Here is a 57,671-nt window from a genome sequence, read left to right as displayed (position 1 = left end):
GGGGAGAAATTCCTGTAAAGCTGGTGTAAATACCCTTATAAAGGGCAGCCTGGCTTTTGACTGAAAGAATCGCTTTAAAGGCCTCCTGGGTCATGGCAGATAAAGGGTTTTGCTTATTTTGGGAGGGCGGCATTTCATAGGAAAGGCCCGGCAATACCTGTCGAAGCCGGCTGACGTCGATCGAAACCCGCTTGATGGCATCTATAATTTTGTTGGTTTCCTGGTCAACCAGAATAATATTACTGTGCTTACCCATTATTTCAACAATTAATAGCTTTTGCTTCAAAACGTTAAGCTCATCGTAAGCTTCTACATTAAATTGGATAATTCTTTCGAAGCCAGGCTGTGTAACAGCGGTAATACGGCCTCCCTGTAGATGCTTTCTGAGCAGCATACAAAAATTTGGGGGTGTCGTGGGATTTTCCTTCTGCTTATGGGTGAAATGTACCCGGGGGTATTGACTGCTGGAAGACAGCAATAGCTTCATATTTTTACCCTGACTCCGAATAGATAGTATTAATTCATCGGTTTCAGGCTGATGAATTTTCTCGATTTTATTACCGCATAACAGTGATTTTAACTCTTCCACAACGGAAGCAACCACAAATCCGTCTAATGCCATGGAAATTCCTCCTTAAATATATACATAATGTTTCAAATAGTCATAAAAGTCTTACTAGTAGATTTTCATAATAAATTTTAAAGTTATGGCAGGAAAAAAAATATTTCAATTGAATAAATTTAGGGTAACGATTATTATGACTTTCAATCATAGTCTACTGATAGAATGAACAAAGTCTTTTTTGGAAGATATTAAAGTAACTTTGTTAAAATCTATACGGAAAATTCCCCTTCATTTAATTAAATATAGTGAAACTTTCCTATAGATTATCAATAAATCAGTTATAATAATTTTATAGACCTGTATTTTGTCAAATTTATCATCCCGCTGCAATAATACAATCATACATGATTTAAAGAAAAATTGCCACGATTATCAAAATAAAATATAGAGGACGGATGTTGAATGAATATACCCTTCAAAAAAATCCATGGGGCAGGCAATGACTTTATTGTCATCAAGTATGAAGATTTTCCCTATGAGGAGCATTTCAGCCTGTTGGCGGGCAAGGTTTGCCATCGACACTTTGGCATTGGTGCCGATGGAATTTTGATTGTAGGCAAATCTTCCATAGCCGATTTAAAAATGTTCTATTATAACGGCGACGGTTCCCTGGCTAACATGTGCGGCAATGGAATCAGGTGCTTTGCAAAATTTGCCTATGATGAGGGTTTAGTGAACAAACAAAGCTTTTCGGTAGAAACCCTGGCGGGTCCTTTATCCCTTGAGCTGAAGCTCAATAACCATCAGGTGACGTCAGTTAGGGTCAATATGGGTAAAATGATTTTTACGCCTTCTGATATTCCGGTTGTTTCATCAAAGCCCAGCTTTATAAATGAAACCATTGAGGTGAAGGGAAGGAAATTTAAAATATCATCTGTTTTAATGGGGGTGCCCCATACAGTGATTTTCACCCGTGAGCTAACCCCTGAGGTAGTAAGGCAATATGGACCGGAAATTGAAAAAAATCCACTTTTTCCTGAAAACACCAATGTTAATTTCGCAAAAATAATCAATCGTCATCATATCCAGGTTAAAACCTGGGAGAGGGGAGCAGGCTATACCCTTGCCTGTGGTACAGGTGTCACCAGCGTTTGTGGTATTGCCCATCACCTAGGCTTGGTAGATCATCAGGTACAGGTGGAAATCGATGGAGGAAGGCTGGATATTGAGTTGCTTCCCAGTGGAGAAATTGTGATGGAGGGGCCAGCCCAGGATATTTGTAAAGGAATTTATTACCATAAGGAATAAGGATAGGGTATTCAATGAATACTGAATAAAAATTAATTAAATCCCTATACTTTAACTTGTCACACAGACTATATAAAGATAAAATAAGAAAAGAGTCATTGTTCTACAGTAGAATTCGGGAAGGATGATTACGATGCTAAAAAGCATGACGGGATTTGGAAGAGGTGAATCCCAAACAAAAGATATAAAGTTTTTAGTAGAACTAAAATCCCTCAATCATCGTTATATGGATGTTAGTATTAAAATGCCCAAGTTGTTTACATATTTAGAGGAAAGAATCAGACAAACCGTTAAGGAGCAAATTAAACGGGGGCGTGTTGAGGTTTTTATCGGGTATGAAAACATTGGCGAGGCTGATGTAGAGGTAACGGCTGATTTGCCCCTTGCTAAACGCTATCTTCAGGCCCTTAGTCAAATCGAGGAGCAGCTTGCGGTAAAAAATGATATTACCGTTTCTCTTATCGCTAAATTTCCTGATGTAATCAGGGTTGAAAAGCAGGAGCTGGATGAAGATGTAATCAGTCAGTGTCTGTTAAAGGGTGTAGAAAATGCCCTTGAAAAGCTGGTAGAGATGAGAAGAATAGAGGGGGAAGGGCTGAAGGCTGATATTTTAAAACGCCTTAACCTCATTGGCAGCATGTTAAAGGATATCGCCGAAAGAAGCCCCCACGTGGTGACAGAATACAGACAAAGGCTCACAGAAAGAATAAGGGAGATTCTTGATGACGGCTACTCTCTGGATGACAATCGTATTATGATGGAGGTAGCACTATTTGCCGATAAAAGTAATATAACCGAGGAACTGGTTCGGTTCGAAAGCCATATCAGACAATTTAAAGGAGCCCTGGAGGAATCCGACTCTGTTGGTAGAAAGCTTGATTTTTTAATTCAGGAGATGAATCGAGAGATCAACACCATTGGGTCTAAGGCTAATGACCTGTATATCACAAATATTGTCATCAATGTTAAAAGTGAGCTTGAAAAAATGAGAGAACAGGTTCAGAATATTGAATAGGAGGTTTTCATCATGAATATTAAATTAATCAATATAGGCTTTGGGAACATTGTTTCGGGCAATCGGATTGTTGCCATTGTTAGCCCGGAATCTGCGCCAATTAAAAGAATTATACAGGAAGCAAGGGATCGAAGCATGCTGATCGATGCCACCTATGGCCGTCGTACCAGGGCAGTGATCATTACAGACAGCGACCATGTTATTTTATCAGCGGTACAGCCAGAAACAGTGGCACACCGACTCAATTCAAAGGATATGCCAAAGGAAACCGAAACGGTTGCAGATTGTGAATAGCTAGAAAGAGGAGAGTTTCTATGGGAAAATCTGGTTTATTATTGGTGGTTTCAGGTCCGTCGGGGGCTGGGAAGGGAACAATATGCAAAAAATTAGTTGAATCCAATCCCCAAATTAAGGTCTCGGTTTCTGCCACCACCAGGAGGCCCCGGGTGGGGGAGCTTGACGGCGTGAACTATTTTTTTTTGACAAAGGAAAAATTCGAAGGTATGTTGGCCAATGATGAATTTTTAGAATATGCCAAGGTATATGATAATTATTATGGCACTCCGCAAAAATATGTATTAGAAAACCTTGAAAAGGGTAATGATGTATTATTAGAAATCGATATAGAGGGTGCCCTACAAATTAAGAAAAAATTCCCTGACGGAGTCTTTATTTTTATTCTGCCTCCATCAATGGAGGAGCTGAGGAATAGAATTATCGGCAGGGGAACAGAAAGTGAGGCCGACATCGAAAAACGATTTGGTGCAGCCCTTCAAGAGATTAAGCAATTTGTCGCCTACGATTATGCCGTGGTAAATGACGAGCTGGCAAGAGCCATGGATGATGTAAAGGCGATTATTCGTGCTGAGCGTTTAAGGGTTAGAAAGGTTTATGAAGAAGTTCAATCAAGATTTTAATTAAAAGGAGAGATCAAGTATGTTATATCCATCCATCAAGGATTTAATGGAACAGGTCGATAGTCGATATACGCTGGTTTTAGCTGCTGCAAAAAGGGCAAGACAAATCATCGATGGTGACCAGATTACAGTTAAGTCTACCTCTAAAAAGCCTGTTTCCATTGCGACCCAGGAAATTTATGAAGGAAAAATTACCTATACTCGAAATATGGAAGAAATCAGAAAAGAAGAAGCAGAATACGGAAATCCAAGATAAGAAGGTGAAGCTATGCTAAAGGGGAAACGTGTTGTTGTTGGTGTAACAGGCGGCATAGCAGCCTATAAAGCCTGTGATTTGGTGAGCAAGCTGAAAAAGCTTCAGGCAGAGGTAGATGTGATTATGACAAAGGCTGCTACAGAATTTGTTCAGCCCCAAACCCTACAGGCCTTGAGTCAGAACCCTGTTATTGTTGATATGTTCCAGAGTCCCCGCTACTGGGATATAGAGCATATCAGCCTGGCACAAAAAGCAGATGTACTGGTGGTGGCCCCTGCTACTGCCAATGTCATTGGCAAGGTGGCCAATGGAATTGCCGATGATATGCTGACAACGACAATAATGGCCTCTACCGCTAAGGTTGTATTTGCTCCTGCCATGAACACAAAAATGTATGAAAATAAGATTGTTCAGCAAAATATGGAAAAGCTTAGGGGATTAGGATATGGGTTTATACAGCCAGGGTCAGGGCGTTTAGCCTGTGGCGATGTGGGTGTGGGAAAGCTAAGTGATATAGACGAGATTGTACAGTTTGTTGTTAATCTGACCCAGATACCACAGGATTTAAAGGATCTGCCTATCTTAATTACCGCAGGGCCAACGATAGAGGCCATTGATCCCGTTCGCTTCCTTACAAATCATTCCTCAGGGAAGATGGGCTATAGCCTTGCCGAGGCGGCTAAGGCCAGGGGGGCTAGGGTAACCCTGGTTTCTGGGCCTACCCATTTGCAGCCCCCTGCAGGGGTGGAATTTGTGCCGGTTCAAACAGCTGTCGAAATGCTGGGGGCAGTCATGGATCGGTATGATGACCAGCAGGTGGTGATCAAGGCAGCGGCAGTGGCTGATTATAGACCTGAAAGGGTTTCTGAAAAAAAGATCAAAAAGCAGGATGACAGCTTAACGATCAATTTTGTTAGAAATCCCGATATATTATTGGAATTGGGCAAGGCCAAAAAGCAGCAATTTTTAGTGGGTTTTGCAGCAGAAACCAATCAGGTGGTTGAATATGCCATTGAAAAAATAAAAAAGAAAAATCTCGACTTGATTGTTGCTAATGATGTCAGTCAGGAAGGGGCAGGCTTTGGAAGCGATACCAATATTGTATTGCTGATCGACCCCCAGGAAAGGGTGCGGCCCTTAGAAAAGGCAAACAAATCGGAAATTGCTAATAAAATTTTAGATAAAATTAAGGAAATGCTATAATGCTTCATAATTCAGGGACTGAAACCGTTCAGTCCCTGAATTATGCTTTTCTTTTCCATGAAATTTGATATAATAAGGATACTTAGGAGGTGAGGGAATTGCAGTCAAAACAATTGACAGCCCAGGTAATTGTCGATCAAAACAGTCATCAGACCGATAAGCTGTTTGACTACATTATTCCCGAGCATTTAAAGGCCGACATCTTTAGAGGTATGCGAGTACTTGTTCCCTTTGGCAAGGGAAATAAAAAGCTAGAGGCCTATGTCATAAATATTGAAGAGAAGGTCATCGATACCGAAGGATTTAAAGAAATCCTGGATTCCTTGGATTATCAACCGATTTTAAGCCAGGAACAAATTAAAATGATTTTCTGGATGAGAAATAAATATTTATGCAAATATATAGAGGCGATCCATTGCTTGATCCCTGCGGGGATTGTCAATAAGGAAAAAAAAATCTTAGTTTTAACTGAAAATGACGAAATGAAGGCTCAACCCCTTACCAATAAAGAAGCAGAAATAGTCAACCAGCTGAAGGGGCTGGGGGGAACGGCCCCTTTAGAGGAACTGAAGGGCCGCCTAAGCTATAAACAGATTGATACCGCCATTAGAGAATTGGTGAATAAAAAATGGCTTGAAATCCAGTACCGGCTAATTTCCAGGGTTTCCATCAGAACAGAGGACTATGCTGAGCTTTCTTCTCCTCCCGAAGCATGGGAGCTTGAAAGAAGTCGTCTAAGGGGAGTAAAGCAGCTCCAGCTTTTCGATTATTTGGCTGACCATGGTAGGACCAGGGTGACAGATTTGTTAAAGCATTTAAATATAACCAGAAGTCCATTAAATTCCTTGATACAAAAAGGAATGGTAACCATAATAGAGGTGGAAATAAAGCGTGATCCCCTGGTGGATCAGCCTGTGGAGGCCTATCCAAAGCATATTCCGTCAAAGGAACAACAGGCGATCATCGACGAAATTAGTAAGGCCCTTCAGCAGCAAAGGCCGGCAGGTTTTTTACTGCATGGTATAACGGGCAGCGGGAAGACCGAGATCTATTTGCAGCTCATTGAAGAAGTCCTACGGCTGGGAAAACAGGGCATTATCCTTGTGCCGGAAATAGCCCTGACACCCCAAACCGTTGAGCGATTTAAGGGAAGATTTAAAGATGGCATTGCCCTACTGCATAGTAATCTTTCAGAGGGGGAGCGTTATGATGAGTGGAGACGGATTAGAGAGGGGCGAGTCAATATTGTGATAGGGGCCCGCTCTGCTGTGTTTGCTCCGCTGCCTAGGCTGGGGATCGTCATAATTGACGAAGAACATGAATATACTTATAAATCAGAACAGAATCCCAAATATCATGCCAGGGAGGTAGCGGATTATCGCAGTCAAAATCAAGGGGCGGTTGTGGTGCTGGGTTCGGCTACTCCTTCCTTAGAATCCTATTATCGAGCAAAAAATGGAGCCTTAAGGCTATTAACCTTGAAAAATCGTGCTACATCAGCTTCCTTACCCCAGGTGGAAATAGTGGACATGAAGCAAGAGCTGGATGAGGGAAACAATGGTGTGTTAAGCAGGCGTTTAATTCAAATGATGAAGGAAAAACTATTAAAAAAGGAACAAATCATTTTGTTTCTCAATCGCAGAGGCTATGCCACGGTTGTAACCTGCCGACAATGCGGCCATGTGGTTCGGTGTCCCCATTGCGATATTTCCATGACCTATCATCTTCATCAAAACCAGATAAAATGCCATTACTGTGGTGAAAGCCACAGGCCGCCCAATACCTGCTCCCAGTGTGGAGGCGAAACAATGAAATATGTGGGGGCGGGTACACAAAAACTTGAGCAGCTGGTGAAGACTGAGTTTCCAGAGGCTGTAATTGAAAGGCTTGACCTGGATTCTACCGGTAAAAAAGGCGCCCATGAACGAATTTTAAGGTCCTTTCGGCTGAGAGAGATTGATATTTTAATTGGTACCCAAATGATTTCCAAGGGGCTTGATTTTCCCAATGTAACCCTTGTTGGAATTATTTCCATAGATGGTGCCTTAAGCCTGCCGGATTTTAGAGGGGCAGAGCGGGCATTCCAGCTGATTACCCAGGTGGCAGGCCGGGCAGGGCGGGGAGCGACAGAAGGACATGTTTTATTGCAAACCTTTGACCCCCACCACTATAGTATCAAGGCTGCCACCAGCCATGACTACGAAGGCTTTTATGAAGAAGAGGTTTTAATCAGAAATGAATTCCAGTACCCACCCTTTACCAGGGTTGTATCCTTAAGCTTCAGTGGAAAAAATGAATATGAGGTGGCGTCCTATGCCTCAAAAATTGCAGAAATTATTCGCTATATTTTAAAGGAGAAGGGTATTATAGAAGTGAAGAATGTGATACTGGGGCCTAACGAAGCAATTATTACGAAAATTAACCAATATTACCGCTATCAAATTTTATTAAAGGATGTTGGTGTTGACATAAAGCTGATTAAAAGTATTATTAAATATTTATTTATACAGCACAGACCAAAATTTGTCCCCAGGACAATTACAGTCAGTGTCGATATGAACCCATATAATATGATGTAATAGAGGAGGAAACTTATGGCCATTAGGATAATTAGAACAGATGAGGATCCAATTTTACGAAAAAAAGCCAGGGTGGTGGAGCAATTTGATAAAAGGCTCCATGAACTATTGGACGATATGGCAGAGACCATGTACGATGCCGATGGTGTAGGACTGGCGGCGCCTCAGATAGGGATATTAAAGAGAATTGTCGTGATTGATGTGGAGGACGAACTGATCGAGTTGATCAATCCAGAAATAATAGATACGAAGGGAAGCCAAAAAGGGCAGGAGGGCTGTTTGAGTCTTCCCGGCATTTCAGAGGATATTACCCGGCCTCAATGGGTCAAGGTAAAGGCCCAGGATCGCCATGGAAATGAATTTATGATAGAGGGAACCGATCTGTTGGCCCGGGCATTTTGTCATGAGATAGATCACTTAAACGGAATTTTATTTATTGATTTGATTGAGGAGTAGGAGTGAGAAAATGCGGGTAATCTATATGGGGACACCAGATTTTGCTGTTCCATGCTTAAAAAAATTAATTCAAGAAGGTCATGAAATCGCAGCAGTTTTTACCCAACCCGATAAACCCAAAGGAAGGGGCAACAGGCTGACAATGTCACCGGTGAAGGAATTGGCCCTTTTAAAGGAAATACCTGTATATCAGCCTACCTCCTTGAAGGATGCCGAAGTAGTTGAGCTAATAAAAAAATTAGCCCCGGATATGATTGTGGTGGTGGCCTATGGGCGAATATTAACAAAGGAAATATTAGATATTCCCCCCTTTGGCTGTATCAATGTTCATGCCTCCCTTTTACCCAAATATCGTGGTGCGGCCCCAATTAATTGGGCTATTATCAATGGGGAAAAGGAAAGCGGCGTCACGACTATGTATATGGATGTGGGCCTTGATACTGGCGATATGATATTGAAGGAAACCACTGAAATTGGTGAGACAGAAACGGCAGGCCAGCTTCATGATCGGTTAAGCTTGCTGGGGGCAGAATGTCTCATTAAAACCATCGCTTTAATAGAACGAGGAGAGGTGGAGCGAATTCCTCAGGGTGAGGAAGAAGCCACCTATGCGCCAATAATGAAAAAAGACCTGGGAAAAATCGACTGGCAAAGGGAAGCGGAGGAGATTAGAAATTTAATTCGTGGAACAGTGCCTTGGCCATCGGCCTTTACCACCTACCAGGGAAATATGGTAAAAATATGGAAAAGCCATGTAGAACCGGGGCCCAAAGACATTATACCGGGCAAAATTCATCGGGTTACTAAGGAGCTGATCTATGTCGCCACAGGAAAGGATTTACTGGCAATTGAAGAACTTCAATTTAGTGGCGGAAAGAGAATGACCGTAAAGGAATATTTGATTGGAAATACGATTGATGAGGACACTGTTTTAGGGGTGGATTAAAATTTATAATGAAGCTTTGAACCAGAATCAAATAGAAAAAAAATTCATATGGATACTGGTAACCTTTTTAGGCAGTTTAACAATTTTGATGGGGATCTTAATTTTTATGTCCCTTCATAATCAATTTGATGTAATTAAATTGATTACAATGGCAATGATGGCAGTTCTTTTCATATTGGTCTTGCTAGTTATCATCACAATTTGTTCCATATTAATGTTATGGTACAATAAAAAGGTTCCAAAGGGGATGCTATCCCTGGTCTCCTTTAGTCTTCGGCTGACCTACCCGTTACTGGTGTTGATGGGTAAGCTGATTAATACCGACAAGAACTCCGTAAGAAGGGCCTATACCCTTTTAAATAATCGACTGATTCGGGCGAATACCTATCACCTTAAGGGGGAAGAATTACTGGTTTTAACGCCCCACTGTCTACAAAAGTCCAGTTGTCCCCATAAAATTACCCACGATGTAGAAAACTGCAAAAGATGTGGATTATGTAATATCCATCAGCTAATGGCTCTAAAGGATCAATACAATATTCAGTTTTGTGTTGTTACCGGGGGTACCCTGGCCCGGAAAATGATTCTTGAAAGAAAGCCCAGAGCAATCATTGCCATTGCCTGTGAGCGTGATTTAGTCAGTGGTCTGATGGATGTAAAGGGAGTGCCCGTATTGGCTGTCATTAACCAACGGCCCCAGGGGCCCTGCGTGAATACCATGGTAGATTTAAAAGAGGTTGAAGCTGCCATTCAACATTTCATAAAGGAGTGATGAAGATGCTTTACACATTCTATGATTCATCGTTTATTTATTTGATTCCTGCGATTATTTTTGCCATGTATGCCCAAAGTAAGGTGAGAAGTTCCTTCAACAAATATTTAAGGGTAAGAACCTTAAAGGGTTATACAGGCTATGATGTGGCCAGGGCCATTCTTGATCGTAACGGCCTCAGCAATGTACCCATTGAGCTGGTTAATGGCCATTTAACCGATCACTATGACCCCAGAAGCAAGGTGCTGCGTCTATCGAGGGATGTCTACAGCAGTAGCTCCATTGCCTCAGTCAGTGTGGCGGCCCATGAGGTAGGCCATGCCCTGCAGGATGCCAAGGGCTATTTACCCCTAACCTTACGGGGAGCCCTGGTGCCCATTGCCAATTTTGGTTCCTCTGCTGCCTGGATTTTCGTAATTGGAGGTTTGTTTTTAGGAAATCCCAGTGTAATCGATATAGGCATATTATTATATACAGCGGCAGTGGCCTTTACGGTCATTACACTGCCGGTGGAATTCAATGCCAGCAGCCGTGCCCTGAGACTATTGGATGAAAACGGATTTATCACCCGTGAGGAATACGGTCCTTCTAAAAAGGTATTGAGTGCTGCTGCCCTGACCTATGTAGCTGCCATGGCTACGGCCCTTGCCCAGCTATTGAGGCTGATGGCCATAAGAGACCGCAGAAGATAGCAACTACCATGGCTTGATCAGTCAGCCCTAGAAAAGAAGTAAGCCAGCGACAAAACGTATAAACCATACGTGGTAGCGCTGGCTTTTTCGAGATATGAAATATGGAAATAAATAACATTAGAAGGATAAACTAAGGAGGCTTTTCATGAATGCAAGGGAAGGTGCTTTAAAGGTACTTTATGAAATTGAGTCAAAGGAGGCCTATTCCAATCTGGCCCTTAACAGGGAACTGAAGGAGCCAGGCTATCGGCCCCTGGACAAGGGCTTTATGACCGAACTGGTCTATGGTGTACTGGAAAATTTAATATATATAGATTATGTCATACAAGCCTATTCATCGGTAAAGCTCAAAAAAATTCACCCCATGACCTTAAATTTGCTTCGAATGGGAACCTATCAGATATTATTTTTGGACAAGGTACCTGCCTCTGCGGCAGTAAATGAGTCGGTCAATCTGGCGAAAAAATACGCAAAGCGTTCTGCGGGCTTTGTTAATGGTATTTTGAGAAATATTATCAGAAATCCGGAAAAAATTAAAATGCCTGACTTAAACAACCATCCGGTGGCTTATCTGTCAATCAAATATTCCCATCCCCAGTGGATGGTGGAACAATTTTTAAATCATTTTAGCTTTGAATTTACCGAAGGTCTTTTGAAGGCCAATAATGAAAGACCTACAGTTAACGTAAGGGTCAACACCTTGAAAACCACTGTTGAAAATTGTATCAATTCCTTGATCGACCAGGGCTTCGAGGTTGAAAAGAGTCCTCACCTTGAAGAGGCTCTGGTTATAAAGGGAGTTGCCTCTTTAACGGAGTTAGACTTGTTCCAACAGGGGCATTTGTATATTCAGGATTTCGGTTCTATGTTAATTAGTCGAATAATGGACCCAAAGGCTGGTAATTTACTGGTGGATGTATGCAGTGCTCCGGGGGGAAAGGCCACTCATTTGGCTCAATTAATGAATAATCAGGGAGAAATATTGGCCCGGGATATTTACCCCCATAAGGTGAAGCTGATCAAGGGAAATATTAAACGTCTGGGAGCCAACATTGTCAAGGCCCAGGAATTTGATGCATTAAAGCTGGATGAAAGCCTGATTGAACAGGCCGATGGGGTACTGGTGGATGCCCCCTGCTCAGGCTTGGGGATTATAAGAAGAAAGCCGGAAATTAAATATCGAAAAAAGCCTGACGATATTGACGAAATCACAGGGCTTCAATTGAAAATATTAAAAAATGCCGCTAAATATGTAAAGCAAGGGGGAAGTCTGGTATACAGCACCTGCACCATTGATCCCAGAGAAAATGAAGGGGTTGTGAAGGCCTTTTTAAAGGATACGGAGGGGTTTCAATTACAAAATTTAGGGCAACAATATAGAAAATTGATACCCGGCCAGATGCAGGGAGATATGGTTCAACTATATCCCAATGTACATCATACCGATGGCTTTTTTATGGCAAAGCTCACCCGGCTGTAGAGACTTACAACAATTTTATAATATAACCCCATGGGTTTGAAGGGAGAATGAATTTGGTCGATTTATTAAGCTTAACCAAGGAAGAGCTGATGGAATTTATCGTAGCCTTAGGTGAGAAAAAGTTCAGAGGAAAACAAATTTTTCAATGGCTTCATCGGGGGGTTCAATCCTTCGACGAAATGACCAATATATCGAAGGCGCTGCGGGATCAGCTGAAGGAAAAAGCCCATATCAATGAAATAAAAATAGAAACCAAGCTGGTTTCCAGGACTGACGGAACAACTAAGTACTTATTTTTACTGGAGGATCGTAATATAATAGAAGGGGTGATTATGGAATATAAGCATGGACTAACGGCTTGTATTTCATCCCAGGTAGGCTGTGGTATGGGTTGCAGCTTCTGTGCCTCTACCAAGGGGGGGCTGGTAAGGAATTTAACCGCTGGTGAAATGATCGGGCAGCTCTTAACCATGGAGGCCGACCTGGGAAAGCGGATATCGAATATTGTTATGATGGGAAGCGGCGAACCCCTTCATAATTTCAAGGAAATGACAAGGTTTTTGAAAAACGTAAATGATGAGGATGGACTGAATATAGGAAATCGGCATATTACCATTTCCACCTGTGGCCTAGTCCCCGAAATAAAGGCCCTGGCTGATTTGAAAATTCCTATAAATTTAGCCATATCCCTCCACGCCGCCACCGATGAAAAACGACAGAAGATGATGCCCATTGCACAAAAATATAGTATTTATGATATAATAGAAGCCTGTCAATACTATTTGAAAAAAAACAATCGAAGAATTACCTTTGAATATGCTTTAATAGATGGGGAAAATGATCAGGAGGAGGATGCTCGAATACTGGCGTATCTTTTAAAAGGGCTTTTATGTCATGTGAACTTAATTCCGGTTAATCAGGTGGATGAAAGCCCCTATCGAAAATCCCATCAGGATCGAATCAAGGTCTTTGCTGGGATTTTAAAAGGGGCAGGCATTGAGACAACCCTTAGAAGAGAATTAGGGGCTGACATTCAAGCGGCCTGCGGGCAGCTTAGAAACCGGTATATGAAAGGGCAGGAAGTGATACGGTAGCATTTAGTATAATTCCTGGAAAAGGATTTTATCGAAGGATGTAGAATAATATACAGGGTTAGGAGGGGTGTTTATGAAGGTTGGTGTAGTGACAGATGTCGGAAAGGTACGGGAAATCAATCAAGATAATTATTGTATGATTGATGAAGATATACAGCTTTTTATGGTTGCCGACGGAATGGGCGGCCATAATGGGGGCGAAGTAGCCAGCTCAATTGCCATTCATACGATAAAGGAGCATATTGTAAAATATATTGCCGATGAACTTGAAGTCCTGGAAACAGAATCGCTGAAGGGGATTCTGCTGGAGGCTTTTAACCGGGCCAACCGGAGCATATTGGAAAGGGCCAGGGAGGATATTAGCTGTGATGGTATGGGCACCACTGCTACCCTAGCCCTTAAGGCGGGTAACCGTCTTTTATTGGGCCATGTGGGTGACAGTCGAGCCTACTTAATTCGTCAAGGAGAGATTCGACAAATTACCCAGGACCATTCCCTGGTGGCAGAATTGGTGAGAAGAGGAAGCATATCAGAAAGAGAAGCCATGAAGCACCCTCAAAAAAATATTATTACCCGGGCCCTGGGGACCGACCTCCAGGTAAAGGTAGATATCAGTGAAGTGGACTTTGTTGAATCAGATATTCTTGTACTTTGCAGCGATGGATTAAGTAATTTTGTTGATTCCTATGAAATAGAGCAAATGGTGCTTCAAACCGATGACCCCAATGAGTGCTGTGAAGCCTTGGTGGCCCTGGCAAATCAACGGGGAGGCTATGACAATATTACAGTCATGGTGGTAAAGAATATTGAAGATAAAGAAGGTAGGTGAGGACATGATTGGTAAAATATTAGGTAATCGCTATGAAATTGTTGAAAAAATCGGTGGAGGCGGTATGGCCGTTGTCTATAAGGCGAAATGCCATCTGTTGAATCGGTATGTGGCAGTAAAAATACTTAGATCCGACTTTACCAACGATAAGGATTTAATTGATAAATTCAAACGAGAATCTCAGGCTGCTGCCAGTTTGTCCCATCCAAACATTGTAAACATTTATGATGTAGGAGAAGAACAGGATATATACTATATTGTTATGGAATATGTAGCGGGAAAAACCCTGAAGGAGCTTATTAAGGAAAAGGGGTCCCTGGGCTTTGATGAAATCATCGATTTCAGCAAGCAGATTGCATATGCCCTTCGACATGCCCATCATAATCATATTGTACATCGGGACATTAAGCCCCATAATATATTGATAACCCATGATAACCGGGCAAAGGTAACTGATTTTGGTATTGCCTTGGCAGCCACCTCATCTACCATAACCAATGCAGGCAGTGTCATAGGCTCTGTTCATTATTTTTCTCCGGAGCAGGCCAGGGGAGGCTATACCGATGAAAAGTCTGATCTATATTCCTTGGGAATTGTGATGTATGAAATGGCCACCGGAAGGGTGCCCTTTGAAGGAGAGAGCCCCATTAGCATTGCCTTAAAGCATATTCAAGAGGCACCTACCCCACCGGTTGAGTATCGTCCTGAGCTGCCCCAGCGGCTGTCGGATATTATCTTAAGATTAATGGAAAAAAAGCAGTCCTCACGATTCCAAAATACAGAGGAGCTTTTGGTGGAATTAAACCAGTTAAAAAAGGACCCCCACGCTTATCCCTTGGGGCAGTCTGTCAGTGAGGTGGATTCTCCTACCCAGGTGATTCCTGCCATCAGTGAGAGGGACCTGGAGCCCGTCCATAAGGAGCCTGTTAAAAAGGATCAGCCTCCAAAAACAAAAAAGCGTGTCAATAAAGGGATCGTGGTATCGGCAATTCTGGCAGCCCTATTGGCGGCATTGCTGTTCACCTTTGGGTTCTTTTACCTGGGCGGACTCCTTAGGGGAAGTGATGAAATTGAAATGCCGAAATTTATAGGCCTGACAAAGGCCGAGTCTGAGGAACTGGCTGAAAAGCATAATTTTATCCTGGAATGGAATGAAGAAAATAATCGAGAGGTACCGGAAGGCCAGGTGAGTAATCAAAGGCCCTCTGAGGGAATTAAAGTTAAGGAAGGAGCAAGGGTAACCTTGACAATTAGCCTTGGGCAGCCTGAAACCAGGGTTCCCAACCTGATTATGGAAAGTGAAATGGATGTTCCCTTGAAGCTTCGGGATGCTAAGCTGGAGGGCAAACGATACGAGGAGGCCAGTGACTACCCCATCGGTACCGTCATTGATCAAAAACCGAAGCCCCAGGAGAGCGTACCTGAATATACAGTGGTGGAATATTGGGTCAGCAGCGGCCCGGAGGTGGTAGAAATTCGTATGCCTAATCTGGTTAATCTGCCCCTTGAAAGGGCCGAAGAGATCTTAGCTCAGTATAACCTGGTGCGGGGTGAGGTTAAGGCGGAGTATAGTGATCAGTATGCCCCCAACATTGTTATGGACCAGAGCGAAGCTGCCAACAGCATGGTGGAGGAAAAAACAACCATTAATCTAGTCGTCAGCAAAGGGCCGGAGCCGGTAGATAACCATGAGCCAGGCAATGGAGACGAAAATGGGGATGATAATGAAGTGAACGCCAATGCCAAAACCAAAACCATTAACATTGAATTAACCCCCTTCACCGGCGTTGTGACGGTGGATTTATACAGTGTAACGCCCCAGGGCAGGCAAAAGGTTCAAAGCATTCGGCGGGACATCGATCGTGATGGCAAATATGTTAGTTTTCCTGTGACCATTACCAGCGATCAGGACTATGAAATCTATGTTAATAATGAGTTTTATGCGCCACATAGTGTTAAATACTAATCAATTAAGCTTTAAAGGATCAGATTACAATACCCGGGAGGTTTTGAATGGAAGCAGGCAGGATTATTAAGGGGATCGGCGGATTCTATTACGTAGACCTTGGTGAAAGAGTTTATGAATGTAAGGCCAGGGGTATATTCAGGAAAAATAAGCTGGTGCCCATGGTGGGGGATTACGTGTCCTTCAGCATAACCGATGAATCTAAGGGATTAGGGGTTATTGAAGAAATCAAAACCAGAAAAACAGAATTAATCAGGCCCCCTGTAGCCAATGTGGATCAGGCGGTGGTGGTTTTTGCAGCCACCCAGCCTGAGCCTAATCTGTCTTTACTGAACCGTTTTTTAGTTTTGGCAGAAAGTCGGGGGCTTCAGATTATTATTGTAATTAATAAGATTGATTTGGCCCAGGCCCCATACCTGGAGGCCATTGAAGCGATATACAAACCGACAGGCTATCCCTTGATTTTCACAACAAAGCTTCAGGAGCTGACCCTTGACAAGCTAAAAAAATATTTAGCAAATCAAACGACGGTCTTTGCAGGCCCTTCGGGGGTTGGCAAGTCTACCCTTTTAAACAAGATACAAAGTAATCTTGTTTTAGAAACCGGTGCCATCAGTTCTAAAACTGAGCGGGGAAAGCACACAACCCGCCATGTTGAGCTGATTCCCCTGGAGGGGGGCGGTTGGGTGGTGGATACCCCCGGCTTTAGCTCCTTAAATGTAGATTTTATCGAGGAGCAGGATTTAGCCCATTGTTTTCGGGAATTCATCGAACCAATGGAATACTGCCGGTTTTCCAGCTGTATCCATGAAAATGAACCCCACTGCGGTGTCAAAGAAGCAGTAGAGAGAGGTAAGATTGCCCCTGGTCGATATGAGAGCTATTTGCAGCTTCTATTAGAGATCAGAAGGAATAGGAGGTACTAATCGTGATCAAACTGGCACCATCAATTTTATCAGCTAACTTCGCCAATCTGCTGGCAGATGTGAAAAAAGTAGAGGAGGCAGGCTGCGAGCTGCTCCATATAGATGTGATGGACGGGCACTTTGTTCCCAACATCACCCTGGGCCCCATGATTGTTGAAAGCCTTAAGGGGAAAACAGCCCTGCCCTTTGATGTACACCTAATGATAGAGAAGCCCGATCAATATATTACTGATTTTATTAAGGCCGGGGCCGATATCATTTCTGTTCATAGCGAGGCCTGTATTCATTTACACCGAACAATTCAACTGATTAAAGAGCAGGGGGCAAAGGCCTGTGTTGCCTTGAACCCAGCGACTCCGTTGTCGGCCATTGAATATGTTCTGCAGGATTTAGATATGGTGCTTATTATGACAGTGAATCCAGGCTTTGGAGGGCAGGCCTTTATTGAGGCCATGATTCCCAAAATTAAGGCCTTACGGCAGCTCATTTCAGCAAAGGGCTTACAAGTAGATATACAAGTAGATGGTGGTATTAAAGTAAATAATATCCATTTGGTTACCCAGGCCGGAGCCAACGTTATCGTGGCGGGAAGTGCCATCTTCAACAGCGAAAATATTAATGCGACGGTGGCTCAAATGAGGGAAAATGCCACTCCCCTTCAAAGGGCCTAAGTAAGAGGTGTATAGTATGGAAGTAATGATTATAGCCAACGGTGATGTCAGTGGATTAGAAGGACTGCTTTCCAGATGTTCCAAGGATGTTTATATCATTTGTGCCGATGGAGCTGCCAGGTATTTGGCGGCCATTGGCCTTGTACCCAATCTCTTGGTGGGAGACTTCGATTCCATAGCACCAGAGGATTTGGAATGGATGAAGGAAAGGAATGTAAACCTTAGACAATTTCCGGTACAAAAAGATTCTACCGATTCAGAGCTGGCCCTGGAATATGCGTTGGCCTTAAAGCCCCATTGCATTACCCTATTAGGAGGAATTGGCTCCCGGTGGGATCATAGTCTTAGCAATATACTATTTTTAGATCGGCTGCGCCGCCAGGGAATTAAGGCAAGGCTGATCAATGAAACAGGGCAGTTGACTATTACCGACAGTCGGCTGGAGATCGAGGGGGAGCCGGGGGAAATTGTCTCTATCATTCCCCTTTCTGAGCTTGCAGAGGGGGTTACCCTGAAGGGACTGGAATATCCCTTAACAAATCATGATATCCCCCGGGGAAGCTCTCTTGGTATCAGCAATCGCCTATTGGAGCATCGGGGCCTGATCACACTAAAAAAGGGTGTCTTGCTGGTGTATCAGGGAAAGGAAGGCTGAAAGGAAGCATAAAAATAATAAAAATGCCTACGTTTTGTGGCATTTTTTTATTTTGCGAATATAATGGGTAGAGAGAAAAAATAAAGTGGGTGATTTTATGTTTCAAAGAAGAAGGCGAAGAAGACATCATCTTTCCATGGCAACGCTTTTGGGCTTGGCTTTCACCGCCCTTGGAATCGGTATTTTGATTTTTACCATTCCCTTTAAATTTTGGATCTTTATATTCGGGTGTGGCTGTGTTGTAGTAGGAATACTTATCTTTCAGTTTTAAGCTAATAAGGGATTTGTCGGCAAAAAATAAACTCGTCAAAATAATGGACAGGTCAAAAAATATAAAAAGCCTATCCTATTAATTAGGCGGCTTTTATATTCATCATCGCTAAATTATAATGCTCTTTCAACCCTTCCAGATCGTAAGCATCTAGTACAAACGTTGATTCTCTTTGGAGTACCGTTAACAATTGCTCTGACTCTTCTTAAATTGGGAGACCAGGTTTTGCTGTTATGTCGATTAGAGTGACTTACTTGGTTTCCAAATACTTTTCCCTTAGCGCACACGTCACAAACTTTTGCCATGATATACACCTCCTTTTAACAGGGCAAACTAAAAACATTATAATATTAACATATTTACTTTATTTTTGCAATGATAATGTTTGATTTATTCATCATGATCCTCAGGATTTTGGAAAAATTCGGTCAAGGGTCATCCCTTTTGGGGGTTTTTTGTTGAACAATCCTGATAATTCATATACAATAAGGATAGATATTTTTCATATATTATCCTTAACCCCTAGAATTAAGCAATCTCCGTAGGCCTTAGGATGAAGCAGGGCTTTCTGGGGAAGATTAAGGAAGTAAGTAAACGTAACAGCTTATAGAAAAATAAGCTTGCCTTCCTATGGTGAGGTTATTCATAATCAATATGATGATTTTACTGCAGTAGGGTATAAGTATTAGGATAATAAAGCACATAAAGTAAAGGAGGAATACGCATGCCTGGTAAAATATCAAATGAGCTTGGTACAATTATAATTGATGATCATGTATTGGCATCGATCGCCGGGGCTTCTGCAATGGAATGCTATGGCCTGGTGGGTATGGCTGCAAAATCAGCCGCAGGTGGATTGGTGGAGCTTTTAAAACGAGAGCAATCCAGTAAGGGTGTAAAGGTACAGACCGAAGATGATACCATTACAATTGATTTATTTGTGATTGTGGAATTTGGTACAAGAATTTCTGTTGTTGCCAACAATATTATCGAAAAGGTTAAATATAATATTGAAAACCTGACAGGAATGAAGGTTAAAAAGGTAAACATTACTGTACAGGGAGTCAGAGTTGAAAAGTAATTTAAGGAGGTACTAGGATTGATAATAGAATATATAGATGGGCAACTATTGAAGAAAATGATTATTGAAGGAGCACAATCACTGGAACAGAATAAGCAGGTTGTAAATGCGTTAAATGTATTTCCTGTTCCCGACGGAGACACAGGGACTAATATGTCCTTAACCATGCAATCAGCCGTAAAGGAAGTGAAGGCCGTCAATACCATCACATTGGAGGCGGTGGCTAATGCCCTGGCCAATGGTTCATTAATGGGTGCCAGGGGGAATTCTGGAGTCATTCTTTCACAGCTTTTCAGAGGCTTTGCCAAGGGAGTTAAGGGAAAGAAAAGGCTTAGTACGGTGGATTTAGCCAAAGCCTTTAAAAGTGGATCAGATACTGCCTACAAGGCTGTTATGAAGCCTGTGGAGGGAACGATTTTAACCGTTGCCCGGGAAAGTGCCGAAAAGGCAGTGGAAATTGCAAAACGAGAAAAGAACCATGTGGCCTTTTTAGAAAAGACCATTGCCCAGGCAGAGGAAACCTTAAGAAAAACCCCTGAAATGCTGAAGGTTTTAAAGGATGCAGGGGTAGTAGACAGTGGCGGAAAGGGTCTTATCTATATTTATGCCGGTGCCCTGGCGGCGATGACGGGAAAAACAACCTATATAGAGGATGAAGAAATCACCCAGATTGTGGTGGAGGATGAATTTCATCATGGCGCAGAATTGGAATTTGGCTACTGTACGGAATTCATTATCCGTGCAAAGCACGTGGATATTGAAGCGTTGAAAAGTAAAATAGAAACCCTTGGAGACTCCATGCTGGTGGTGGGAAACGATAATGTCGTTAAGGTACATATCCATACAAACCATCCTGGCAAGGTCATGGAATTCGGGATTGAATTGGGGCTGTTGGCTGATATTAAGATCGATAATATGAGACTGCAGCACAGACCCCCCGTTGAAAAAAGTGAGCCTCAACCCCAGCAGGCAGAGACAAAGGCCTATGGTATGATCACTGTCACAATGGGTAAGGGCTTAACAAAAATCTTCTCTGATTTGGGTGTCGATCAAATTATTGAGGGCGGCCAAACCATGAATCCCAGTACTGAAGATTTTTTAAAGGCGATAGAGGAAGTCAATGCAGAGACAATTTACATTTTACCCAACAACAGTAATATTATTATGGCTGCCAATCAGGCCAAGGAAATTTCTTCAAAGAATATCAGGGTGATTCCGTCTAAGTCAGTTCCTCAGGGTATTACAGCTGCCCTAGCCTTTAATCCTGAAGCAGGAATCGATGAAAATGAAGCTGAGATGACTGCAGCCCTCAGTAATGTTAAGACCGGTCAGGTGACCTTTGCCGTTCGTGACACCAGCTTCAACGATATAACCATTAAAAAGGGTGATATACTGGGAATCGGTAACGGCGAAATAAAGGCCGCAGGTAAGGGAGTAGAGTCGGTATCACTGGAATTATTAAAGAAAATGATATCGGAAGAGGATGAAATCATTACCCTGCTCTATGGAGAAGAGGTCAGTGAAGAAGAGGCCAACCAGTTGGCAGAGCTCATCGAAGGCCAATTTCCAGACTGTGATGTGGAGCTTTATTATGGTGGTCAGCCCTTATACTATTATTTATTTTCTGTAGAATAAAAATAAACGTACTGTTTTGCTGATTCAAACCTGGCAGGGCAGTACTGTTTCTTTTGTGGATCAATATTGGAAAAAGGCCTGTTAAGGAATGGCTTTAGGAGTGAGAAGGATGAATTTTTTATCTCAGCACATACAGCTTTTACAGGGAGTAGGGCCTAAAACAGCCCAAAAGCTACAGCGCCTGGGGATTCAAAAAATTGAAGACCTGCTCTATCATTTTCCCCGGGACTATGAGGATCGAAGAAAAATTAAAAAAATGAATCAGCTGGTGCCTGGTGAAAGGGTGAGTATTCGAGGTGAGCTGGTGGGGGCAGCAAGGTTAAAAAAAGGTAGAAGCAGAACCTCCATAATACAATTTATATTGAGGGATGAAACAGGAAGAATTTTCCTCACCTTTTTTAATATGCCTTATCTCAAAACAAAGCTGAAATCTGGCATGACACTGTTGGTTAGTGGAGAGGTTAAACGGGGGGCCCAGGATCTTGAAATGGTCAATCCAAATTTTGATCTGATTTCGGAGGGCTCCCAGGAGCCCCAAGGGCTTATTTCCCCTATTTATCCCAGTACAGAGGGGCTGAAACAAACTCAATTGATCAATCTTCAGAAAACCCTGATTCCCCATATAGAAGCGGTTGAAGATTATTTGCCTGAGGTATTGTTAAGAGAAAATCGGCTCTGTAATTTAGACTTTGCTTTAAAGAATATCCATTTTCCCGATTCTGAAAGGGCCTTAAAGATTGCTAAATATCGTTTGGTTTTCGATGAGTTTTTTTTGCTCCGTTTAGCTTTGCTAAGGGCTAAAAAAACCTATGCCTGCTCGAAAATGGGGTATGCTATGGTAAAGCCTGATGCACTGGAGCAGTTAATAAAGTCGCTGCCCTTTCAGCTGACCCAGGCCCAGGAGCGGGCCCTTGATGAAATCATAGATGACTTAAAAAAAGAAATTCCTATGAATCGATTGGTACAGGGAGATGTAGGTTCAGGAAAAACCATTGTGGCCCTTTTAGCCCTGTATATGGCTGTGCTTAACGGGTATCAGGGGGTTATGATGGCACCGACAGAGATTTTAGCCGAACAGCATTTTGATTCATTAACAGAGGTTTTAGCACCACTTGGGGTTAAAATAGGGCTGTTGGTGGGGAGCTTGAAGCCCAAGGCAAAAAGAGAACTCCTTAAGGCCATTGCAGAGGGGGAAATCGATGTAGTCGTAGGAACCCATGCCATTATACAGCAGGGGGTTGATTTTCACAGCCTGGCCCTGGCCATTACCGACGAGCAGCACCGATTTGGCGTAAGGCAGCGGGCAATACTGGCCAGCAAGGGAAGAAACCCACATGTCATGGTTATGACGGCTACACCGATTCCCAGGACCCTGGCCCTGATTCTTTATGGTGATTTGGACATTTCAATCATAGATCAAATGCCCCCCGGAAGAAAACCCATTAAAACCACTAAAATAAGCAATGAAAAAAAGCATGAAGCCTACGATTTTGTCAAAGAGCAGCTCCAAAAAGGCAGACAGGCCTATGTGGTGTGCCCTTTGGTAGAGGAGTCGGAGAAAATAGAGGCTGAATCAGCCGTAGAGATTGCTGAAAGGCTGGCTAAAGAAGTTTTTACTGACTATCGAGTGGGGCTGCTCCATGGAAAAATGACATCCCAGGAAAAGGAAATTGTTATGGGCCAGTTTAAGGCGGGGGAAATTCATGTGCTGGTATCAACCACCGTTATTGAGGTGGGGGTTAATGTACCCAATGCCTCGGTTATGCTGATCGAAAACGCCGAGCGTTTCGGACTGGCTCAGCTTCACCAGCTCCGGGGAAGGGTAGGCCGTGGAGCCTATCAATCTTATTGTCTTTTAATTCATCAAAGCCGAACCAAGGTGGCCAAGGAAAGAATGTCAATTATGGTTGAGTCAAATGATGGCTTTGTCATATCAGAAAAGGACTTATCCTTGAGGGGGCCTGGGGAGTTTTTTGGAACGAGGCAGCATGGATTACCGGAATTTAAGATTGCCAATATTTTTAGACATATGCGTATATTAAAACAAGCAGAGCAGCAGCTTCAGAACTTAATGAAGGAGGACCCATCCTTAGAACTAGCGTCTTATCCAGCATTAAGAAAAAAAATCCAAGAAAAATATGAAGGGCTGCTGGAGGAAATTTCGATGAGCTAAAAGAAAAAGCTGGTTAAAATCAATTATTGGGGTAAAATAAAACAAAATACCTATTACCGTCGAAATAACAAAAATATTTTGTGAGAAAATAATCACTGTGTTAGAATAATGATATGGGAAGAAGGCGATAAGATGAGGGTGATTGCTGGTAAGGCAAGGGGGCATAGGCTGAAGTCCCCTGACGATATGAATATTCGCCCTACCTCAGATCGAGTAAAGGAATCGGTTTTTAATATCATTCAAAGTCATCTGGTGGATGGAATCGTGGTGGATCTGTTTTCCGGCACAGGCAATTTAGGAATAGAGGCCCTCTCCAGGGGCGCACAAAAAGCCTATTTTATCGACCAAAGCAAGAAAAGTATTGATATCATTCGATTCAATCTTGAAAAAACACGACTGAACCAGATGGCCGAGATTTTACAGGATGATGTTTTTGGTGGCATTAATCGACTGTCTAGTCAAAGGGTGAAGGCCCATATTATATTGATGGACCCTCCCTATGGTAAGGGGTTTCTTGAACCTGTAATAAGGGCGGCTATATCCGGGGGACTGTTACATAAAGAAGGAATCCTGGTGGTAGAGCATGGAAAGGAAGAAAACATTCCAGATGAAATCAATGAACTAGTAAAGGTACGTAAAAAGGATTATGGCAATACCAGTATTTCCTTTTACCAGATGAGGGAGGATCTTTTATGAAAGTAGGAATTTATCCGGGAAGCTTTGACCCAATTACCAATGGACACATGGACATCATTGAACGGGCTTCCCAGATATGCGATGAGGTAATTGTTGCTGTACTCAAAAATCCAAATAAAAAGGGCATGTTTACCCTGGATGAACGGGTTCAGTTGATCCAGGAGGTCATACACTCCTTTCCGAATGTAAGGGTAGATTGCTTTTCAGGTCTATTGGTGGATTATGTAAAGTTAAAGAAGGCCAATGTCATTATTAAGGGGCTGCGGGCGGTATCAGATTTTGAATATGAATTTCAAATGGCCCTAATGAATCGAAAATTGGCCCCCGATGTTGAGACGGTCTTTTTAATGACCAGCAGCAAATATTCTTATTTAAGCTCCAGCTTAGTTAAGGAAGTGGCATCCTTTGGCGGATGCATTGAGGGGTTAATCCCGGAACCAATTAAAAAGGCCATATTGAGTAAAATTTAAGGTTGAGTAAGGGGGATATTTGATGAAGGTATTAAAGCTATTGGAAGAATTAGAGGATATTATTGAAAGCGGTTCCTCTATTCCTTTTGCCCATAAGGTGCTGGTGGATAAAAGTGAAATCTTAGAACTAATTAAAGAAATCAGAATCCAATTACCTGATGAAATTAAGCAAGCCCAATGGATAAAAGAGGAAAGACAGCGTATTTTGGTGGAAGCTCAGCAGGAGGCCGATGTCATTTTAGAAGAAGCCAACAAGCATATCATGGAAATGGTGGATGAAAATGAAATTACAAGGGCAGCCAGACAGCAAGCCGGTGAAATTATATCCCAGGCCCAAATGAATGCCAAGGAGCTTAGAATCGGAGCTAGAGATTACGTGGATGAACTGCTGGGACAGGCTGAAAATTCCTTTATCAAATTAATCGAGACCATACAGGAAAATAGAAACGAAATTAAAGGAATGAAATAAAACTTAAAAAAACTGGTTGAGGAAATCTCAACCCTATACCGTCCCCTGGATTCAAGGAGCAAGAAAGGACAGCCTGCGGCCTGTAGGGCCCAGCGATGCTGCCTATTTGCAGAAACCATGAAGTTAGGGGTTTTTTCTTGTCTTATTATTGATTACCTCCGGCCTGAGCCCCTTCTGAACTTTTCTGATATCGTCAAAAGGAGAGAGGCAAACAGAGAGAAAAAGAATAAAGCAAGGATAACCAGCATAAAAAGCTCCATTGATAGTTTTAAATTGGAGGAAATTTGATTAACATAGTTAATCTGATTGGTGGTAGAAGCTGGGCTGGTGAAACGAATCCATCCAGAGACAAAGGGATAGATCAAGTAGACCAATAAAAAGGCTAAAATGCCATGCAGTAGCTTTGCCATAAGATAGAGGCCGATTTTGATATCAGAGGTAGTGATAATGCTGATGGCCTGGGCATGGATTGAAAAGCCGCTCCAGGCGATTAAAAAGGATGCAGCGGCCATTTTCGTCGATAGACCGACCTCACCTACCTGAGAAACAATTTGACATCCATTGGTAATTTCAAAGATACCTGAAAAAACTGCCTTAATTAAATTAGAATTGACCCCTAAGGGGCTCAGCAAATAGGCAATAAAGTCACTTACTCCCATCAGGGCTAATACATTGGTAATGACTGAAAATAAAATAATAAAGCCACCAACCATCAGCATTGTGTTAAAGGCTTCCCTCACCGCATCCCCCAGAAGAATTCCAAAGGCAGGGGCAGTCCTTCGACTTTTAATCAGGTGATCAAGGGCTTTTTTGATGGTATGGTCTTGTTTGATAAAATGATATTGTTGTGATTTTTCCTGGTTCCTTCCATAAAAGCGAAATAAAATGCCTACCAAAATGGAAGCGAGGTAATGGATAATGGCAATGAAGTAACCTACTTCGGCAGATTGAAACATACCAATTCCTACGGCTCCCATTAAAAAAAGAGGCCCTGAGGTGCTTGAGAAGGAAATCAGCCGTTGGGCTTCTAATCTAGAGAGCTGTCCGTCGTTTCTCAGGCGTGTAACAATTTTTGCTCCGACGGGATATCCCGAGGTGATGCTCATGGTATAAGCAAAGGAGCCTTCACCAGGAACATTGAATAATGGCCTCATCATTGGCTCCAATAACATCCCAATAAATTTTACAACCCCTAAGCCGATTAATAGCTCTGCGCCTATAAAAAAGGGCAGCAAAGAGGGGAGCGTAACGGTAAACCAGATGACCAGGCCGTCATAGGCTGCAGCAACTGAGTCCTGGGGAAAAACCACAATGGAAACAACAAAAAAAAGAACTACGAGAATCAAAAGATAGGTATTAAAATAATATTTTAGCTTGGTACGATAACCTTTGTCAGAGAAAATAAGTGTAAGAAAGATTAGTAAAATTCCCCAGAATAAATAGATATACATAATATGTATTCCCCCAATGAAATCAATTACTACTTAGGCCTTGCTTTCAAAAAAGAAAGGAAGGCCCTATAAATATATATTGCCTTCCCGAATCAGATATGAATAAGTTTAGATTGGAATATAATGGGGGCTAAGAATGTACTCCATGGGCTGTGCTCCCAGAGGGGTATTGGCCATGGCAAGACGATATAGGTCGGCGGCACGAATATCTAATGAGAGCATTTTAGCAGCTTCTTCATTTTCTGCCTTGAATTGATTGATTTTATTGATCAGTGGAATACTGGCCTTAAGCCTGGCAGTCTTGATCAATTGGCGGCCTTTATTGTTAAAGGCTAGAATTCTTGCATACTGAGGCCCGCCCATGGCTTGAAATGAGGTGATATCCCCGGTCTTTATTCCCAGCAGATAGTGGAATAGAATCCGTTGAAGCCTCGTCAGGGGATACCGTTTGCTTTTTGTTGCAAATAACAGACCTTCCAAGGTGGTATGATGAAGGGCTCTCTGTAAAATTCTATTTTCCAGTCCCTCCTTAACATCAAAAACCTCCCTTAGCTCATCTCCAGAGGATCGGCGTAACAAAGCAAGAATCACCTGATCAAAATGGCCGGTAAAAATAGGTCCATGGCCCAAATGAAAGGCCTCCTCCAGAACCTCAAGGCTAGTGGCCGGAACCGTATCCTTCAGGGCTAGTAGGGGTTTTCCTGCCTTTAGGTGCTCTCGTATGGCAGTGGCACTGACGATTCCCGCCTCAATGCGGGTTCCGTGGTAAGGGGCCTTTTTTCTAAGAATCGTTTCAGGAATTATTTTGCTCTTAATACTATAAAGGGCCTTTAAATATTCGATGGAAAGAATGTTATTGGGACTCTGGATAAGACGCTTTAATTTATTTACTTCTTCTTGATTTAAGCTGTCTATTTGGTTCAGGTAGGCAATCAGGCCTTGCCCCCGGGCAGCAGGATAGGAAAGGCCTGCCTTCAGGCCAGCCTGAATTTTTTCCTCCAATTCAAGGGGCGATCTGACCAAGATCTTTGCCAGAAGCTGAAGCTCCTTGAGGTTGCCGGCCTCACTGCCGAAGCACAAGGTATCTACAATACCGAGGGAATCTAGCAGCTTTACGGCACCAAAGGCAAATAGTTCTGCTGTAGCACAGGCGTAGGCGGTGGGCAATTCTATGACTAAATCAACCCCCGCCAGTACAGCCATTTTAGCCCGTGCCCATTTATGAAGCAGGGCTGGTTCACCCCTCTGAAGAAAATTTCCGCTCATTACTGCCACCGAATGGGAAGCTCCGGTACGGGCAAGGGATTCCTGCAAATGATATAAATGACCGTTATGAAAGGGGTTGTATTCTGTTATTAGACCTAATACCTTCATATGGATTCTTTACTCCTGTTTTTTTAGATTTGATTCCATTATACTATATTATTTGAAGAAAAACGTAGCATTATGGCAATAATTATGATGAAAAACAATACATATATATTCATATTTTCAATAATAAATTGTATACAAAAGACGTGAAAAAACTTGAAATATGTCTGAAAATTTATTATGATTGATATGTTGGAATACATCAAGGACCAATTATTTTTCTAGCATTGTACAATATAAATTAAATAGGAGGTCAAGAAATGAAAGTATTGGTTTTAAACTGCGGCAGTTCTTCATTAAAGTACCAGCTGATTAATATGGAAAATGAAGAAGTACTGGCAAAGGGAATTGCAGAAAGAATCGGGATTGAGGATGGCTTTGTAAAGCATGAAGCCATTGGAAAGGACAAGCTTTTTGTGGAAGAAAATATGGGTAACCACAAAGCTGCCATCAAAATTGTATTAAAGGCCATCAGTGACCCTGTTTACGGTGCCATTAAAAGTATGGACGAAATTGGCGCTGTAGGTCATCGTGTCGTGCACGGCGGCGAAAAATTTGCTGATTCTGTTTTAATTACCCCTGAGGTAAAGACTACCCTTGAGGAATGTTCAGACATAGCCCCATTACATAATCCTCCAAATCTAATGGGGATTGCTGCATGTGAAGAAATTCTGCCCAATGTACCTATGGTGGCTGTATTTGACACAGCCTTCCATCAAACAATGCCCAAATCCTCTTACCTGTATGCACTACCCTATGAGCTTTATGAAAAGCATCAAATTAGAAGATTCGGATTCCACGGCACCTCCCATAAATACGTTGCCATGAGGGCGGCGGAAATTTTGGGCAAGCCTTTGGAAAGCCTTAAACTGGTCACCTGCCATTTAGGAAATGGTGCCAGCGTTACTGCCGTTGATGGAGGAAAATCCATTGATACCACCATGGGCTTTACACCATTGGAAGGACTTGTAATGGGAACTCGCTGCGGAGATATTGATCCTGCCATAACAACCTTTTTACAGGAAAAAGTGAAGCTAAGTGCCGCAGAAGTAAACAATATTATGAATAAAAAATCCGGAGTTTTGGGAATTTCCGGTGTAAGCAATGATTTCAGAGACCTTGAAGCTGCTGCTGCAGAAGGTAATGAACGGGCACAATTGGCTTTAGATATTTTCCACAAGCGTGTGAAGAAATATATTGGTGCCTATGCTGCTGAAATGGGTGGTTTAGATGCGGTGGTCTTTACAGCAGGTCTGGGTGAAAACTCAGCCGATACCCGCAGTGAAATTTGTGCCGGACTGGAATTCCTGGGAATTAAAATTGATCCTAAGAAAAATAATGAACGGGGAAAGGAAACCATCGTATCTACTGATGATTCCAGAACAAAGGTATTATTAATTCCTACAAACGAAGAATTAATGATTGCTAGAGATACAGTTAAGCTAGTATAATAAATAAGGAAGGTAGGTTATCCCTACCTTCTGCTTATGTTTAAAGGCTTCCTTCCGGGTATCAAGATAAAATACTTGACAAAGCCTCTTTGGATTTGTATAATCAATTTTAGCGATGGTTAAGAGGTGAATTCTGTGAAAATTGATTTAGCGGCATTAAAAAGAGATAAAAAGAGTCAGGTGGACTTGAATTTTGCTGTCAATCTTGATACGATTGATTATTATGGAGATCAAATAAAACTGCCATCGGCCATCGAAGTAACAGGTAAGTTATATGTGATCGATGAAAGAATGTATCTTAATTGCCGGTTTGAGGCTGAGTTAATTATGAATTGCAGTCGTTGCCTTAAGCCAACTACTTATCGACTCAGCGAAAAGATCAATGCCGAGCTGGTTAGGGAGGATTTTGAGGAGGAAGAGGCTCAAGACCTGGATGACCTAATCTACTATCAAAATGAAACCATTGATCTGAAGGAAGTGATTAAAGAGAGCATTTTAATGAATGTTCCCTTTCAAATGCTTTGTGCCGAAGACTGCAAAGGTCTTTGTGCCCATTGCGGTAAAGATTTAAATGTTGAACAATGCCAATGTGCTATTGAGGATGGGGAAAATGAAGAAGTATCTGATCCTCGTCTGGCAAAGCTAAAGGAATTGTTAAAGGATAATTAAGGAGGTGTTAAAATATGGCAGTACCAAAGCGTAAAACGGGTAAGTCAAAAAGAAACATGAGAAGAGCTGCAAATTCTAAATATGTTGCAGTAGGACTGGTAAAGTGTCCTCAATGCCATGAGCCCAAGCTGCCTCACCGTGTCTGCGGAGAGTGTGGTTATTATAGAAACAAAGAGGTTATGGAAACAAAATAAATTTTACACACAAAATAGTAATGAGAAATCATTGCTATTTTTTTTTAGGTTGTGGCTGAATACTCCGAAGGGTGGAGATTTTACTGAATTTTTGATACAAGCAAGGCGCTTTTTTGAAGGCATACCAGGAGTACGTCAAGGAAAAGTTAACGCTGGGTGGGACAAAAAAGCGGTGAAAGATGCCCTTGAGTGGGTTTTTAGACACGCCCTAATCAATAGGGAAGTCCTAACTTAAATTATTAAATTAAAGAGGGCTTTGCTCTTATATGAGAATGTTATAAAAAAGGATTAATGGATTTCCTTAGAAAAACCATTGATCGATGAAAAAGAATAATACTTGATTTTTATGATCTGATCATATATACTCTATATTAGTATCAGGTACTAATTACAAGTACTAAAACTTGAGGTGATAATGGTGAAAAAAGCAGGGAAGCTCAGTAAGGCAAATCGCCAAAAAAAATTGGTTGAATTGATGGAATCAGACCCCTTTATGACTGATGAAGACCTGTCTGAAAAATTTGGCGTCAGTATTCAAACCATCCGTCTTGATCGGTTAGAGCTGGGTATTCCAGAGCTGAGGGAACGGATCAAGCAGGTGGCAGAAAAAAATTATCAAAAAGTAAGAAGTATTATTGAAACAGAGATCGTTGGGGAACTAATCGACCTAAAATTAGGGGAAAGTGGTATTTCAATTTTACAAACCAACAGTGAAATGGCCTTTAGTAAGACCAATATCGTCAAGGGACACCATATTTTTTCCCAGGCGGAATCCCTTGCCATGGCAGTGATAGATGCCGACGTGGCATTAACCGGCGTTTCTAATATTAAATATTTGAACCCTGTTTATGCAGGGGATCGATTGATTGCAAAGGCAGAGGTTGTAAGGGTTAGGGGGAATCAGCATTACCTCCATGTAAAAATAAACGTTAACCAGGAGCAGGTCTTTAGAGGAAAGTTTATTTTAGTAGCCATCAAGGGCAGACAAGGAGGCGTATCATGAAGATTGCGGTAGATGCCATGGGCGGTGACCACGGACCAAAGGTTACGGTAGAAGGTGCAGTTCAGGCTGTTAGGGAATATGGCGTACATATTATCTTAACGGGGAATCAGGAAATAATACAGGCTGAATTAAGCCGTCATGAATACCCTAAGGATCAAATAGAGGTCATCCACTGTACTGAAGAGATTAACAATGAAGATAAGCCAGTTCAAGCCATTAGAAGAAAAAAGGATTCCTCCATGGTAGTGGCCATAAATCAAGTCAAGGAAGGAAAGGCCCAGGGAGTCATTTCAGCAGGCAATACCGGGGCCTTGCTGGCAGGAGGGCTGTTTGTGCTGGGAAGGATAAAGGGAATTGATCGCCCGGCTTTGGCCCCTGTTATACCCAATGAAAAGGGTGCCTCAGTATTAATTGACGGAGGTGCCAATGCAGATATTAAACCTAGAAATTACATTGAATTTGGATTGATGGGTAGTATTTATGCCAAAAGCCTGTTTAAGCTTGAAAAACCCAAGGTTTGTCTTGTTAATATTGGCATTGAAGCAGGGAAGGGAAATGAAAGCACCAAACAGGCCTATGAAGCTTTAACCAAGGCACCCTTTTTCTTTGGCGGAAATGTTGAAGCCAGAGATATTCCAGCCGGTTATGCCGATGTGGTGCTCTGTGACGGCTTTACTGGTAATGTAATTTTAAAGCTTACTGAAGGGGTTGCTTCGACTATCTTCAAGCTATTAAAAGAAGAATTTACTCGTAATCCAATCAATAAGCTGGGGGCCCTGCTGTTGAAATCCAGCTTCGGGGGCTTCAAAAAACGATTTGACTATACAGAATACGGTGGTGCGCCATTTCTAGGGGTTAATGGACTGCTGATCAAGGCCCACGGCAGCTCCAATGGTAAAGCCGTTAAAAACGCCATCCGGCAGGCAAAGCTATTAATAGAAAGTGGTGTCATTAGTGAAATCACTGAAGAAATTAACAAGCTAGGAGATGATCAGATTGAATAAATTTTTTTCGGTGGGAATCAGCGGAACCGGCAGTTGCTTGCCGGAAAGGGAATTAACCAATTTCGATCTGGAAAAAATGGTTGAAACCACCGATGAGTGGATTGTGACCAGAACAGGGATTGGTAGTAGAAGAATTGTCGACGACAGGATGGCCACCTCTGATTTGGCCACAGTGGCGGCGGAAAGGGCCCTACAAGATGCAGGGCTTTCTCCAGAGGGCATTGATCTAATCATCGTTGCCACCGTTACGCCGGATATGGGATTCCCCTCTACGGCCTGTCTTGTACAAAAAAATCTTGGGGCCCACGGGGCTGTGGCCTTTGATATTGAGGCTGCCTGTTCAGGCTTTGTGTATGCCTTAACCATCGGTGAGCAATTTATTAAGAATGGCACCTATCAAAGGGCATTGATCATCGGGGCCGAGACCCTCAGTAAAATTGTAGATTGGAAAGATCGAAATACCTGCGTACTCTTTGGAGACGGTGCAGGGGCGGCGATCCTGGAAAGGACAGGCGAGGGCAGCGGGATATTGTCCTCCTATTTAGGGGCCGACGGCAGCAGTGGAGAAGCACTGTATCAACCGGCAGGAGGCTCAAGGATGCCAGCTTCCCCTGAAACGGTTGCCAACCGGCTTCATTATATTAAAATGGATGGCAGTGAAGTCTTTAAGTTTGCTGTCAGAATAATGGGAAAGGCCACCCTGGAGGTGCTGGAAAAGGCTGGGCTCACCCTGGATGATGTACACTTTATGGTACCCCATCAGGCCAATATTAGAATTATTGAAGCTGCCTCAAAACGATTGAAGCTGCCTATTGACAGAATCTATGTCAATTTGCATCGGTATGGAAATATGTCGGCGGCCTCAATTCCCGTTGCCCTGGATGAGGCCGTAAGGGAAGGCCGAATTAAAAAGAATGATAATATTATCCTTGTGGCCTTTGGCGGTGGTTTAACCTGGGCTTCAATGGCAATCAAATGGACCAAATAAATTCCATGTTGTAGGAGGGAATACAATGTTTCAAACTGAAATCTGCCAGATGTTAAATATACAATATCCAATTATACAAGGCGGAATGGCCTGGGTGGCTACGGCAGAGCTGGCTGCAGCTGTTTCAGAGGCTGGAGGCCTGGGAATTATTGCCGCCGGCAATGCACCTGCCGACGTGGTAGAAAAGGAAATAAAAAGGGCAAAGGAATTGACCCAAAAGCCCTTTGGTGTCAATATCATGCTGTTATCACCCTTTGTAGATGAGGTGGTAGAGGTGGTTTACCGGGAACGGGTACCGGTCATTACAACCGGTGCAGGAAACCCAGGGAAGTTTATGAACCGCTTCAAAGAAATCGGCACCAAGATTATTCCTGTGGTTCCTTCCGTAGCCCTGGCAAAGCGTATGGAAAAGCTGGGGGCTGATGCCGTTATTGTGGAAGGTACCGAGGCCGGCGGCCACATAGGAGAATTAACCACCATGGTACTGGTACCCCAGGTGGTGAAGGAAGTAAATATTCCAGTCATTGCTGCCGGTGGAATTGTGGACGGCAGAGGATTTCTGGGGGCCCTTTCCCTGGGGGCCAAGGGTGTGCAGATCGGTACGCGATTTATTTGTGCAGTAGAGTGTACTGCCCATGATCATTATAAGCAAATGGTGATTAAGGCTAAGGACCGGGATGCCGTAGTGACGGCCCGCAGCACAGGACATCCTGTCAGAACGCTGAAAAACAAGCTCACCAGACAATTTGCCGACCTGGAAAAGCAGGGTGCATCGCAAGAGGAGATAGAAAAGCTAGGTGCAGGAAGACTCCGATTGGCAGTGGTGGAGGGAGACATCGAGAATGGCTCTGTTATGGCGGGCCAAGTGGCCTCTATGGTGGATCGAATTCAACCAGCCAGGGAAATTATTCAGGAGATACTTCAAGGGGCATCAGAACAATTGGAGCAGGTAAAAAGCTTTAAGGGGGAATAGAGATGAAAAGGATCGCATATGTCTTTCCGGGTCAAGGGGCCCAATACGTCGGAATGGGAAGGGAAATAGCCGCTAATTTTTCAGTTGCCAGGGAGACCTTTGAAGAGGCCAGTGATTACTTAGGCTATGATATGGCAAAGCTTTGCTTTGAGGGTCCCGAGGAATTGCTGGTACAAACCGAAAATACACAACCGGCTATTCTTACTACCAGCATCGCCATACTAAGAGTGATTGAGCAGGAGGGGGGAACCAGTAGGATAACGGCAGGCCTGAGCTTGGGGGAATATGCTTCTTTGGTTTTGGCGAAGGTTCTGGAATTTAAGGATGCTGTAAGAATTGTTAGAAATCGAGGGAAATATATGCAAGAGGCCGTTCCCTTAGGGGTAGGTACCATGGCAGCCATTTTGGGGCTTGATAGGGATAAGCTGACCGAATGCCTTGAAGCTGCCAGGGAGGATGGTGTCGTGGAGGCGGCAAACTTTAATTGTCCAGGCCAAATCGTCATTTCAGGAGAAGTTAAGGCTGTTAACAGGGCAGTAGAGGAAGCCCTTTCCAAGGGGGCTAAAAGGGCCATGACCTTACCGGTAAGTGCCCCCTTCCATTGTGGGTTATTAGCGCCGGCAGGAGAAAAATTACGGGTAGAGCTGGAAAAATATAAGATCACTGAACCGGTAATGCCTGTTATCACCAATGTTGATGCAAAGCCCTTGGCAGGGGCAGAGGCGGTTATCCCGACATTGGTAAAGCAGGTGAGCCATTCGGTCTTATGGGAGGATTCAGTGGATTACATGCTCAAAGAGGGAATCGAAGCCTTTGTGGAGATTGGCCCGGGTAAGGCCTTAACGGGCTTTATTAAAAAGACAGCCAAAAAAGCTTCTATAGATGTGGAAACCATCAATGTTGAAGATTTAGACAGCTTGAAAAAGCTATTGACTCTGTAGGAAGGAGGAATAAAATTGAAGCTAAATGGAAAAAATGCCATGGTAACCGGTGGTTCCCGGGGAATTGGAAGGGCCGTTGCCCTGACCCTGGCGGCGGCAGGAGCCAATGTAATCATAAACTATACCAGCAACGAGGCCGCAGCCATGGCAGTAGTAAATGAAATAGAGGCCCTGGGTGTGAAGGGATTGGCCTTGAAAGCAGATGTTTCTGATGGCCAGGCAGTGAAAGGGATGTTTGACGAAATTGAGGCAAGCCTTGACAGGGTAGATATTCTGGTTAATAATGCCGGCATTACCAGAGACAATTTGTTGATACGAATGAAGGAACAGGATTGGGAACAGGTTATGGATGTTAACCTGAAGGGAGCATTTCTTTGCACCAAAGCCGCAGTGAGAAAAATGATCAAGCAGCGATTTGGAAAAATCATTAATATTTCTTCTGTGGTGGGGGTTGCAGGAAACCCTGGTCAAGCCAATTATTGTGCTTCCAAGGCCGGTTTAATAGGCTTCACAAAATCCCTGGCCAAAGAGCTGGCAGGAAAGGGGATTAATGTAAATGCGGTGGCACCTGGCTTTATTGAAACAGACATGACAGACCAGTTATCTGATCAGCTAAGGGAAGAAATGCTAAAGGGTATACCCATGGGCCGCTTTGGCAGGCCTCAGGATATTGCCGACACAGTATTGTTTTTAAGCAGTGATTATGCTAATTACATTACCGGTCAGGTGATAGGTGTCAATGGTGGCATGGCATTATAATATTAATTTATAACAATAAAAATAACAGGAGGAATTAACATGTTTGAAAAAGTAGTTAAAATAATTGGTGATCAATTAGGACTTGATGATGTAAAGGATATTACCCCAACAACTTCTTTAATGGGAGATTTAGAAGCTGATTCATTGGATGCTGTTGAAATTATTATGGCAATTGAAGATGAATTTGGGGTAGAAATACCTGATGATGAGGCAGAAAAATTTAAAAATATCGGTGATATTGTAAAATACGTAGAAGCCAATCAATAATATTAGCTAAATGCTGGTAGAAGCTTCAATCAGAGGGGGACTATAGGAATGCGAAGAAGAGTTGTTGTCACAGGAATAGGCTGCGTGACTCCCATCGGTACTGGAAAGGAAGAATTTTGGAGCAGCTTATTGGCAGGAAAATCTGGCATTGATTACATCACTAGATTTGATACAGTCGATTATCCTACTAAAATTGCTGCCGAAATAAAAGATTTTAATCCAGAGGATTATATTGATAAAAAAGAGCTAAAGAAAATGGATCGTTTTACCCAATTGGCCGTGGCAGCTTCAAGGATGGCCATGGAGGATGCCAATCTGAAATTAGAAAGCCTTGAGGCTGAACGCTTTGGTGTCATCCTGGGAACAGGCATAGGAGGAATTGGAACCTTTGAGGAGCAGTACCAAAGGCTGCAGGAAAAGGGGCCTAAAAGAATCAGCCCCTTCTTTATTCCCATGCTGATTTCTAACATTGGAGCAGGTTATGTTTCAATGAGCTTAGGGGCTAAGGGACCCAACACCACAGTGGTTACTGCCTGTGCGTCGTCAACCAATGCCATTGGAGAAGCCTTTAAGGTGATAGAACGGGGGGCAGCTGAGGTAATGGTGACGGGAGGAATGGAGGCTTCCATCACCCCCCTGTCCATTGCAGGCTTTTGTTCTATGAAGGCAATGTCAACCAATAACGATGATCCAAAGGGAGCCAGCAGACCCTTTGATTTAAATCGAGATGGCTTTGTAATGGGAGAAGGGGCAGGAATATTAATATTAGAGGAATTGGAGCATGCCTTGAAGCGAGGTGCTACTATTTACGCAGAGGTGGCGGGCTATGGTATGAGTGCAGATGCCTATCACATTACCGCCCCCTCTCCCGAAGGTGAAGGGGCAGCCAGGTCAATGCAGGAGGCCCTAAAGGACGCCGGTATTTCTCCTGAGGCCATCGATTATATCAACGCCCATGGTACAAGTACACCCTATAATGATTTATTTGAGACCCTGGCAATTAAAGGGGTATTTCAAGAGCATGCCTATCAATTGAGTGTCAGCTCTACAAAATCCATGACAGGTCACCTGTTGGGGGCAGCAGGCAGTATCGAAGCCATTGCTTGTATTAAGGCGATTGAACAGGGGATCATTCCCCCGACCATTAATTTAAATGATCCAGATCCCCAGTGTGATCTGGACTATGTACCCAATCAACCTAAGAAAAGGGCTGTTAACTATGCCCTGTCCAACTCATTAGGCTTTGGCGGACATAACGCAACGATCATAATGAAAAAGTATTAATAATTGGGAAGTAAACAATATGTAAAAATAATTATAGAGGGGTAACTCTCTATAATTATTTTTTGAATGATTGTATTATTTTCTGTGGCAATATATAATTAAAAGCTGTGAAGGATTTTGTTAATATTTGGAGAACTTATGATTTGAAAGAATACTTATTCAGCTAACTGAGTAATAGGAGGAAATAGGATGTCATTGAACAAAGCCAGTGAAGAAAAAATTGCCCAATTACAAAAGCAAATTAATTATCGGTTTAAAAATCCCCAATTAATTATAGAAGCCATAACCCATAGCTCCTATGCCAATGAAATTAAACATAGAAAGGTATGTCATAACGAACGCCTGGAATTTTTAGGTGATTCGGTGTTAAGTATTATTATTAGTGATTATATTTTTCACCGCTATAGCCAGTTGCCCGAGGGGGAATTGACAAAGGTTAGGGCCAATGTGGTATGTGAATCCTCCCTGGCCGGTAAAGCCAGATCAATAAAGCTGGGAGATTTTATGATGCTGGGACGAGGAGAAGAGCTGTCGGGGGGAAGACAAAGAGTTTCAATATTGGCAGATGCCTTTGAGGCCCTCATCGGAGCTATTTATATTGACGGAGGGATGGCGCCGGCAAAGGAATTTGTATTGTCAAATCTACAGGATTTGGTGGAGCTGGCTAGTCAAGGCAATCTATTTAAGGATTATAAAACCTATCTTCAGGAACTCCTGCAAAGTAAATCCACCGAGAAAATCAGCTACCGGGTTGTCAATGAAACGGGCCCCGACCATGATAAGGTCTTTGAAGTAGAAGTGTGCTTTGGTGATCGCCCGCTGGGCAGGGGAGCCGGTAAAAGTAAAAAAGAGGCAGAGCAAAGGGCAGCCCAGGAGGCAGTGGAAAAGGTAATGAAGAGCTAATGCATAAGAAAAAGTATATTATTCCCCTGTTTATTCCCCATTTAGGCTGTCCCCACGATTGTATTTTCTGTAATCAGAAAAAAATAGCAAGTGATATCTTAGAAATGGATGAGAAAAGGGTCGCCAGCCAGATTGAGGAGCATCTACAATTTACGGCCCATCGGGAATATCACCGGGAGGTGGCCTACTATGGCGGAAGCTTCACCGGCCTTCCCTGGCAGCAGCAGGAAGCATTCCTCAGACCTGCCTTTAAGGCCAGGCAGGCAGGCTTCATAGATGCCATCAGGCTTTCTACCCGACCAGACTATATTACCAGGGAAATTCTTATAAAATTAAAGGCCCTGGGTGTAACTACAATTGAATTGGGGGTACAGTCCACTAACCGTCAGGTATTGGAACAGAGCCACAGGGGCCACACCAAAGAGGATGTGGATCGGGCCGTGGAGGCTATTCAATCCATGGGCTTTTCCCTGGGGCTTCAAATGATGGTGGGACTACCGGGAGATTCTACAGAAGCCCTTCGAAAGACTGTAGCAGATTTTATTCAATATGCTCCGGATTTTGTACGGGTTTATCCCACGCTGGTCATAAAAGATACGGGCCTTGAGGAATCCTATCGAAAAGGAGAATATCGGCCCCTCGACCTAGAGGAATGTGTTGTTCTTTGTAAAGATATATTGATTTCCTTTCAGCAGGCAGGCATTCCGGTAATTCGACTGGGGCTTCAGACCACCGAGGAAATTGCTCCGGGAAAAAGTGTTGTGGCAGGACCCTTTCACCCCGCCCTCAGGGAGCTGGTGGAGGGTGAAATCCTTCGGGAAAGGCTTCAACAGATGATCGATGGAAAGTCCCAAAGACCCACAGGACACCTTACAATTGCCTGTCACCTGCGGGATGTTTCCAAGGTAGCAGGCTATCGTCGAGGGAATAAACGGTATTTAATGGCAAGGTACGGCTTGACAGGCATCACGATCCAGCCTAAGGAGGGGCTTAAGCAGGGAGAGCTGATCCTGTCCTGGCAGTAGTCAACCCCCAAAGGTTTCCCGGGAATTAGGGTACTAGAGTTATTCTAAGGATTATGATAAAATAAACCAGTAAAGATTTCAATGGAAGCTTGGGGTGATGGAATTTGTATTTAAAACGATTGGAAGTACAGGGATTTAAATCCTTTGCAGATAAAATAGATATGCAGTATGAAGGGGGCATTACCGGTGTGGTAGGGCCCAACGGGAGTGGAAAGAGCAACATTTCTGACTCAATTCGGTGGGTGCTGGGGGAGCAGAGCCCAAAGTCATTGCGGGGAAGTAAAATGGAGGATGTCATTTTTGCCGGTACTTCCAGTAGAAGACCTCTGGGGATGGCAGAGGTTTCTTTAACCCTGGACAACAGCTCCCATATGCTGCCCATAGATTATGGGGAAGTAACCATTACCAGAAGGGTGTATCGATCGGGAGAAAGTGAATACTATTTGAACAAGTCCTCCTGCCGCTTGAAGGATATCAGAGAACTGCTGATGGATACAGGAATCGGAAAGGAAGGTTATTCCATAATTGGACAAGGGAAAATAGATGAAATATTAAATAGTAAGCCCGAGGAAAGAAGATTAATATTTGAAGAGGCGGCGGGTATCATCAAATATAAAACCCGGCGGGATGAGGCAGATAAAAAATTAAACGCCACCAAGGAAAATCTATTGCGGGTGGCTGATATTCTGCATGAATTGGAAAATCAATTGGAGCCTTTAAAAAGACAAAGTACAAAGGCTAAGAAATTCAAAGAACTGAAGGAATCTTTGCTGAAGCTTGAAGTTAACCTATTCATTAGAGAAATTGACAAAATCGATCAGGAATTGAAGCAAATCCTTGGTCAAATTGAATCCATCAGTCAATCACTCAAGCAGCAGCAGGAAATTAAAGAGCAGCATCAACAAAAATTGGCTGAGGTGAAGGAACGACTTAATGAGTGTGAGGCGGCCTGTGAAAAGGCCCAGGGAAGCCTTCACCAAACAGAAAATGAAATAAAGGAAAAGGAAGGGCAAATCAGCCTGCACCGAGAGAAAATCAGCAATAGTAATACAAATCTAAAGCGAATAGAAGAAGAATTGCTAAACCTTGAGGATGAAGATTCTCAGGTTTCTCAGACTTTGGACAAAAAGCTAAGGGAACTGGAGGAGACCTGCAAGGAACTGGAGGCCATGGAGGGCCACTTGGCTGAAAAGCTCAAGAATCAGGAAGCTCAAATTCAGATGAACAGCGAGAGGGAAAGGGAATTAGAAGGTTCGAAGGGCCAAATTATTGATACGTTAAATGAGATTTCAGATAAAAAAAGTGAATTAAATAGTTTAAGAACCCTGATGAGAACGATGGAAGAAAGAATCGCACAGGTTCAGGAGGAAATCACCTCTCAGCGGCTTAGAGCAGAGGAAAAGCAGAAAAGCCTGGGACAATTGAATGGTGAGCTTGAAGCCCTACATAGTCAAATAAAGGAAAATGAGAAAGCCATCGAGGAAGGGCAAGGCCAAGATAAGCTGCTGGAGACAAACCTTCTAACCAAAACCAGGGAAGTGGAGAAGCTTAAAAGTGAATTCAATCATAAAAGCTCTCGAAAAAATTTGCTGGAGGAATTGGAAAGGGAGCATGATGGCTTCAACAAGAGCGTTAAAAATATTTTAACAGCCTGCGAAAAAAATCCTTCCCTTGGTAAGGGAATCCATGGCGTGGTGGCAGACCTTATTAAGGTGCCCAAGGGCTATGAAATCGCCATCGAGACCGCCCTGGGGTCAGCCATCCAGAACATTGTCAGTGAAACCGAAGCCGATGGAAAGCGGCTAATTGACCATATGAAGCGGCATAATTTGGGTAGAATCACCATTTTACCCATCAGCTCCCTTCAAAAGAGAAGTATTACCCCCGAGGAACAACATTTAATTAAGGACTTTAAAGAGGTACAGGGGGCCTTTGATATTATTGAGGCAGATCAACGCTTTAGCAATGTTTTTTCTAACCTGCTTTCAAGGGTATTAATTGTACCCAATCTGGAAATCGGTATACAGGTGGCTAGAAAATTACAATATCGATTGAAAATTGTCACCCTTGAGGGAGATCAATTAAACATTGGCGGTTCCATGACCGGGGGCAGCTCGGTTAAGGCTTCAGCCGGTATTTTGGGCAGAAAACGAGAATTAGAGGAGTTGAAGGGTCAGTTACAGGAACTGGAAAGACAAGCCCAGGCATGTCAGCAGCAGCACCAGGCTATGCTTAGGGAAAGAGAAGCTATTCAATTGAAGCTAAGTCAATGTCTGACCCTACAACAGGAGCATCGAATACAAGAGGTAACCTTGAAGAATCGAATTGATCAGATTACAGGAGAGCTGGATCAGATTAAGACCCATCAAGGGCAATTAAACAACGAATTAAAGCAGCTGCATGACGTAAGGGAAAGCTCTGCTGAAAAGGAAAGAAAGGAGCAGACCGAAATTGAAGTCCTGGATCAAAAAATAGCCGATGTGCAAAGCCAGATTAACCGGGAACAAAGGAGTCTGCAGGAGGAGCGCCTGCAACTAGAGGCATTGAATGATGAAATTACCCGGGAAAAGGTAAGGGCTGCCTCGGTGGAGGGTAACAAAAAAAACCTGCTTCAAGAGATTCAGCACCTTCAACAAAGGCTAAAGCAGAACCAGCAGCAGCGATTGAAAAAGCAGGATGAAATTGAACATACAAGGAAAGCCCAAGGGGATCTGAACCAGGGGCTGGCCGACAATGAAAAGGAGCTGTCAGCCCTACAAAGCCAGCTGGAGGGCCTGAGGGCTGAGCTTGACCTATTAAAACAAAATAAAAATGAAATATTAGCGGAAGAAAATAAAGTAAAGGAGCTGCTGGTAAATCATGAAAATACAATGGCAGGGCTCCAGGAAAGCACCCATAAGCTTGAATTAAAGCGAACCCGGCTGGAAATGCAGCAGCAAAGCTATTACAATAAATTATGGGAAGACTATGAGCTAACCTATACTACTGCCCAGTCCCACCGGGAGGAAATTGCCGATATTAACCAGGCCAACAGGGATATTAAAAAATATAAAGATGAGATGAGGGCCCTTGGGAATGTAAATTTGGAGGCCATTGAAGAATATGAAAAGGTCAAGGAACGATACCAGTTCCTCAAGCAGCAGCAGGAGGATTTAATTCAGGCAAAAGAATCCCTGACAGAGGTCATCAAGGAAATGGAAAAAACCATGGAAAAGCAATTTATGGAACAATTCCAGATTATTAGGGAAAATTTTAATCAAGTCTTTAAAAAGCTATTCGGAGGTGGCAGGGCTGATTTAATTTTGGAAGCTGAGGGAAACATATTAAACAGTGGGATTGATATTATTGCCCAGCCGCCGGGAAAAAAGCTGCAAAACCTATCGCTTCTATCGGGAGGGGAAAGGGCCTTAACTGCCATATCACTGTTATTTGCCATATTGCTGGTGAAGCCAAGCCCCTTCTGTATACTGGACGAGATTGAGGCTGCCCTGGATGACGCCAATGTCAAGCGATTTGCAGATTTTTTAAAGGAGCTTTCTCAATCAACTCAATTTATTGTCGTTACCCATCGAAAGGGAACAATGGAGATAGCCGATGTACTCTATGGAGTTACCATGGAGGAAGAGGGGGTTTCAAAGCTGGTTTCAGTCAAACTATCAGATAAAAACGAAGTGATCGCCAGTTAGGAGGAGTAAAATGTTTAAAAAGCTATTTGATAAATTAAAAAAAGGTGAAACAAATAAAGCCGGTGTAACAGAAGGAGAAGAGCCAAAGGAGCTGCCCCAGGAGCCGAAGGCTCCCTTAGAGGAAGCAGAATTGGTTGAAATGCCAAGCGAGACTCAAACAGAAGACCGTCCCCAGGAAATCCTTGAAAAAGCAGTAATGGAGCAAGAAGAAAATATTGAACCGGAGGAGTCAATTGAGGAAGAACCCCCCTCAAGCCGATTCAACCTATTTAAGCGGCTTAAGGATGGTCTCTCAAAAACTAAACAGGGCATTACAGGAAAAATAGAGGATTTAATTAAATCCTATCAAAAAATTGATGAGGATCTTTTTGAGGAAATAGAAGAAATTTTAATTACTGCCGATCTAGGGGTGGAAACCACCATGGAAATCATTGATGATTTGAAGGATCGGGTAAAAACAGAGAAAATAACAGAACCCACCGCCATAAAGGGCTTGTTAAAGGAAAAGCTGACGGCATTACTAAACGAGTTCTCAGATAATAGTCCATTAAAAACCGAGCCGGCCCCTGCCATTATTTTGGTGGTTGGAGTAAATGGAGTGGGAAAGACCACTTCCATCGGGAAAATAGCCCATCGATTAAAAAAAGAAGGGAAAAAGGTAGTACTGGCTGCCGGCGATACCTTCAGGGCTGCTGCGGCAGACCAGCTTAAAATATGGGGAGACCGTGTTGGCGTTGAAGTAATCAGACACCAGGAGGGAGCAGACCCCGGGGCTGTGATTTATGATGGCATACAGGCTGCCAAGGCAAGGCAGGCTGATGTTTTGATTTGTGATACTGCCGGTAGGCTCCACAACAAGAAAAATCTGATGAATGAGCTGGGCAAAATATTTAAAATTGTTGAACGGGAATACAGCAATGCCACCAAGGAGGTTCTGCTGGTTCTGGATGCTACCACAGGTCAAAATGCCATTCAGCAGGCTAAGGTATTTAAAGAGGTGGCTGATATTACTGGTTTGGTGTTGACAAAGCTGGACGGTACAGCCAAAGGTGGGGTCGTGGTGGCCATCAGCAGAGAACTGAAGATTCCCGTTAAGCTCATTGGCGTTGGAGAAAAAATGGAGGACCTACAGGAATTTGATGCAAAGGATTTTGTTGAGGCCCTATTTGGGGAAGAATAAAGAAGAAAGGTAAAAAAAGATTTGACAAGGGTTGTAATTTATTATAAAATACTTCTGTAAAGGAAACAACCTTTACACCATCTAATGCCGTTTATTTGGGATGTGTTTATAGAATGCTGGAAAAAACCATCGAAATATCAATGCTTTACGACTTTTACAGTCAGCTTCTAACTGAAAAACAGCAGGAAATGATAGACCTTTACTATAATCAGGATTTTTCCCTGGGAGAAATTGCTGAGGTGTTTGCTGTTTCAAGGCAAGCTGTATATGATACCTTAAAACGGACAGAAAAGATTTTGTATGAATACGAAGAAAAGTTGAAGCTGGTTCAATTGTTTACGAAACGCAGTGAAGCCATAGAAGAAGTATTGGCAAAGGTGGTTCGACTGGAGCAAAGGCTTCGGGAAAAGGCTGGCAATGAAGAAATAAAGGCGCACCTTGAGGGAATAAAGGGTTTATTATCGGATATGTTGAGTTAACTTATTAAGGAGGTTTCATATGGTCTTTGAGGGATTGGCGGAAAAACTCCAGAACACCTTAAACAAACTCAAGGGTAAAGGAAAAGTATCTGAAAAAGATGTCAACGAAGCCATGAGGGAAGTAAAGCTGGCCCTTCTTGAGGCCGATGTTAACTTTAAGGTTGTGAAGGATTTTATTAACCGGGTTAAGGAACGGGCCGTTGGTTCAGCGGTTTTAGAAAGCCTTACCCCTGGGCAGCAGATTATTAAGATTGTCAATGAAGAGCTTACAGCATTAATGGGCTCTACTAATAGTAAAATTACCTTTGCCTCAAAGCCGCCAACGGTGATTATGATGGCAGGTCTTCAGGGAGCAGGTAAAACAACGACTACGGGTAAATTGGCAAAGCTATTGAAAAAACAGGGAAAAAGACCCCTCCTGGTGGCCTGTGATATTTATCGGCCTGCCGCCATTAAGCAGCTTCAGGTGGTGGGAGAGCAGGTTGAGGTTCCTGTCTTTACCATGGGAGACAAGATAAGCCCTGTAGAAATTGCCAAGGCTGGAGTCAATCATGGATTAGACCATGGTAATGATTTGATTATAATTGATACAGCAGGACGTTTGCATATTGATGAGGATTTAATGGAGGAGCTTCAAAGCATTAAAGAAACCATTAAACCCCATGAAATATTACTGGTGATTGATTCCATGACTGGGCAGGATGCCGTTAATGTTGCTCAGCATTTCAACGATAAGCTGGGAATTGACGGAGTGATTCTAACCAAGCTGGATGGCGATACCCGGGGAGGGGCTGCCCTTTCTGTCAGGGCCGTCACCAATAAGCCCATAAAATTTGCTGCCCTGGGTGAAAAAATGGACGACCTGGAGCCCTTTCATCCCGATCGAATGGCCTCCAGAATCCTTGGAATGGGTGATGTACTCAGCCTGATTGAAAAGGCCCAGGCCAACTTTGATGCCAAAAAGGCAAAGGAGCTGGAAAATAAAATTAAAAGCCAGACCTTTACCTTTGAAGATTTCCTGGATCAGCTTCAGCAGGTAAAAAATATGGGCCCCATCAGTCAATTGCTTGAGATGATTCCCGGAGCGGGAAAGCAGCTTAAGGGTATGGAGGTTGATGAAAAGGAGCTTCTGCATATTCAAGCCATTATTCAGTCGATGACCCGGGAAGAACGGGTGAATCCTTCCATACTGAATGCCGGCAGAAGAAAGCGAATTGCCCTGGGTAGCGGTACCTCTGTACAGCAGGTAAATCGTTTGATCAAGCAGTTTGAGCAAACCCGTAAAATGATGAAGCAATTCACCGACATGGAAAAGACCATGAAAAAGGGAGGAAAAATGAAGCTTCCTTTCTTTGGAAAATAAATTTTAAAATTGTACTTTTAAAAGGAGGTGAAAGAATGGCTGTTAAAATTAGATTAAAAAGAATGGGTGCTAAGAAAAGACCTTTTTACAGAATCGTAGTTGCTGACTCAAGGGCACCAAGGGATGGTAGATTCATTGAGGAAATAGGTTACTACAATCCGGTTTCCGAGCCAAAGGAAATTAAAATAGATGATGAAAAGGCTACTAAGTGGCTGAAAACTGGCGCGCAACCAACTGACACTGTAAAATATCTGCTTAAGAAGAATGGCATTATTGAATAATAATGTAATTTAGGGGGGTTTACAAATGGGCGAATTAGTTAAAGTAATCGCTAAGGCACTAGTCGATTTTCCTGATCAGGTAGTAGTCAATGAAGTTGAAGGAAATCAATCTATTATAGTTGAGCTAAAGGTAGCCCCAGAGGATATGGGAAAAGTCATTGGTAAACAAGGTAGAATCGCTAAGGCTATTAGAACCGTTGTAAAAGCTGCGGCCACCAAGGATAACAAAAGAGTAATTGTAGAAATCATCTAAAAAGGATTAGGTAACCCTAATCCTTCTTTACTATTTCAGTAAAATAGAGTTGTCAAAAGTAGGTGGTAAAATAGGTATGAAAAACTTACGTGTTGGTCAAATTGTTAATACCCATGGAATTAAAGGTGCCCTGAAGGTATTACCCCTAACTGACTATCCCGAACGCTTTGAGGAACTGGAATGGGTTTATATTGAGGGCCGTCAAGAGAAGTATTACTTTGAAAAAATACAATATCAGAATAACACAGTATTAATTACCTTTAAGGGTCTTAATGACATCAATCAGGTAGAGGGTTTCAAAGGGAAGTATCTGGTGATTGATTCCAGTCAACGGCGGGAGCTTCCCGAGGATACCTATTATATTGCCGACTTGATTGGCCTCGAGGTATATACCGTGGAAGGGGTTTATCTTGGTAAAATAAAGGAAATACTACAGGCAGGCTCTAATGAGGTATATGTGATTCAGCATGAAGATAAAGAGGTATTAATTCCTGCAGTTAAGGAATTTGTACCGCTAATTGATCTTGAGGCTAGAAAGGTCATTGTAGACCCCATCGAAGGAATGATAGAATGATTATCAGAATCATGACCCTGTTTCCCCAGATGTTCGAGGCTCCCCTGGGGACCAGTATATTACAAAGGGCCCGTCAGCGTGGACTCTTAGACATCGCCTGTATGAATATCCGTGATTATGCCGATAATAAGCATAAAAAGGTAGATGATTATCCCTACGGAGGGGGACCGGGTATGGTGATGACCCCCCAACCTATTTATGATTGTCATCAATCCATTTTAAAGGAGCTTTCCCCCGAAAGACCCAGAACCATTTATTTATCACCTAAAGGTAGGGTTTTTGATCAAAATCTGGCAGCAGAGCTGGCCAGTGAAGGTCATCTGATTTTTTTATGTGGTCATTATGAAGGGATCGATCAAAGGATCATTGATGAGCTGGTTACTGATGAAATTTCCATCGGTGATTATGTATTAACAGGGGGTGAGCTTCCAGCCATGGTGGTCATCGATGCTTTGGCCCGACTGATACCCGGAGTCCTTTCCCAGGAGGATTCCTATGAAGAGGAATCCTTTTATTCAGGGTTATTGGAGTATCCTCAATATACTCGGCCTCCCAATTTCAATGGTAGCGAGGTGCCCGAGGTGCTGCTTTCAGGAAACCATAAGAACATTGAACTTTGGCGGCGGCAAAAATCCTTGGAGCTTACCCTGGAAAGAAGACCAGATCTATTGGAAAGGGCTGAACTCTCTAAGGCCGATCAAAAGCTTTTGAAATTAATTATTGAAGAAAAAAATAAAAACAGGTAAGTCGAGTAATATTCTATTGTCAAGGGACAGTAGGTATGATATAATTACAAAGGAATTACGGGCGGTCCTCTATGAAAGGCTCATATGAACGTCTACGAAGGAAGGAGGGACTACTGATGGATTTAATCAATGCAATGACCAATGATCAAATGAAAAAGGAAGTTGTACCATTTAACACTGGTGATACAGTAAAGGTACACGTTAGAATCAAAGAGGGAAACAGAGAAAGAATTCAGATTTTCGAAGGAATTGTTATTAAAAGACAAGGCGGAGGAATTGCTGAAACCTTTACCGTAAGAAGAATTTCTTATGGCGTAGGGGTTGAAAGAACTTTCCCGATCCACTCTCCTAAAATCGAAAAGATTGAAGTTGTAAGCCGTGGTAAGGTAAGAAGAGCCAGACTGTACTATCTTCGTGATCGAATTGGTAAGGCGGCCTTCAGAATTAAGGCAAAGAAATAATATACTTAATAAGTATAAAAAAGGGACTGGATACAGTCCCTTTACTTATATTACTAGCCTATTCAAAAGCCCGTAGAAAGATATAAGCAAACCAGCCTGGCTGAGGGTGGGGGTTTTTTAACAGGCTAGATCGACAGCAATTTATGGCAAAAGGAGATGAAAATATGAATATCAACTGGTATCCTGGGCATATGAAAAAGACCCGGGCCCTCTTAAAGGATCAATTGAAATTAGTAGATGTGGTATTTGAGCTGCTGGATGCAAGAATTCCCTTTAGCAGCAGAAACCCGGACATTGACGAGATTATAGGACAAAAACCCAAGGTAGTCGTTTTAAACAAGGTAGACCTGGCCGACGAGGCCATAACCGTAAAATGGGTCGATTACTTTCGACAACAGGGAATAACTGCAATTCCCATTAACACCCTTACCGGGGCAGGATTAAGGCAGGTTATGGCTGAAGGAGAGAAGGCCGTAAAGGATAAAATGGAGGCACTGATTGAAAAGGGAAGAAAGGCCAGGGCAATTCGAATTATGATGGTAGGAATCCCTAATGTAGGAAAATCATCAATTATTAATCGTTTGGCTGGGAAAAAAAGTGCCCAGACGGGGGACAGGCCCGGTGTTACCAAAGGAAAGCAATGGATTCGCCTAAAAGGGAATATGGAGCTGCTGGATACCCCGGGGATACTCTGGCCTAAATTTGAAGACCAGACGGTAGCCATGCACCTGGCCTTTACCGGGGCCATTAAGGATGAAATTATGGATGTAGAAACCCTGGCATTAAAGCTCATTACATATCTAAATGAACATCACAGTGAAAAGCTAAAGAGTCGGTATCATCTTGAGAATGAAGCAGCTCAGCCTTTAGAGGTAATGGAGGAAATGGCTAAAAATCGAGGCTGTATTATACGGGGCGGTGAAGTGGATTATACTAGAATCGCTAATATTTTGCTGGATGAGTTTCGCTCAGGAAGAATTGGAAAAATCACCCTGGAAACACCGGAGGATTTGATTAGGCAGGAGGAACGATAATTCAATAAAGGGGGCGTTAACATGGGTATATCCGACATAGAAAGAGAGCTATGGAGCAATGGCTATCAGCTGGTTGCCGGCTGCGATGAGGTGGGCAGGGGGTGCCTTTTCGGCAGTGTTCTGGCGGCAGCGGTGATTTTACCCAGGAATGTTGAAATAGAAGGGGTAAGGGATTCTAAAAAAATTGCTGCTAAAAAAAGAGAGCAGCTGTATGAACAAATTATGGAGCAAGCCATGGCAGTAGGAGTAGGAACCGTTTCGGCCCAGGTCATTGACGAAATAAATATCAAAAATGCTGCCCGATTGGCCATGATGAAGGCTGTTAAAAATTTAAAGGATTCCGGGGGGCAAAGGATGATACCGGATTATCTTTTAATTGACGCAGAGAAGATTAATCTTAAGATTCCTCAGCAATCCATTATTAAGGGGGATGATTTGTGTCACAGTATTGCAGCAGCATCAATTGTAGCCAAGGTATTAAGGGATCGAATGTGTTTAAAGTGGGCCAAGGAATATCCCCAATATGGTCTGGAACAACACAAGGGGTATGCAACAAAGCTACATAAAGAGGCCCTTTTAAAATACGGCCCCAGCCAGCTGCATCGAAAAAGCTTTTTAAAGAAAATACTTTTGCCTGCCGCAGAAAGTGGAGCCTAGTCCCATGAAAATTGGAACCCAGGGAGAAGGCTTAAGTCAACAATATTTAAGGGAGAAGGGCTATCATATTTTACATACCAATTATCGTACCCGTTTTGGGGAAATAGATATTGTTGCCCTATATGAAAAAACCCTGGTTTTTGCTGAGGTAAAAACCAGGCAATCCATGAAATATGGCTTACCCAGGGAAGCTGTTAACTATAAAAAACAGCAAAATTACTACAGGCTGGCAGAACACTATATTAAATATTTTACAGGCTGCTATGAATCAGTACGCTTTGATGTAATTGAGGTCTATAAAAATGGAAATCAATTTAATATCGAGCATATAGAAAATGCTTTTTAAAAAGGACCTCAGGATTATAACTTATCAATCCTGAGGTCCTTTTCCATAATCTATCGAAAAGTTCTCACTTATCATTTAATAAAGGGAGCTTTCCGTATATTTTAAGCAAGCGATTTTTTAAAACCTTTCAAAGGAAGACTTTGTTCATTTTTATTTTAACAGCTCTGCTATGGGCTTTGATGGGAAGTTGGGGTAGTCAATTACCTCTCCCTCCCAGGTTCTTATTTTCACATAATTTTTCCCCTGGGAAATTAAGTATTGAGGTAAAATGGGGGTCTTTCCCTTTCCCTTGGGGGCATTAATAATATAGGTTGGTATTGCCATGCCAGAGGTATAGCCTCTTAAATATTCCATAATTTCAATTCCTTCCTCAACAGAGGTATTGAAGTGGGTTGTACCAAGAACCTTCTTGGCATGGAAAATGTAATAGGGTCGAACCCTTATCTTTAAAAGCTCTTGATTCATCAAGCGCATGACATACTTATTATTATTGACGCCATTTAAAAGCACGGCCTGATTTCCAAGGGGTATACCGATATTGGCCAGGGCCTCACAGGCAGCCTTTGATTCGGGCGTAATCTCCAGTGGATGATTAAAGTGGGTGTTGATGTAGATCGGATGATATTTTTTTAAAATTCCAAGCAGATTTTCTGTGACTCTTTGGGGCATTGTCACCAGGGTTCTTGTACCCAAACGAATATAATCTACCGAAGGAATCGATCTTAATTCACCCAGCAGCCAATCCAGCATATGATCCGACAGTGTAAAGGGGTCACCGCCGGTTATAAGTACATCACGAATCTCAGGGTTAGCCCTTACATAGTCAATTGATTCCTGAAGCAGCTCCCTGGAGGTATGGGTATCTGTCGTACCGATATTTCTGCGTCTTTGACAATGGCGGCAGTACATGGCACATTCATTGGTTACATTAATGATTAGACGGTCAGGATAACGTCTTGTGATACTCCCGGCAGGATTTGTAAATTCCTCAGCCATGGGGTCTGTGCTTCCGGTCTTCTTTTCGATTTCCAGCTTCATAGGAATAGACATGAGTTTAATAGGGCAATATTTATTTTCATCGTCAATTAATGATAGGTAATAAGGAGAAATTGACCATCTAAATTTCTTCTGAACCTGAGTAATAGCCTTTATTTCCTTTTCATCAAGGGAAATAATTTGAGTCAATAAATCTACATCAGAAATCCTATTTTTTAGCTGCCATTTCCAATCCTTCCAATCTTCTTCTGTTCCCTTCAGTAAACTTAAAATTTTTCTCTTCTTTTCTTCCTGTTTGGCAATTTGTTCTTGAGACAAACCTAAAGGTATCGTTTTTTTAATCTCTAAGTAATCTTCGATTCTGGACTTTAATTCAGCTGCTCTTTGAAGGGAAATTTCCCGGCTATTTTTTGCTGTATTGTTACATTCCATCGCATCTCCTCCTTATCAGTGGTGTTTTGCATTTCAAACCATTAGCGTACCTAAATAATTTTATAAGTCTGTCTCTTGAAAAGAACAAAAAAATTCTAATCGATATCAAACATAGATCTATTTTTGATATCATAATCGCTTAATTCTACATGTAGTATTTTGGATGTCTAAAAGGCTGCAAAGCTGTAAGCTTCACAAGAAGGGAAAATAAAGATTGATTTATTAAAGATAGGATTCTGTAGTGAATAATTATATCATATCTTTATTTCCATGTCAAAATAGCATAAATATACTATTTTATTTTTTCCTGTATTATGAAAGCTATTCTTAGTTATCTCCAATAACATCAAAAAAATAATAATCTGCCTCCATAGCAGCGGTAGAATTTTATCAAATTAAAAAGGAAATTATTATTTTACAGCGAATCTTGTAATTAATGGAATATTATAGGCTAAAAAGGAGTTTAAAAAATGCTTTCTATTATTAAAACCTGCTGTATCAATGGTATGGAGGCAACCGATATCAATGTAGAAATTGACCTGTCCAATGGATTGCCTGTAATGAACCTGGTGGGGCTGCCTGATCAGGAAGTAAAGGAATCTAGGGAACGGGTCAGGGCGGCTATTAACAACAGTGAATTGAGCTTTCCCTTAAAAAGAATTACAGTTAATTTGGCGCCGGCCGATACAAAAAAAGAAGGTACTCACTTTGATTTACCCATTGCCCTGGGTATTCTAACAGCTTCAGGACAAATAAAGGAATATGATCTTAGTCAGACAATCATTTTAGGAGAGCTTTCCCTTGATGGCAAAATACAACGGGTGAACGGTGTATTGCCGATGCTTTTGTCAATGCATCAGAGGGGCTATACAAAAGTAATTTTACCAAAGGAAAATCTAGAGGAGGCAAGGCTGGTCATGGGGCTTAGTTGCCTGGGGGTAAGCACCCTAAAGGAGCTTGCAGCCTTTATTAATGGGGAAATTACCCTGATGGCTGTGGAGGGGGATAAAAGGGTATTTGAATCGGTGCCGGAATATCTGGAGGATTTTAAAGATATCAGCGGTCAGGAAAATTTGAAGCGTGGAATGGAAATTGCCGCAGCAGGGGGGCACAATTTATTCATGATAGGACCTCCCGGCTCAGGCAAAACCATGGCCGCCAGACGGCTTCCGTCGATTCTTCCCTCCTTGAGCTTTGATGAGGCCATTGAGATAACAAAAATTTATAGCGTCGCCGGCATGTTGGACCACCGAGAGGGCATCATCCAAAAAAGGCCCTTTCGAGCTCCCCATCATACCACCTCGACTATTGCTATCACCGGGGGCGGTAGAATTCCAAAGCCCGGTGAAGTATCCCTTAGTCATCTGGGGGTTTTATTTTTAGATGAATTGCCGGAGTTTTCTAAAACCACCCTGGAGGTATTAAGACAGCCCATAGAGGATGGTTTTATCAGCTTATCTCGGGTAAATGGCTCCTATATCTATCCCTCAAGATTTATGCTGATTGCTGCTGCCAACCCATGCCCCTGCGGCTATTATCAAACCAATGCCGGTGTGGAATGTACCTGTACCCATCAGCAAATCAAGCGCTATATGGGAAAGGTGTCGGGGCCCCTTTTGGATCGTATTGATTTGGTACTGGAAACCAATGCTGTCACCTATCAGGATTTAACCCTTAAGAGGCAGGCGGAGGATTCAAAAACCATCAGAAAAAGAGTTGAAAAAGCCAATGAAATACAGCAGGAAAGGTATAAGAAAATTAAAATATATAATAATGCCCAATTAAGCCCCTCCCATATCAAAAAATATTGTGGTCTTGAACCAGGGGCAAAGGCGATGATAGAACAGGCCTTTAGGCGGATGAATCTAACCGCCAGGGCATATAATCGAATATTAAGGGTTTCCCGAACGATTGCAGATTTAGAGGCCAGTGAAGGCATTCAGTCCCATCATATTTCAGAGGCCCTTCAATATCGAAATATACGGGGAGCTTTGTAATGACTATTCAAAAATAAGGAGGTCGGCAGGTATGACAGAAAAGGAAAAAATGCTGGCGGGAAGGCCCTATCAGTCCTTTGGTGAGGAATTATTTCAGGAACGTCAGCATGCAAAGGAATTATTATTTAACTATAACAGCCTAAGGCCTAATGAACTGGAAAAACGTAATGAAATGATCAAGCAGCTCTTTGGCAGCGTAGGGAAAGGATTTTTTATTGAACCTCCCTTTCGCTGTGACTACGGTTACAATATTTCGGTTGGAGACAATTTTTATTCAAATTACAATTGTACCATCCTTGACTGTGCCACGGTAAGTATTGGAGACAATGTACTATTTGCACCCAATGTATGCCTGTTTACGGCAGGGCATCCGATACATCATGAGCCCCGAAATCAGGGGATAGAATACGCTTTTCCCATTACCATTGGAAATAATGTATGGATTGGAGGAGGCGTAATTATTAATCCCGGTGTAACCATTGGTGATAATGTGGTAATCGGCGCCGGCAGCGTCGTCACCAGAGATATCGAAGCCAATTCTATTGCTGTCGGGAATCCATGCAGGGTAATACGAAAAATTACCGATGAAGATCGGGAATATTACTATAAAAATTTAAGAATAGCAGATTTTACCTAATTGTAAAAAAGATAAAGCTTATAGCCTAGAACAAGAACCTTCTTGCCTTTAAAGAAGATATAGCACCAAAGCAGCCACGCTTTTTCCCAACATTGCCGACTATTTTATGATAAAATAAGAAGGGCATCAATAGCTGAATATAGAGAGTATTGTATAAAAATATGCTATAATAGATAGCTCAGCCTACATTGCTCAATGTTTCATTTCTTTCAAAAGTAGTTTCCAACAATAAATTAGTTGCTGAGTACTAATCTATCTTGCATACCACCAGGCCTCGCTTGAATGGAAAGATTTTTATATTCAACAATCTAACAATAGAATACAGGCATAACTAAAGCGCGGTAAAATGATTGTATACTGTATATATTGCTAGATAGGTATGATGGTCGGTAGAATTCTTGAATTAAATTTCTCATTGACTCCCTAGCATCATATATTATAGTATGGGACAATAAATTATGAACATTTCTTTTCTTTAGGGATAGCGAAAAAATTTTGAATGTCAGGAGGGAGACGATGTTTTATTCCAGTCCATTTGAAAATTTTATGTTTTCTTTAATGCCAGTTCTTCTTGTGGTGATTGCTGTGGTTGTTTTTGGAACGATAATAGTGATGATTATTAAGGGAATCGGTCAGTGGAGCTATAACAACAAGCAGCCGGTTCTTTCTGTGGCAGCTAAGGTGGTGACAAAAAGAACCAATGTCAGTTCTTCTAGTCACCATGCAGGTAATAATCTTCATCATACCAGCACAGATACCAGCTACTATGTTACCTTTCAGGTGGAAAGCGGTGATCGTATGGAATTTTTAGTCAAGCCCCAGGAATATAGCATGCTGGTGGAGGGAGATGTAGGAATATTAAAATTCCAGGGAACAAGATACCTGGGCTATGAAAGAAGGCTTCAGGAGGACAATGAAATTTAAAGCCTTTGCGAAGGTCTTAGGAAAAGACTTTTAAAAATGCAAATATGGATTCATTAAGCTGTGAAAAAAGGTGAACCATAATAATTTTTATAAAGTAAAAGGAGGATGGATTATGTTAGCGAAGGAAGGCTTTGATAATTGGGCACAAAGCTATGATGAAGGTATTTCAGAGGCTGGGGATGAATATCCCTTTGGAGGATACTATGATGTCTTGACCTGTGTTCATAGCTTGATTGATTGTCCTGAAGAAAAGAAAATCCTTGATATCGGTGTAGGAACAGGACTACTATCCTATCTGCTGTACAAGCGGGGAAGCCGAATTTGTGGAATCGACTTTTCTGAAAAAATGCTGGAAAGGGCCCGACGAAAAATGCCAAAGGCCTGTTTTTATTGTCATGACTTCAGTAAGGGACTGCCCGTTGAGGTTACAGAAAACAGGTTTGATTATGTTGTTTCCTCCTATGCTTTTCATCATTTGAAGAATCAAGAAAAAATAGAGCTGTTGAATTTAATAAGACCAATTTTAAAGGATAACGGAAAAATCATTATTGCAGATATTTCCTTTACCAATAGGCAGCAGCTTGAGGCCTGCAGAGCACAATATAAAGATCAATGGGATCACCAAGAGGAATATGTGGTGGCCGAAACATTCATGAAGGACCTCGAAGCGATGGGATGGAAATGTCAATATCAGCAGATTTCTCATTGCGGGGGAGTCTTAACAATTGAAGCCCCCCGATGTTCTCTGGAGCTTTCATAAAATCAATTAAAAGTACATTCTATATAAAGGAAGAAAATGAACGGTAGACAGATTGAACCCTGTATAATACAATAGCCTAGTACCCTTTCGCAAATAAAGGCAAGGTTATTCCTGGTATAACGTCCATATAGTTCAATATTGTTTTCTCCTCTGTCTTGAACTAGGAAATTTGCTTAGGTCTTATCTCGTCATTTAAATGACGCCTGGTACTAGGTTTAATGCCATCGTTTATAACCAGTTATCAAAGCGTAAAATACGTGGGGATACTGGTTTTTTCCATGGAATAAAATTAGGGGTTGTAAAATAAAAATTTGGTGAAAAAAGTCTTTTTAAAAAGGAAATCATCACTCCTTGAAGAATAATAGATAATAGACCGTACCTATGTTCCGTCTACATGGGTTCTGGTGAATTTAAACTGATATATATGAAGGGGAAAAGATATGAAGCTGGAAGATGCCTCTAAGGAATTGGTGGAATGGGTTAAGGTGATTATATTTTCCGTGGTAATAGCCGTCCTGTTGAATATATTTGTTTTAGAAATCTATAGAGTTCAGCAAAGCTCCATGGTACCAACCTTTTACGAAGGAGATCAAATTTTCACCTGGAAGCTATCGGGATTTTTAGGCATACAGCCCCAATATGGAGACATTGTTATTGTAGATAGCGATGTCAGTGTTGTCCGTGGCCTGGGGGATGACCTGTTGGACAGTGCCATTTTTAAAAGAGTGTTTGGTGGTTCTAATAAAAAAATGTGGATAAAACGAGTCATTGGAATGCCTGGTGATCAGTTGGAATTTAAAGGTTCAGAGCTTTATCTAAATGGTGAAAGGGTAGATGAGCCATATTTAAATGAACCCATGGAGGAACACTATGAAACCATCATAGTACCCAAGGATCATATTTTTGTAATGGGAGACAATCGAAACGACAGCAGAGACAGCCGTAATGTTGGGGCAATCCCAATCAGAAATATCAGAGGAAAGGTTTTGCTTCGATTTTATCCCCTAGAAAGGCTGAGGTTCTTTTAAATATCAGACTACATTCAGGGGAAAGAGGCAATATTATAGATGAAATAGAGGGTGAGAAGAGATGGAAAGGTATTTTACTGCCGATGAATATATAACACCTGCCGATACACCAAGGTTTTTATTAGATAAAATGGTATTCAATACCCGTGTTTATTTAATGTGGCGTTTTGTAAAGCAGGGACTGGCTTCAAGAAAAAAGGTCAGAGCAGGAATTTACCATCGAGAACAATGGGCTGCAGCGTCCTTTGATATCTTTAAATCGATTGAAGGCTGTGGCGGAAGATTTCATATTACCGGATTAAACAATTTATTAGAAATAAAACAGCCTGTGGTTTTTGTCTGCAATCATATGAGTACCTTAGAAACTGTTGTATTGCCATGTATGATAGCACCCCTTATGGAAATGACCTTTGTGGTTAAGGAGAGTCT

Annotated in this window: 61 protein-coding genes (2 of these 61 cut by a window edge); 55 read left to right on the top strand and 6 right to left on the bottom strand. The window is 42.4% G+C overall.

Annotated features, from left to right (window positions below; genetic code table 11):
• Positions 1–622: the start of an Rqc2 family fibronectin-binding protein gene (locus ACYQ1I_RS18535; RefSeq protein WP_459768014.1), read on the bottom strand. 1,148 nt of this gene lie to the left of the window's left edge; the window shows 622 of its 1,770 coding nt (coding positions 1–622); the start codon lies at positions 620–622; the stop codon falls past the left edge of the window.
• Positions 623–1,027: 405 nt separating this feature from the next.
• On the opposite strand from ACYQ1I_RS18535, the gene dapF reads away from it, so the two are divergent.
• The 18 genes from dapF to ACYQ1I_RS18445 all read left to right on the top strand — a co-directional run bounded on the left by dapF (position 1,028) and on the right by ACYQ1I_RS18445 (position 18,330).
• Entirely contained in the window at positions 1,028–1,873 is an 846-nt protein-coding gene (gene dapF / locus ACYQ1I_RS18530) for a diaminopimelate epimerase (protein WP_459768012.1), read from the top strand.
• A gap of 133 nt (positions 1,874–2,006) precedes the next feature.
• The gene (locus ACYQ1I_RS18525) at positions 2,007–2,888 is read left to right on the top strand and encodes a YicC/YloC family endoribonuclease (protein ID WP_459768010.1); all 882 of its coding nucleotides are present in this window, start codon (positions 2,007–2,009) and stop codon (positions 2,886–2,888) included.
• A gap of 12 nt (positions 2,889–2,900) precedes the next feature.
• Complete coding sequence (remA, locus tag ACYQ1I_RS18520; protein ID WP_459768008.1) at positions 2,901–3,182, top strand: extracellular matrix/biofilm regulator RemA; 282 nt, start codon at positions 2,901–2,903, stop codon at positions 3,180–3,182.
• Positions 3,183–3,202: 20 nt separating this feature from the next.
• Positions 3,203–3,805 carry a guanylate kinase gene (gene gmk / locus ACYQ1I_RS18515; protein WP_459768006.1) on the top strand — a complete coding sequence of 201 codons (603 nt, stop codon included), beginning with the start codon at positions 3,203–3,205 and terminating at the stop codon, positions 3,803–3,805.
• Between the two features lie 19 nt (positions 3,806–3,824).
• On the top strand, positions 3,825–4,061 hold the full coding sequence (gene rpoZ, locus ACYQ1I_RS18510) for a DNA-directed RNA polymerase subunit omega (protein ID WP_459768004.1): 237 nt from the start codon (positions 3,825–3,827) through the stop codon (positions 4,059–4,061).
• A 12-nt stretch (positions 4,062–4,073) separates the two neighbouring features.
• Positions 4,074–5,264 (top strand): bifunctional phosphopantothenoylcysteine decarboxylase/phosphopantothenate--cysteine ligase CoaBC, encoded by a 1,191-nt coding sequence (gene coaBC, locus ACYQ1I_RS18505; protein ID WP_459768002.1) that lies wholly within the window; start codon positions 4,074–4,076, stop codon positions 5,262–5,264.
• Between the two features lie 98 nt (positions 5,265–5,362).
• Complete coding sequence (gene priA, locus ACYQ1I_RS18500) at positions 5,363–7,843, top strand: primosomal protein N' (RefSeq protein WP_459768000.1); 2,481 nt, start codon at positions 5,363–5,365, stop codon at positions 7,841–7,843.
• Positions 7,844–7,858: 15 nt separating this feature from the next.
• Positions 7,859–8,299: a peptide deformylase gene (gene def / locus ACYQ1I_RS18495; RefSeq protein ID WP_459767998.1), complete on the top strand. Its 441-nt coding sequence runs from the start codon at positions 7,859–7,861 to the stop codon at positions 8,297–8,299.
• 10 nt (positions 8,300–8,309) lie between these two features.
• On the top strand, positions 8,310–9,245 hold the full coding sequence (gene fmt / locus ACYQ1I_RS18490; RefSeq protein ID WP_459767996.1) for a methionyl-tRNA formyltransferase: 936 nt from the start codon (positions 8,310–8,312) through the stop codon (positions 9,243–9,245).
• Between the two features lie 16 nt (positions 9,246–9,261).
• Complete coding sequence (locus ACYQ1I_RS18485) at positions 9,262–10,017, top strand: DUF116 domain-containing protein (RefSeq protein WP_459767994.1); 756 nt, start codon at positions 9,262–9,264, stop codon at positions 10,015–10,017.
• 5 nt (positions 10,018–10,022) lie between these two features.
• Positions 10,023–10,709: a zinc metallopeptidase gene (locus ACYQ1I_RS18480; RefSeq protein ID WP_459767992.1), complete on the top strand. Its 687-nt coding sequence runs from the start codon at positions 10,023–10,025 to the stop codon at positions 10,707–10,709.
• Between the two features lie 145 nt (positions 10,710–10,854).
• Positions 10,855–12,189, top strand: a complete 1,335-nt coding sequence (gene rsmB / locus ACYQ1I_RS18475; protein WP_459767990.1) for a 16S rRNA (cytosine(967)-C(5))-methyltransferase RsmB — start codon at positions 10,855–10,857, stop codon at positions 12,187–12,189.
• 47 nt (positions 12,190–12,236) lie between these two features.
• Positions 12,237–13,283 carry a dual-specificity RNA methyltransferase RlmN gene (gene rlmN, locus ACYQ1I_RS18470; protein ID WP_459767988.1) on the top strand — a complete coding sequence of 349 codons (1,047 nt, stop codon included), beginning with the start codon at positions 12,237–12,239 and terminating at the stop codon, positions 13,281–13,283.
• A 73-nt stretch (positions 13,284–13,356) separates the two neighbouring features.
• Entirely contained in the window at positions 13,357–14,112 is a 756-nt protein-coding gene (locus ACYQ1I_RS18465) for a Stp1/IreP family PP2C-type Ser/Thr phosphatase (RefSeq protein WP_459767986.1), read from the top strand.
• Positions 14,090–16,078, top strand: coding sequence for a Stk1 family PASTA domain-containing Ser/Thr kinase (pknB, locus tag ACYQ1I_RS18460; RefSeq protein ID WP_459767985.1), 1,989 nt, complete (start codon positions 14,090–14,092; stop codon positions 16,076–16,078). The genes ACYQ1I_RS18465 and pknB overlap by 23 nt, the downstream gene beginning before the upstream one ends.
• A 47-nt stretch (positions 16,079–16,125) precedes the next feature.
• Positions 16,126–17,004, top strand: coding sequence for a ribosome small subunit-dependent GTPase A (rsgA, locus tag ACYQ1I_RS18455; protein ID WP_459767983.1), 879 nt, complete (start codon positions 16,126–16,128; stop codon positions 17,002–17,004).
• A gap of 2 nt (positions 17,005–17,006) precedes the next feature.
• On the top strand, positions 17,007–17,675 hold the full coding sequence (gene rpe, locus ACYQ1I_RS18450; RefSeq protein ID WP_459767981.1) for a ribulose-phosphate 3-epimerase: 669 nt from the start codon (positions 17,007–17,009) through the stop codon (positions 17,673–17,675).
• A 16-nt stretch (positions 17,676–17,691) separates the two neighbouring features.
• Positions 17,692–18,330 carry a thiamine diphosphokinase gene (locus tag ACYQ1I_RS18445; protein WP_459767979.1) on the top strand — a complete coding sequence of 213 codons (639 nt, stop codon included), beginning with the start codon at positions 17,692–17,694 and terminating at the stop codon, positions 18,328–18,330.
• Here the strand turns inward: ACYQ1I_RS18445 and ACYQ1I_RS18440 are convergent.
• Both ACYQ1I_RS18440 and rpmB read right to left on the bottom strand, forming a co-directional pair.
• The gene (locus ACYQ1I_RS18440) at positions 18,281–18,640 is read right to left on the bottom strand and encodes a hypothetical protein (RefSeq protein ID WP_459767977.1); all 360 of its coding nucleotides are present in this window, start codon (positions 18,638–18,640) and stop codon (positions 18,281–18,283) included. The genes ACYQ1I_RS18445 and ACYQ1I_RS18440 overlap by 50 nt on opposite strands.
• A 74-nt stretch (positions 18,641–18,714) precedes the next feature.
• Positions 18,715–18,906 (bottom strand): 50S ribosomal protein L28, encoded by a 192-nt coding sequence (gene rpmB / locus ACYQ1I_RS18435; RefSeq protein ID WP_459767975.1) that lies wholly within the window; start codon positions 18,904–18,906, stop codon positions 18,715–18,717.
• Positions 18,907–19,325: 419 nt separating this feature from the next.
• Here rpmB and ACYQ1I_RS18430 point away from each other — a divergent pair, with 419 nt between their 5' ends.
• The 6 genes from ACYQ1I_RS18430 (at position 19,326) to ACYQ1I_RS18405 (ending at position 25,125) form a co-directional block, all read left to right on the top strand.
• Positions 19,326–19,682, top strand: a complete 357-nt coding sequence (locus ACYQ1I_RS18430; protein WP_459767973.1) for an Asp23/Gls24 family envelope stress response protein — start codon at positions 19,326–19,328, stop codon at positions 19,680–19,682.
• A 57-nt stretch (positions 19,683–19,739) separates the two neighbouring features.
• Positions 19,740–21,317: a DAK2 domain-containing protein gene (locus ACYQ1I_RS18425; protein ID WP_459768206.1), complete on the top strand. Its 1,578-nt coding sequence runs from the start codon at positions 19,740–19,742 to the stop codon at positions 21,315–21,317.
• 109 nt (positions 21,318–21,426) lie between these two features.
• The gene (gene recG / locus ACYQ1I_RS18420; RefSeq protein WP_459767971.1) at positions 21,427–23,490 is read left to right on the top strand and encodes an ATP-dependent DNA helicase RecG; all 2,064 of its coding nucleotides are present in this window, start codon (positions 21,427–21,429) and stop codon (positions 23,488–23,490) included.
• Between the two features lie 132 nt (positions 23,491–23,622).
• On the top strand, positions 23,623–24,186 hold the full coding sequence (gene rsmD, locus ACYQ1I_RS18415; RefSeq protein WP_459767969.1) for a 16S rRNA (guanine(966)-N(2))-methyltransferase RsmD: 564 nt from the start codon (positions 23,623–23,625) through the stop codon (positions 24,184–24,186).
• On the top strand, positions 24,183–24,656 hold the full coding sequence (gene coaD, locus ACYQ1I_RS18410; RefSeq protein WP_459767967.1) for a pantetheine-phosphate adenylyltransferase: 474 nt from the start codon (positions 24,183–24,185) through the stop codon (positions 24,654–24,656). The genes rsmD and coaD overlap by 4 nt, the downstream gene beginning before the upstream one ends.
• A gap of 22 nt (positions 24,657–24,678) precedes the next feature.
• A complete protein-coding gene (locus tag ACYQ1I_RS18405; protein WP_459767965.1) occupies positions 24,679–25,125 on the top strand; it encodes an ATPase in 447 nt (148 codons plus the stop codon).
• 152 nt (positions 25,126–25,277) lie between these two features.
• On the opposite strand, the gene ylbJ is transcribed toward ACYQ1I_RS18405, so the two are convergent.
• Entirely contained in the window at positions 25,278–26,576 is a 1,299-nt protein-coding gene (gene ylbJ / locus ACYQ1I_RS18400) for a sporulation integral membrane protein YlbJ (RefSeq protein ID WP_459767963.1), read from the bottom strand.
• Positions 26,577–26,684: 108 nt separating this feature from the next.
• Positions 26,685–27,950, bottom strand: coding sequence for a nucleotidyltransferase (locus ACYQ1I_RS18395; RefSeq protein WP_459767961.1), 1,266 nt, complete (start codon positions 27,948–27,950; stop codon positions 26,685–26,687).
• 257 nt (positions 27,951–28,207) lie between these two features.
• On the opposite strand from ACYQ1I_RS18395, the gene ACYQ1I_RS18390 reads away from it, so the two are divergent.
• The 25 genes from ACYQ1I_RS18390 to ACYQ1I_RS18270 all read left to right on the top strand — a co-directional run bounded on the left by ACYQ1I_RS18390 (position 28,208) and on the right by ACYQ1I_RS18270 (position 50,468).
• Positions 28,208–29,398 carry an acetate/propionate family kinase gene (locus ACYQ1I_RS18390; RefSeq protein ID WP_459767959.1) on the top strand — a complete coding sequence of 397 codons (1,191 nt, stop codon included), beginning with the start codon at positions 28,208–28,210 and terminating at the stop codon, positions 29,396–29,398.
• Between the two features lie 135 nt (positions 29,399–29,533).
• Positions 29,534–30,067, top strand: a complete 534-nt coding sequence (locus tag ACYQ1I_RS18385) for a YceD family protein (protein WP_459767957.1) — start codon at positions 29,534–29,536, stop codon at positions 30,065–30,067.
• A 14-nt stretch (positions 30,068–30,081) separates the two neighbouring features.
• A complete protein-coding gene (rpmF, locus tag ACYQ1I_RS18380; RefSeq protein ID WP_459767955.1) occupies positions 30,082–30,261 on the top strand; it encodes a 50S ribosomal protein L32 in 180 nt (59 codons plus the stop codon).
• 418 nt (positions 30,262–30,679) lie between these two features.
• On the top strand, positions 30,680–31,264 hold the full coding sequence (fapR, locus tag ACYQ1I_RS18375) for a transcription factor FapR (RefSeq protein ID WP_459767954.1): 585 nt from the start codon (positions 30,680–30,682) through the stop codon (positions 31,262–31,264).
• On the top strand, positions 31,261–32,268 hold the full coding sequence (gene plsX / locus ACYQ1I_RS18370; RefSeq protein WP_459767952.1) for a phosphate acyltransferase PlsX: 1,008 nt from the start codon (positions 31,261–31,263) through the stop codon (positions 32,266–32,268). The genes fapR and plsX overlap by 4 nt, the downstream gene beginning before the upstream one ends.
• Entirely contained in the window at positions 32,252–33,256 is a 1,005-nt protein-coding gene (locus ACYQ1I_RS18365) for a beta-ketoacyl-ACP synthase III (RefSeq protein ID WP_459767950.1), read from the top strand. The genes plsX and ACYQ1I_RS18365 overlap by 17 nt, the downstream gene beginning before the upstream one ends.
• Before the next feature lie 25 nt (positions 33,257–33,281).
• Complete coding sequence (fabK, locus tag ACYQ1I_RS18360) at positions 33,282–34,229, top strand: enoyl-[acyl-carrier-protein] reductase FabK (RefSeq protein WP_459767948.1); 948 nt, start codon at positions 33,282–33,284, stop codon at positions 34,227–34,229.
• 2 nt (positions 34,230–34,231) lie between these two features.
• Complete coding sequence (gene fabD / locus ACYQ1I_RS18355; protein WP_459767946.1) at positions 34,232–35,170, top strand: ACP S-malonyltransferase; 939 nt, start codon at positions 34,232–34,234, stop codon at positions 35,168–35,170.
• 15 nt (positions 35,171–35,185) lie between these two features.
• The gene (fabG, locus tag ACYQ1I_RS18350; RefSeq protein ID WP_459767944.1) at positions 35,186–35,929 is read left to right on the top strand and encodes a 3-oxoacyl-[acyl-carrier-protein] reductase; all 744 of its coding nucleotides are present in this window, start codon (positions 35,186–35,188) and stop codon (positions 35,927–35,929) included.
• A gap of 39 nt (positions 35,930–35,968) precedes the next feature.
• Entirely contained in the window at positions 35,969–36,196 is a 228-nt protein-coding gene (acpP, locus tag ACYQ1I_RS18345; RefSeq protein ID WP_459767942.1) for an acyl carrier protein, read from the top strand.
• A gap of 48 nt (positions 36,197–36,244) precedes the next feature.
• Positions 36,245–37,480 (top strand): beta-ketoacyl-ACP synthase II, encoded by a 1,236-nt coding sequence (gene fabF, locus ACYQ1I_RS18340; protein ID WP_459767940.1) that lies wholly within the window; start codon positions 36,245–36,247, stop codon positions 37,478–37,480.
• Between the two features lie 189 nt (positions 37,481–37,669).
• Positions 37,670–38,383 carry a ribonuclease III gene (gene rnc, locus ACYQ1I_RS18335; RefSeq protein ID WP_459767938.1) on the top strand — a complete coding sequence of 238 codons (714 nt, stop codon included), beginning with the start codon at positions 37,670–37,672 and terminating at the stop codon, positions 38,381–38,383.
• A complete protein-coding gene (locus ACYQ1I_RS18330) occupies positions 38,383–39,408 on the top strand; it encodes an elongator complex protein 3 (RefSeq protein ID WP_459767937.1) in 1,026 nt (341 codons plus the stop codon). Before rnc ends, ACYQ1I_RS18330 begins: the two co-directional genes overlap by 1 nt.
• Before the next feature lie 104 nt (positions 39,409–39,512).
• Positions 39,513–43,094 carry a chromosome segregation protein SMC gene (gene smc, locus ACYQ1I_RS18325; protein WP_459767935.1) on the top strand — a complete coding sequence of 1,194 codons (3,582 nt, stop codon included), beginning with the start codon at positions 39,513–39,515 and terminating at the stop codon, positions 43,092–43,094.
• Between the two features lie 10 nt (positions 43,095–43,104).
• On the top strand, positions 43,105–44,274 hold the full coding sequence (gene ftsY / locus ACYQ1I_RS18320) for a signal recognition particle-docking protein FtsY (RefSeq protein ID WP_459767933.1): 1,170 nt from the start codon (positions 43,105–43,107) through the stop codon (positions 44,272–44,274).
• A 113-nt stretch (positions 44,275–44,387) separates the two neighbouring features.
• On the top strand, positions 44,388–44,753 hold the full coding sequence (locus tag ACYQ1I_RS18315; RefSeq protein WP_459767931.1) for a putative DNA-binding protein: 366 nt from the start codon (positions 44,388–44,390) through the stop codon (positions 44,751–44,753).
• A 19-nt stretch (positions 44,754–44,772) separates the two neighbouring features.
• Positions 44,773–46,116: a signal recognition particle protein gene (gene ffh, locus ACYQ1I_RS18310; protein ID WP_459767929.1), complete on the top strand. Its 1,344-nt coding sequence runs from the start codon at positions 44,773–44,775 to the stop codon at positions 46,114–46,116.
• Positions 46,117–46,151: 35 nt separating this feature from the next.
• Entirely contained in the window at positions 46,152–46,397 is a 246-nt protein-coding gene (gene rpsP / locus ACYQ1I_RS18305; RefSeq protein ID WP_459767927.1) for a 30S ribosomal protein S16, read from the top strand.
• Positions 46,398–46,422: 25 nt separating this feature from the next.
• Positions 46,423–46,650, top strand: coding sequence for a KH domain-containing protein (locus ACYQ1I_RS18300; protein ID WP_459767925.1), 228 nt, complete (start codon positions 46,423–46,425; stop codon positions 46,648–46,650).
• Between the two features lie 76 nt (positions 46,651–46,726).
• Complete coding sequence (gene rimM / locus ACYQ1I_RS18295; RefSeq protein ID WP_459767923.1) at positions 46,727–47,224, top strand: ribosome maturation factor RimM; 498 nt, start codon at positions 46,727–46,729, stop codon at positions 47,222–47,224.
• The gene (gene trmD, locus ACYQ1I_RS18290; protein ID WP_459767921.1) at positions 47,221–47,970 is read left to right on the top strand and encodes a tRNA (guanosine(37)-N1)-methyltransferase TrmD; all 750 of its coding nucleotides are present in this window, start codon (positions 47,221–47,223) and stop codon (positions 47,968–47,970) included. The genes rimM and trmD overlap by 4 nt, the downstream gene beginning before the upstream one ends.
• Before the next feature lie 116 nt (positions 47,971–48,086).
• Positions 48,087–48,431 (top strand): 50S ribosomal protein L19, encoded by a 345-nt coding sequence (gene rplS, locus ACYQ1I_RS18285; RefSeq protein WP_459767919.1) that lies wholly within the window; start codon positions 48,087–48,089, stop codon positions 48,429–48,431.
• A 143-nt stretch (positions 48,432–48,574) separates the two neighbouring features.
• Entirely contained in the window at positions 48,575–49,465 is an 891-nt protein-coding gene (gene ylqF / locus ACYQ1I_RS18280; protein WP_459767918.1) for a ribosome biogenesis GTPase YlqF, read from the top strand.
• Positions 49,466–49,486: 21 nt separating this feature from the next.
• Complete coding sequence (rnhB, locus tag ACYQ1I_RS18275; RefSeq protein WP_459767916.1) at positions 49,487–50,122, top strand: ribonuclease HII; 636 nt, start codon at positions 49,487–49,489, stop codon at positions 50,120–50,122.
• Between the two features lie 4 nt (positions 50,123–50,126).
• A complete protein-coding gene (locus ACYQ1I_RS18270) occupies positions 50,127–50,468 on the top strand; it encodes a YraN family protein (RefSeq protein WP_459767914.1) in 342 nt (113 codons plus the stop codon).
• A gap of 150 nt (positions 50,469–50,618) precedes the next feature.
• Here the strand turns inward: ACYQ1I_RS18270 and eam are convergent, their stop codons facing one another.
• A complete protein-coding gene (eam, locus tag ACYQ1I_RS18265) occupies positions 50,619–51,896 on the bottom strand; it encodes a glutamate 2,3-aminomutase (protein WP_459767912.1) in 1,278 nt (425 codons plus the stop codon).
• A 470-nt stretch (positions 51,897–52,366) separates the two neighbouring features.
• Between eam and ACYQ1I_RS18260 the strand changes: the two genes are divergently transcribed.
• The 6 genes from ACYQ1I_RS18260 to ACYQ1I_RS18235 all read left to right on the top strand — a co-directional run.
• Entirely contained in the window at positions 52,367–53,893 is a 1,527-nt protein-coding gene (locus ACYQ1I_RS18260; protein ID WP_459767910.1) for a YifB family Mg chelatase-like AAA ATPase, read from the top strand.
• Positions 53,894–53,924: 31 nt separating this feature from the next.
• The gene (locus ACYQ1I_RS18255) at positions 53,925–54,530 is read left to right on the top strand and encodes a sugar O-acetyltransferase (RefSeq protein ID WP_459767908.1); all 606 of its coding nucleotides are present in this window, start codon (positions 53,925–53,927) and stop codon (positions 54,528–54,530) included.
• Positions 54,531–55,046: 516 nt separating this feature from the next.
• Positions 55,047–55,454 (top strand): DUF2500 domain-containing protein, encoded by a 408-nt coding sequence (locus tag ACYQ1I_RS18250; protein WP_459767906.1) that lies wholly within the window; start codon positions 55,047–55,049, stop codon positions 55,452–55,454.
• Between the two features lie 112 nt (positions 55,455–55,566).
• Positions 55,567–56,214, top strand: a complete 648-nt coding sequence (locus ACYQ1I_RS18245; RefSeq protein ID WP_459767904.1) for a class I SAM-dependent methyltransferase — start codon at positions 55,567–55,569, stop codon at positions 56,212–56,214.
• Between the two features lie 440 nt (positions 56,215–56,654).
• The gene (lepB, locus tag ACYQ1I_RS18240) at positions 56,655–57,242 is read left to right on the top strand and encodes a signal peptidase I (protein ID WP_459767903.1); all 588 of its coding nucleotides are present in this window, start codon (positions 56,655–56,657) and stop codon (positions 57,240–57,242) included.
• Positions 57,243–57,303: 61 nt separating this feature from the next.
• Positions 57,304–57,671, top strand: the beginning of a protein-coding gene (locus ACYQ1I_RS18235) for a lysophospholipid acyltransferase family protein (RefSeq protein WP_459767901.1). It continues 421 nt past the right edge of the window; 368 of the gene's 789 nt are visible here — the first part of the coding sequence; the start codon lies at positions 57,304–57,306; its stop codon lies off the right edge, out of view.

The sequence above is a fragment of the Alkaliphilus crotonatoxidans genome (assembly GCF_054658015.1).
Note: the sequence above shows the minus strand (reverse complement) of the source record. Positions and strands in the feature narration are given on the sequence as shown.

Coding starts and splice junctions, on each gene's coding strand:
- ACYQ1I_RS18390 (WP_459767959.1), top strand. CDS start 28,208: ATGAAAGTATTGGTTTTAAACTGCGGCAGTTCTTCATTAAAGTACCAG.
- acpP (WP_459767942.1), top strand. CDS start 35,969: ATGTTTGAAAAAGTAGTTAAAATAATTGGTGATCAATTAGGACTTGAT.
- remA (WP_459768008.1), top strand. CDS start 2,901: ATGAATATTAAATTAATCAATATAGGCTTTGGGAACATTGTTTCGGGC.
- dapF (WP_459768012.1), top strand. CDS start 1,028: ATGAATATACCCTTCAAAAAAATCCATGGGGCAGGCAATGACTTTATT.
- rplS (WP_459767919.1), top strand. CDS start 48,087: ATGGATTTAATCAATGCAATGACCAATGATCAAATGAAAAAGGAAGTT.
- fabF (WP_459767940.1), top strand. CDS start 36,245: ATGCGAAGAAGAGTTGTTGTCACAGGAATAGGCTGCGTGACTCCCATC.
- ACYQ1I_RS18255 (WP_459767908.1), top strand. CDS start 53,925: ATGACAGAAAAGGAAAAAATGCTGGCGGGAAGGCCCTATCAGTCCTTT.
- plsX (WP_459767952.1), top strand. CDS start 31,261: ATGAAGATTGCGGTAGATGCCATGGGCGGTGACCACGGACCAAAGGTT.
- rpmF (WP_459767955.1), top strand. CDS start 30,082: ATGGCAGTACCAAAGCGTAAAACGGGTAAGTCAAAAAGAAACATGAGA.
- rpsP (WP_459767927.1), top strand. CDS start 46,152: ATGGCTGTTAAAATTAGATTAAAAAGAATGGGTGCTAAGAAAAGACCT.
- ACYQ1I_RS18270 (WP_459767914.1), top strand. CDS start 50,127: ATGAAAATTGGAACCCAGGGAGAAGGCTTAAGTCAACAATATTTAAGG.
- rnhB (WP_459767916.1), top strand. CDS start 49,487: ATGGGTATATCCGACATAGAAAGAGAGCTATGGAGCAATGGCTATCAG.
- ACYQ1I_RS18245 (WP_459767904.1), top strand. CDS start 55,567: ATGTTAGCGAAGGAAGGCTTTGATAATTGGGCACAAAGCTATGATGAA.
- rsgA (WP_459767983.1), top strand. CDS start 16,126: ATGGAAGCAGGCAGGATTATTAAGGGGATCGGCGGATTCTATTACGTA.
- rlmN (WP_459767988.1), top strand. CDS start 12,237: ATGAATTTGGTCGATTTATTAAGCTTAACCAAGGAAGAGCTGATGGAA.
- rimM (WP_459767923.1), top strand. CDS start 46,727: ATGAAAAACTTACGTGTTGGTCAAATTGTTAATACCCATGGAATTAAA.
- rpmB (WP_459767975.1), bottom strand. CDS start 18,906: ATGGCAAAAGTTTGTGACGTGTGCGCTAAGGGAAAAGTATTTGGAAAC.
- coaD (WP_459767967.1), top strand. CDS start 24,183: ATGAAAGTAGGAATTTATCCGGGAAGCTTTGACCCAATTACCAATGGA.
- ACYQ1I_RS18330 (WP_459767937.1), top strand. CDS start 38,383: ATGCATAAGAAAAAGTATATTATTCCCCTGTTTATTCCCCATTTAGGC.
- trmD (WP_459767921.1), top strand. CDS start 47,221: ATGATTATCAGAATCATGACCCTGTTTCCCCAGATGTTCGAGGCTCCC.
- ACYQ1I_RS18250 (WP_459767906.1), top strand. CDS start 55,047: ATGTTTTATTCCAGTCCATTTGAAAATTTTATGTTTTCTTTAATGCCA.
- eam (WP_459767912.1), bottom strand. CDS start 51,896: ATGGAATGTAACAATACAGCAAAAAATAGCCGGGAAATTTCCCTTCAA.
- ACYQ1I_RS18445 (WP_459767979.1), top strand. CDS start 17,692: ATGGAAGTAATGATTATAGCCAACGGTGATGTCAGTGGATTAGAAGGA.
- ACYQ1I_RS18465 (WP_459767986.1), top strand. CDS start 13,357: ATGAAGGTTGGTGTAGTGACAGATGTCGGAAAGGTACGGGAAATCAAT.
- ACYQ1I_RS18525 (WP_459768010.1), top strand. CDS start 2,007: ATGCTAAAAAGCATGACGGGATTTGGAAGAGGTGAATCCCAAACAAAA.
- rpoZ (WP_459768004.1), top strand. CDS start 3,825: ATGTTATATCCATCCATCAAGGATTTAATGGAACAGGTCGATAGTCGA.
- fabD (WP_459767946.1), top strand. CDS start 34,232: ATGAAAAGGATCGCATATGTCTTTCCGGGTCAAGGGGCCCAATACGTC.
- rsmD (WP_459767969.1), top strand. CDS start 23,623: ATGAGGGTGATTGCTGGTAAGGCAAGGGGGCATAGGCTGAAGTCCCCT.
- ACYQ1I_RS18300 (WP_459767925.1), top strand. CDS start 46,423: ATGGGCGAATTAGTTAAAGTAATCGCTAAGGCACTAGTCGATTTTCCT.
- lepB (WP_459767903.1), top strand. CDS start 56,655: ATGAAGCTGGAAGATGCCTCTAAGGAATTGGTGGAATGGGTTAAGGTG.
- rsmB (WP_459767990.1), top strand. CDS start 10,855: ATGAATGCAAGGGAAGGTGCTTTAAAGGTACTTTATGAAATTGAGTCA.
- ACYQ1I_RS18365 (WP_459767950.1), top strand. CDS start 32,252: ATGATCAGATTGAATAAATTTTTTTCGGTGGGAATCAGCGGAACCGGC.
- fmt (WP_459767996.1), top strand. CDS start 8,310: ATGCGGGTAATCTATATGGGGACACCAGATTTTGCTGTTCCATGCTTA.
- rnc (WP_459767938.1), top strand. CDS start 37,670: ATGTCATTGAACAAAGCCAGTGAAGAAAAAATTGCCCAATTACAAAAG.
- ftsY (WP_459767933.1), top strand. CDS start 43,105: ATGTTTAAAAAGCTATTTGATAAATTAAAAAAAGGTGAAACAAATAAA.
- ffh (WP_459767929.1), top strand. CDS start 44,773: ATGGTCTTTGAGGGATTGGCGGAAAAACTCCAGAACACCTTAAACAAA.
- ACYQ1I_RS18405 (WP_459767965.1), top strand. CDS start 24,679: ATGAAGGTATTAAAGCTATTGGAAGAATTAGAGGATATTATTGAAAGC.
- ACYQ1I_RS18260 (WP_459767910.1), top strand. CDS start 52,367: ATGCTTTCTATTATTAAAACCTGCTGTATCAATGGTATGGAGGCAACC.
- ACYQ1I_RS18315 (WP_459767931.1), top strand. CDS start 44,388: ATGCTGGAAAAAACCATCGAAATATCAATGCTTTACGACTTTTACAGT.
- ylbJ (WP_459767963.1), bottom strand. CDS start 26,576: ATGTATATCTATTTATTCTGGGGAATTTTACTAATCTTTCTTACACTT.
- ACYQ1I_RS18430 (WP_459767973.1), top strand. CDS start 19,326: ATGCCTGGTAAAATATCAAATGAGCTTGGTACAATTATAATTGATGAT.
- recG (WP_459767971.1), top strand. CDS start 21,427: ATGAATTTTTTATCTCAGCACATACAGCTTTTACAGGGAGTAGGGCCT.
- gmk (WP_459768006.1), top strand. CDS start 3,203: ATGGGAAAATCTGGTTTATTATTGGTGGTTTCAGGTCCGTCGGGGGCT.
- ACYQ1I_RS18480 (WP_459767992.1), top strand. CDS start 10,023: ATGCTTTACACATTCTATGATTCATCGTTTATTTATTTGATTCCTGCG.
- ylqF (WP_459767918.1), top strand. CDS start 48,575: ATGGCAAAAGGAGATGAAAATATGAATATCAACTGGTATCCTGGGCAT.
- def (WP_459767998.1), top strand. CDS start 7,859: ATGGCCATTAGGATAATTAGAACAGATGAGGATCCAATTTTACGAAAA.
- fabK (WP_459767948.1), top strand. CDS start 33,282: ATGTTTCAAACTGAAATCTGCCAGATGTTAAATATACAATATCCAATT.
- coaBC (WP_459768002.1), top strand. CDS start 4,074: ATGCTAAAGGGGAAACGTGTTGTTGTTGGTGTAACAGGCGGCATAGCA.
- ACYQ1I_RS18395 (WP_459767961.1), bottom strand. CDS start 27,950: ATGAAGGTATTAGGTCTAATAACAGAATACAACCCCTTTCATAACGGT.
- ACYQ1I_RS18425 (WP_459768206.1), top strand. CDS start 19,740: ATGATTATTGAAGGAGCACAATCACTGGAACAGAATAAGCAGGTTGTA.